A 45487-nucleotide genomic window follows, 5' to 3' on the forward strand; every position below is an offset into this window, starting at 1 on the left:
GAAGGCCAGGACCATCTGATCGCCAGACGCATTTCCGATGCCGCACGGGAAGAACCCGGCCACATGACGGCCACTCAGGTCATGGAGGCGGCCGCCTTTGCGCTGGCTCAGAACAACAGGGGCAACATCACATCTAACACCAGGCAAACCTACGGCCAATTCTGTGACGTCGAAGCGAGCCGCATGCTGCCTCGTGCCGCGCCTGTAGGAGCAATGGGCGAAGCGCAACGCACGCCGCAGACGTCATCCAAGGAGCTCTCACCCACCGACGACCTGTCCGCATTTCTGGACCGCATGCTGAGCGCCGATGACGCCACCTTCAGAAGAATGCAACAGACGTTGGCGGACCTGCCGCCGGGCCGCGAGGTGATCGCAGAGGGAATTGCGGAGGTGGATCGCCAGGAGCAATGGGTTGCGCAACAACAGGCGCAAGCGCAGCAGCAGCCTGCAATGGAGGCGCCGGTGATGGTCATGCGCCATTGAACCCATCGATGCACGGAACAGGCGAGGCAAATAAAAGTGAACGATCAAACCATGCTGGCCTTGGCCAGCAAGATGAGCGCACTGGTCGAAAAGTTCGAGCGCCAATGCGAGCAATCCGGCTCGGAACTTCAGAGGCTTTCCCAACAGGTGCCGGGCGTGGTGCGCCAGGCCGTCAACGAACAGCTGAACCGGCTGCCAGAGGCGGTGCTTGCAGATGTTCGCGGCGGCATCGAGCGGCCGGTTTCCGACTATGAACGGCGCCTGCGCGAAGCAGGCGAACAAATCCATCAGGCTTCCCTTGCCTTGAGCGCGCAGTTCCGACGTGCCGAGGCGTTGCACCGCCATCTGATCTGGAAGGTTGCAGGCATCACGTTGGGCAGCCTGGTGTTGATGCTGGGGGGCAGTGTTTGGTTATCGAGTCACTACTACGACGAGATCGCAAAGAACCAGATTGCTGCCACATTGCTCAAGGCTTACAACGAGGCCGATGTCACGCTGTGCGAGGGACACTTGTGCGTCAGGGCGGACAAGTCCGCCAAGCCCTCTGGGGAGTATGTGCGCGTCAAACCGCGCTGACGGAGCGGCACAAATCGTCGAAAGGATAGACGGGCTCGGCGGGTGCCTACATGACGGAGATCTGCCGCGCGAGCCGAGTTCGCTCAGCCGTTGCGGAAGAGGAAACTGTAGGCGTTTAGCGCCGGCACGCCGCCGAGGTGCGCATACAGCACCTTCGAGCCGGCCGGGAATTCGCCCAGGCGCACCTTCTCGATCATTCCGTGCATCGACTTGCCCTCGTACACGGGGTCGGTCAGCATGCCTTCCAGGCGCGCGCAAAGCCGGATCGATTCCAGCGTGCCGTCGTTGGGCAGACCGTATTCAGGGCCGCCGAAACGGCGGTCGAGCACCACGTCCTTGTCGGTGATGTCGCGGCCCAGTTCGACCAGTTCGGCCGTGTTCCTGGCAATGCGCACGATCTGCTCGAAGGTCTGCTGCGGCTTGGCCGATGCGTCGATGCCGATCACGCGGTCGGCCCGGCCATCGGCCGCAAAGCCCACCACCATGCCGGCCTGCGTGCTGCCCGTGACCGAGCAGGTCACGATGTAGTCGAACTTGAAGCCCAGCTCGGCTTCCTGCTGGCGCACTTCCTCGGCAAACCCGACGAAGCCGAGCCCGCCGTAGCGGTGCTCCGAGCAGCCGGCCGGAATGGGAAAGGGCTTGCCGCCGGCCTTGCGCACGTCGTCCATGGCTTCTTCCCAGCTCTTGCGGATGCCGATGTCGAAGCCCGCGTTGTCCAGCCGCACATCGGCGCCCATGATGCGTGACATCTCGATGTTGCCGACGCGGTCGTACACCGCGTCCGAATAGTTGACCCAGTTCTCCTGCACCAGCACGCACTTCATGCCCAGGTGCGCGGCCACGGCGGCCACCTGGCGGGTCTGATTCGACTGGATGCCGCCGATCGACACCAGCGTGTCGTAGCCACCCTCGAGCGCCTCGGGAATCAGGTATTCGAGCTTGCGTGTCTTGTTGCCGCCAAAGGCAAGGCCGCTGTTGCAGTCCTCGCGCTTGGCGTAGAGCTCGACTTCGCCGCCCAGATGCGCGCTCAGGCGCTTGAGCGGATGGATCGGCGTGGGGCCGAAGGTCAGGGCATGGCGGGGAAATTTCTCGAGGTTCATCGATGTGCTCCAGAGGAAATGAAAAAAGGGGAGAGGAATGACATCGATCGTAGAAAGAAGGCGAAGAAACGTGGTTGCAAACTTCGGTGGAAATACGAGCAAAAAAAAGACAAGATCGACAGATCGAGTGTTTTTGGTTTGCAAAGGAAGAGATGAGCACAACAAAGTTGCGTACCACGCCGGCGCAGGCGGCCGAAGCGGCGACGGTGGAGCTCGACCGCACGGATCGCGCAATTCTTCGCGCCCTGCAGCGCGATGCCTCGGTGTCGAACGTGGCGCTGGCGGCCAAGGTCAATCTCAGCGCGCCGGCCTGCCTGCGCCGGGTCGAGCGGCTCAAGGCGGCGGGGCTCATCCAGGGCATCGTGGCATTGCTCGATGCCAAGGCCCTGGAGCTGGGCATGCTGGTGATGATCGGCGTGGTCCTCGACCGCTCGACGCCCGACTCGTTCGCCGATTTCGAGAAGGCCGCGCAAAAGGTGTCCGGCTGCCTGGAATGCCATGTGGTCACGGGCGAGTTCGACTACTTCATGCTCGTGCGAACGCGCGACAACGACAGCTTCAACCGCCTGCACGCCGAGCAGTTGCTGTACCTGCCCGGCGTGCGGCAGATCCGGACTTTCGTGGTGCTCAAGCAGGTGCTGTCGACCACGCAACTGCCGATCTAGAGGCATCCGCCACGCCCATCCTGGTACCTTGAGGTACCTGTCAGTGCCGTCCCACAAGGGGGCTCGATAGAATTGCGGCAGTTTTCTCTCGTCTTTCCGCCTTCTTTTTTCCCTATTTCCGCGAGGTATTTCCCATGGCACTCGTCTCGATGCGCGAACTGCTGGACCACGCAGCCGCCAACGGCTACGGCATTCCGGCCTTCAACGTCAACAACCTGGAACAGGTCCAGGCCGTCATGGAGGCCGCCAAGGAAACCGGCGCGCCCGTCATCCTGCAGGCCAGCGCCGGTGCCCGCAAATACGCCGGTGAAGCCTTCATCAAGCACCTGATCCAGGCCGCGATCGAGCAGTACCCGAACATCCCCCTGGTCATGCACCAGGACCATGGCCAGAACCCCGACGTCTGCAAGGGCGCCATCGACCTGGGCTTCAGCTCGGTGATGATGGACGGCTCGCTCGAGGCCGACGGCAAGACCATTGCAAGCTACGACTACAACGTGGACGTCACCAAGAAGGTGTCGGACATGGCCCACCGCCTGGGCGTGACCGTCGAAGGCGAGCTCGGCTGCCTGGGCTCGCTGGAGACCATGAAGGGCGACAAGGAAGACGGCCACGGCACCGACGACACCATGACGCGCGAGCAGCTGCTGACCGATCCCGAGCAGGCCGCCGACTTCGTCAAGCGCACCCAGATCGACGCGCTGGCCATTGCCATCGGCACCAGCCACGGCGCCTACAAGTTCACGCGCGAGCCCACCGGCGACATCCTGGCGATCGACCGCATCAAGGAAATCCACCGCCGCATTCCCAACACCCATCTGGTGATGCACGGCTCGTCGAGCGTGCCGCAGGAACTGCTGGCCATCATTCGCCAGTACGGCGGCAACATGAAGGAAACCTACGGCGTGCCCGTGAAGGAAATCCAGGAAGCCATCAAGCACGGCGTGCGCAAGATCAACATCGACACCGACATCCGCCTGGCGATGACCGGCGCGGTGCGCAAGTTCCTGGCCGAGAACCCCGAGAAGTTCGACGCCCGCGAATGGCTCAAGCCCGCGCGCGAAGCCGCCAAGCTGATCTGCAAGCAGCGCTACATTGAGTTCGGCTGCGAAGGCCAGGGCGCCAAGATCAAGGGCGACACGCTGCAGGTCGTGGCCGCCAAGTACGCCAAGGGCGAGCTCGCGCAAGAAGTCGTCTAAAGAAACTTTTTTCGCGATTCGCAGGCCACCGTTCGCGGTGGCTTTTTTCTGCGCGCACAATCCGTTTTTCCCGTCACGCCACCCGTTTTCGCACAGCACGCCCCATGACCACCGTCCACACCTCCTCCATCCAGAGCCTGCCCCTGCTTGCGCGCGGCAAGGTGCGCGACAACTACGCCGTCGGAGAGGACCGCATCCTGATGGTCGCGAGCGACCGGCTCAGCGCCTTCGACGTGATCATGGGCGAGCCGATCCCGGGCAAGGGCGAAATCCTGACGCAAATGGCGCTGTGGTGGTTCGACCGCCTGGGCCAGCTGTGCCCCAACCATCTGACCGGCGACGCGCCCGAAAGCGCGGTCACGCCCGAAGAGGTGCCGCAGGTCACGGGCCGCTCGATGCTGGTCAAGCGCCTGACGCCGATCCCGGTCGAGGCGGTGGTGCGCGGCTATCTGGCCGGTAGCGGCTGGAAGGAATACCAGGAAAGCCGCTCGGTCTGCGGCGTGCCGCTGCCCGAAGGGCTCACCAACGCCAGCAAGCTGCCGCGCCCGATTTTCACGCCCGCCGCCAAGGCGGCTGCCGGCGAGCATGACGAGAACATCAGCTACGACCGCGTCGTCGAGATCGTCGGCCCCAAGCTGGCGCAGCAGATTCGCGAGACCAGCCTGGAGATCTACGAAACCGCCGCGCAAATCGCGCTGGCCAAGGGAATGATCATTGCCGACACCAAGTTCGAGTTCGGCCTGGACGAAGCCGGCACGCTGGTGCTGATGGACGAAGTGCTCACCCCCGACAGCTCGCGCTACTGGCCGGTCGAGGGCTACCAGGCCGCGCTGTCCGCCGGCACCAATCCGCCGAGCTACGACAAGCAGTTCGTGCGCGACTGGCTCGAAGCCACCAAGATCAATGGCAAGCCCTGGGACAAGACGCCGCCGGCGCCGCGCCTGCCGGCCGAAGTCATCGAGAAGACCGCGGCCAAGTACCGCGAAGCGCTGGAACGCCTCACCGGCTGACGAAAAAAAGGAGCGCGAAGAGCGCTCCCGGCGGCAGCCTTCAGTGCATCGCCGCGTTCAGCGTGGCCACGGTCCGGCCGCTCGCATCGAGCAGCGCGAGCTGCCCGGGCCCGGCGAGCCGGTAGCTCGCGGTGGTCTGAAGCGCCGAGATGAACTGCGCCTCATTGGCGCCGCGCACCGGGTCCGCGCAGGCCATGCGGGTCGATGCCAGCTGGCCGATGCGCAGCGTGATGCCGCTGCGCGTGAACGAACCCGAGACGCGGTTGCAGCCGCCCGATCCGCTGACGCGGCCGCTGCTGCGGTCGAACTGGATCTGCGCATCGCCGCCGGTCGCCACGGGTTCGCCGCCCAGTTGCGCGAGACGCCAGACCGGACCTTCGATCGGCTCGTCGAGGCTGATGCCGCTGCCGCAGGCGGACAGGGCGGCGGCCAGCAGTGCGGTCGCGAGGGCGGGGAGCGCGAGACGGGCGAGGGAGCGCATGGCCGATTTTTCCTTCTCAATTGCAACAAGTTGAATCGGCGCCATCGTATGCGACGCCGCCTGGGCTCGCCAAGACGGCGCCGCCCGCCACTATGGTGCGCACGACCTTGCACACGCTGACTGACGTCGACGGCGGATTGAAAGCAACAAAAAAAAGCGACTCGGGAGTCGCTTTTTGGGAACTGCGCATTCGGAGATGCGCAAATTCGTCGATCAGCTCAGCACCACGCTGCTGAGGCGCCGGCGGTAGGTGGCTACCACCGGATCGTCTGGCGGGATCTGCCCGTCGGCTACCTTGATCTTCGGCGGCTCGATCAGATCGAGGATCGCAATGTAGGTCTTGCGCGCGAGCTCTTCGTTCCAGCTCTTGTCGCGCATGAGGATTTCGAGCAGCTCGTCCATGGCATCGGTCCAACGCTGCGCATCCATCAGCAGCTGCGCACGGCCAAAGCGGGCGTCGAAGTCGCGCTTGCTGGCGGCAATTTTGGCGTCGAAGTCGGCCAGCGTGGGCGCCGGGCCTGAAGGCGGCGCCGCAAAATCGATCGCATCCATCCAGCGCCGAAGCGAATCGAAGCGGCGCACCAGCGTGGTCTTGGCGATCACCGGTGCAAAGGCCACTTTGGCCTCGTCGATGCGGCCCATCTGAAGGAGCAGCTTGACGTAGTCGAAGCGGGCGTCGTCGTTGGCCGGATCGGTGGCCACGGCATGCTGCAGCCGCTCCAGCGCACCTTCGGTGTCGCCCTCGGCCAGGGCGTCCTGGGCCGCGGCTCCTTCGGAAGCCGCCTCGGCTTCGTCGGCGCCGGGCACGTGCTTGTCGAGGAATTCACGGATTTTCTCAGCCGGAATGGCACCGACGAAGCCGTCGACCGGCTGGCCGTCCTTGAACATCACGCAAAACGGAATGCTGCGCACGCCGAACATTTCGGACAGCTGCGACGAAATCTGCGGCACCTTGTCGGCGTCGAGCTTGGCCAGCGTGAAACGGCCGGCGTACTCGGTTTCGAGCTTTTCGAGCACCGGGCCGAGCTGTTTGCAGGGTCCGCACCACTCGGCCCAGATGTCGAGCAGCACCGGCGTGGCGACCGAACCTTCGATCAGTTCGGCCTGAAAATTTTCGAGAGTGATGTCGATCATCGGAACCAGCTGGGGGTGAAACGTAAAATTGAAACCATGAACGAAACCATTCAGGTCGGTGTAGTGATGGGCTCGAACTCCGATTGGGAGACGATGCGCAACGCGGTCGAGATTCTCCAGCAATTCGGGATCCAGCACGAAGCGAAGGTGGTCTCGGCCCACCGCATGCCCGATGCGCTCTTCGCGTACGCCGAAAGTGCCGCCGGGCGCGGGCTCGCCGCCATCATCGCGGGCGCGGGCGGCGCGGCTCACCTGCCGGGCATGCTGGCCTCCAAAACCACGGTGCCGGTGCTCGGCGTGCCGGTGGCCAGCCGTCACTTGCAGGGTGTCGATTCGCTCTACAGCATCGTGCAGATGCCCAAGGGCGTGCCGGTGGCCACCTTTGCCATCGGCAATGCGGGCGCTGCCAACGCGGCGCTGTTCGCGGTGTCGATGCTGGCGGTGAACGACCCGGCGCTGCGCGCCAGGCTCGATGCCTTCCGCGCCGCGCAGACGGCCGCGGCCGAAGCCATGGCGCTGCCGCCGCCGGTGGACGGCGCCGCCGTATCCCCCTTTTCGCCCCAGGGCGGAGGTGCGCTATGACCAACAACGGCCTGCCCATTCTTCCGGGCGCCACGCTCGGCGTGCTTGGTGGCGGCCAGCTGGGCCGCATGTTTGCCCATGCCGCCCAGCGCATGGGCTATTTCACGGCCGTGCTCGACCCCGATTCCGACAGCCCGGCCGGCCGCGTGAGCCATCACCACATCCACACCGACTACGCCGACGTCGACGGCCTGGCGCGGCTCGCAGGCCTGGCCGATGCGGTCACGACCGAGTTCGAGAACGTGCCGGCCCCCTCGCTGGACAAGCTGTCGGCCGCCCGGCCCGTGTCGCCCGATGCCGCCGCCATTGCCATCGCGCAGGACCGCATCGCCGAAAAGGCCCATTTCACGCGCTGCGGCGTGGCCTGCGCACCGTACGCGGTCATCGAGACCGCGGCCCAGCTCGCGGCCGGTGAAGACGGGCTGATGCCCGGCATTCTCAAGACCGCGCGCCTCGGCTACGACGGCAAGGGGCAGCAGCGTGTGACCACGCGTGCCGAGCTGGTCGACGCCTGGCAGGCCGCGCACTGCGTGCCCTGCGTGCTCGAGAAGATGCTGCCGCTGGAGTTCGAATGCTCGGTCATCGTCGCGCGCGGCCGCGACGGGCAGATCGTGTACTTTCCGCCCCAGCGCAACCTGCACCGCGACGGCATCCTGGCCGTGACCGAGGTGCATGCGCAGAACATGCCCAAGACCGTGGCGCAGGCGGCCATCAATTCCGCCAAGAGCATCGCCACCGGGCTCAACTATGTCGGCGTGCTGTGCGTCGAATTCTTCGTGCTGACCGACGGCTCGCTGGTGGTGAACGAAATGGCCCCGCGGCCGCACAACAGCGGCCACTACACCATGGAAGCCTGCGACGTGTCGCAGTTCGAGCTGCAGGTGCGCACGCTCGCGGGTCTGCCGCTGGCCCAGCCGCGCCAGCACAGCCCGGCGATCATGCTGAACCTGCTCGGCGACCTGTGGTTCACCGCGGGCGGCAGCAAGCCGGCCTCACCGCGCTGGAGCGACGTGCTCGCGTTGCCGGGCGTGCACCTGCACCTGTACGGCAAGATCGAACCGCGTCGCGGCCGCAAGATGGGCCACCTGACCCTCACCGGCGCCACGCTGGAAAGCGTGCGAGCCGCGGCTTCCCAGGCCGCCACGCTGCTCGGCCTGCCGCCCCTTACGGCGGCCGATTTCGCATGATCCTCGACGGGCAGGATCCCCACGCCATTGCCGAAGCCGTTCGCGTGCTGCGCGCGGGCGGGCTGGTCGCGTTTCCGACCGAAACCGTCTACGGGCTGGGCGCCGATGCCACCAGCGACATGGCGGTGGGCGGAATCTTCAAGGCCAAGGGCCGGCCGGCCGACCATCCGCTGATCGTCCACGTGGCGGCCGGCATCAAGGGCACCGAGTCGTTGTCGCGCTTTGCGCAGCCGCTGCCGCCCTTCGCGCAGAAGCTGGTGCAGGCCTTCTGGCCCGGTCCCCTGACGCTGATCGTCACGCGCCAGCCTGGCGTGGCTGGCGCGGCGGCCGGCGGGCAGGACACCATCGGCCTGCGCTGCCCTTCGCATCCGGTGGCACAGGCGCTGCTCGAGGCCTGCGCCGAGCAGGGCGTGCCGGGCCTCGCCGGGCCGAGCGCCAACCGCTTCGGCCGCGTCAGCCCGACCACCGCGCAGCACGTGGTCGACGAATTTGGCGACTCATTGCCGGTGATCGACGGCGGCGCCTGCGAGGTGGGCATCGAATCGACCATCGTCGACTGCAGCCGCGGCGCGCCGGTGCTGCTGCGCCCGGGCCTGATCACGCGTGCGCAGATCGAGGCCGCCCTCGGCGAGCGCCTCAGCAACCGCGAGGTGCTCGAAACGCCCGACCCGCGCGCCCCGGGCACTCTGGAGGCGCACTACGCGCCCAACGCCAAGCTGCGGTTGATGGACGCCAAGGCGATCCAGACCGCGCTCGACGTGCTCGGCGCGGGTGCCGCCAACATCGCGGTGTGGTCGCGCGCCGAGCTACGCAGCCCATCGCAGCGCGTGCTGCAGCGGCGCATGCCTGACGATGCAGTGGCCAGCGCGCACCAGCTGTTTGCGGTATTGCGCCAGTTCGACGCAGAGGGCGTCAAGCTGATCTGGGTCGAGACCCCGCCCGACACGCCCGAATGGGAAGGCGTACGCGACCGCCTCCAGCGCGCGTCCCTGAGCTAACCCCCAGTCTTCGCGCACTTCGTGTCGCTTCGCCAACCCCCTTGCAGGGGGCAATGCCAGTGGCCCGGCAGAGCCGGTTCCACGGCATTTATGGAAGGGAGCCCCTTTTAACCGCCCGCGGCCAGCACGCCCTGGAAGAAACCTCGGGCCGAGGCCAGGCAGAACGGCGGCGCGAGCGTGCCGTGGTAGGCCAGGGTGACGGCCTGCCGCTTGTCGGCGTCGCTGCCGGGGGTGTTCTGCGCCAAGGTGCTCTTGGCCTGCGCGAAGCCGGCGCGCGCGGTGGAGTAGGCGTCGGTGGTGGCCGTGTCTTCCAGGTCGATCACCGTCAGCGCGGCGGCGGGCATGCCGCGGGCACGAAAGTAGCCGGCCGTGGCGCGGGTGCTCAGGAAGTTCACGGTCGGGTCGTTGGCCCCGCCGCACATCAGCACCGGCCGGGCCGGCAGCCAGTTGCGCAGATCGTTGGCGCGCGCCGCCCTGCGGAAGCCCACGGCCGGCCTGCAGTCCAGCGGCGAGGTCGTGCTGAGCGAGCCAGCCGTGGCGGGCAGCGCATTGCCGGGGCAGGGATTTGCCAGGACGTCGCCGGCGGCCTGCGTCAGGTAGGTCTGGCGGATCAGGTGGTTGGCGCCATAGAAGATCGACAGCTCCGGGCTCACCGGTCCCGGCGTTGCGCCGGCGGGAAACAGCGCAAGCTGCGGCAGCTTGCCATTGGCATACAGGGTGGTGAGGGGCGTCAGGCTCGGCAGCAGGGTGTCGATGCCGGTGGCGTACTGCGCTTCGTAGATGTCGGCGGTGTTGCCGTACACGTCGCCGAACTGCTGCTGCCAGCTGGCCGAGAGCAGCGGCACGAAGAGCGTGCTGCCGAGCGCCGGCCAGCCCAGGAAGGTGTAGTCCGCCAGCAGGCCGATGGCCGACGGAGCCGAGAGCGGCGCCGACGCCGTCACCGCCTTGCCCGTGGCCTGCATCTCGCGGTGCGCCGCCATCGCGACGTAGCCGCCCTGCGAATAGCCGGTGATCAGCAGCGAGCCAGCGTCCGCCGCATCGATGCCCGAAAAAGTCTTGCGCGCCGCCGTGAGCGCATCGACCATGTCCTTGCCCTGCTGGTCGCCATTGAGATACGGGTGATAGGGCAGCGTCGATTTGTCGTAGCCCGCATAGTTGGGTGCCACCACGATGTAGCCTTGCGCCGCGAACATCGCGGCGATGGTCAGGCCTTCGCCTGCGGCCGGCTGGGTCGAGTCGGTCCACTTGGCGAGGTTGTAGTTGCGGGCGGCAGTGGTGCCGTGCGCATACAGCACCACCGGACGCGCGCCATTGCAGGCCACGTCGGCCCCTGACGGCAGCATGATCGCGGCCGTCGCGTTGGTGGCCTCGCCCTTGCCACCCACCGTGCGGTACTCGAGATAGCGCACCTCCACCCCGCACTTGGGCGTGCCGGCCACCTGCAGCAAGGCCTTGCCTTGGTCGCTGGCCTGCAGGTTGGTCCTGAATTGGTCGGCCGTCAGCTTTGCGGTCTGCTCGGGCGGATCGGTGACGACCGATCCGCGGCCGGTGTCGCCGACCGGCGGCGGAAACCCCACGCCGATGCCGCCACCCCCTCCACCGCCACCGCCACCGCAGGCGGCCAGCAGCAAGGTGACGCCGGCGAGCGCCGAAAGCCGATACAGCGGAGACGAAAGTTGTCTTTGGGGCTGGTTCAAGGCGTGCCTCTTGATGTTTTGTCAGTCGGACCGAACGGGCGTCCGATTCTGTGCAGCGCCATGCCCGGGCGCAAGCGGCGCGTATACCTAGAGAAGTTTTCAGTACACGGCCGCCTCCGGATCGGCCGCCGGCCGGCGGCTCAGTTGTCCTGAGAAGCCCAGTCGACCAGCGCGTCGAACGCGGCGCGCGCAGCCCCCGCGTTCTCGCCGTTGGCAATGGCCACCAGCACGTAGCGCCGGCCGCTCGCGCCGTGCACGTAGCCGGCCACGCCGGCCGAATCGCGCAGCGAGCCCGTCTTCAGGTGGGCCGCGCCGCCCGAGCGCAGCGCGCGCTTCCTGAGCGTGCCGTCCACGCCCGTGGCGGGCAGCGACGACACCAGTTCCGGCATCACCGGCGAGCGCCAGGCCACCTGCAGCATCTTGCCGAGCGCCGCCGCGCTGATGCGCTCCTCGCGCGACAGGCCCGAGCCGTTGTCGAACACCGGCGGCGCCTCGCCGGTGCCGATGCGGTCGCGCCACCACTGGCCCAGTGCGCTGCGCGAGGCCTCGAAGCTACCGCGGTTCTTCTGCGTGAGCCCGATCGTGAGGAACAGCTGCTGCGCCATCACGTTGTTGCTGTACTTGTTGATGTCGCGCACCACCTCCGCGAGCGGCGGCGATCCGAATTCGAAGGCCGGCCGGAGGCCCGCTGGCACCCGGCCTTCGCGCATCTGGCCGCCGACGCGGCCGCCCATCTCGGCCCACAGGCCGCCCATGGCGCGCAGGCCGTAGGTGCGCGGGTCGGCGTACGCCACGGCCCAGCTTTTTTCGCCGCAGGCGGCCGGAAGCGCACCCGTGAATCGGATGCGGTTCGGATCGCTGAAGTCGGGCTTGATTGCCGCGCGCCAGTCGCCGCATTCGCCCGGCGCGAGCGCCACCGTGGGCTGCATCGACACGCTGGCCAGCGGCGGCTCGTAGCTCACGCGCGCCTGCTGGCTGCCGCGCTCGGGCGTGAAGATCATGTTGACCGACTTGAAGTTGACCAGCAACGCGTCGGGCGAGGCGTTGTAGGGCCGCAGCGGCTCGCCGTCGAAGGCGCCGGGGTCGTTCTCGATCGTGTTTTCGAAGGCGCTGCGGTCGAGCACGATGTCGCCGCTCACGGTGGTGATGCCCAGCCCCTGCACGCGCCGCAGCAGCAGCCACGCGCGTTCCAGCACCAGCTTGGGATCGCCCTGGCCCTTGATGTAGAGGTTGCCGTTGAGCACGCCGTTGCTCACCGTGCCGTCGATGTAGACCGGGGTGCTCCAGCTGTAGGCTGGGCCCAGCATGTCGAGTGCGGCATAAGTGGTGACCAGCTTCATGATCGACGCGGGATTGACCTGCACCTGCGAGCGCCAGGCCAGCCGCGGCGGGCGCACGCCGTCGGCATCGGCCACCAGCATCGTCACCGAATCGCGCGGCACCTTGGCGCGCGCGAGCGCGGCCTCTACTTCGGTCGGGAAAGCCTGCTGGGCAAAGGCACTCGAGGCGGCCCATGCGGTCAAGGACAGGGCGCAGGCAGTACGAAGGAAGGAGCGGCGAAGAAGAAGCATCGGCCGATTATCTCGACGCGAAAACATGCAATTGCGCGTGATAGAGCAGCATCACGGTCTTGGCGTCAACGATGCGCCCGTCCGCCACCATGGCCAGCGCCTCGTCGATGCGCAGTTCGAGCACTTCGATATCTTCCCCTTCCGCAGCCAGGCCGCCGCCTTCGCCGATGCGCATCGAAGGCTCGTATTCGGCAATGAAGAAGTGCAGCTTCTCGGTGACCGAGCCCGGGCTCATGAAGGCTTCGAGGATCTTCTGCACCGCGCCGAGCCGATAGCCCAGTTCTTCCTCCACCTCGGCGCGAATGCGCTCCTCGGGGGCGGCGTGGTCGAGCAAGCCGGCCGCCGCCTCGATCAGCAGGTCGCCATGCCCGTTGACGAAGGCGGGGTAGCGGAACTGCCTCGTCAGGAGCACCGTGCGCTGCGCCAGATTGTACGGAAGCAGCGTGGCGCCGTTGCCGCGGTCGTAGGTTTCCCGGTGCATGCGCTGCCACTGGCCGTCGTTGCGCCGCCAGTCGAAGGCGGTGGTCTTCAGCGTGTACCAGTTGTCGGAAAGCAGGGTGACTTCGTGCACCCGGACGCGGTCGTGAAGTGTCATGGCGCGCAGCTTATGTGTAAATTCGTGCAAAAACAAGAAAATTCGTGCAATCGACCTCCTCGCCCGCTACCATCGACCGATGCTCACCCGCCAGCGCAAACAACACATCCTCTCGGTCCTGCAGCGCGACGGCAACGTTGTCGCCAAGTCGCTCAGCGAGGCGCTTTCCCTGTCGGAAGACACCATCCGCCGCGACTTGCGCGAACTGGCGGCCGAGGGCCTGTTGCAGCGCGTGCATGGCGGCGCGCTCCCGCTCGCCAGGGCCGAAGCCGATTTCGCGGGTCGACTGCAACTCGCGACCGCGGAGAAGGTGGCCATCGGCCGCGCCGCGGCGCGGCTGGTCCGGCCCGGGCAGGTGGTGTTCATCGACGGCGGCACCACGGCCGTCCAGCTGGCGCGGCACCTGCCGAAGACCCTGCGCGCCACCATCGTCACTCACAGCCCGTCGGTCGCGGTCGAACTGGTGGGCCATGCCGACGTCGAGGTGATGCTGATCGGTGGGCGCCTCTTCAAACATTCGATGGTGGCGGTGGGTGCGGCGGCCATGGACGCCATCTCTCGCATCCACGCCGACACCTGCTTCCTGGGCGTGACCGGCGTGCATGCCGAGGCTGGGCTGACCACCGGCGATTCCGAAGAGGCGGCGATCAAGCGCGCCCTCATGGCGGCCGCGGCCGAGACAGTGGTGCTGGCGTCATCCGAAAAGATCGGCGCCGCTTCGGCCTGGATGGTCAATCCGGTATCGGCGGCCACCAGCATCCTGGTGGCGCCGGAAGCGCCGGAGACTGCGCTGGCGCCGCTGCGCAAGGCCGGGCTCGACATCCTGCGCAGCGCCGACGGCTGATTGCCGCATTCGGCGCCGATTCGCCCCTGATCGGCGCGGCCAAGGGCGGGCCCTCGATAATCGGGGAATGCCCGCCCCGCCCCGCCTCTCGCCCCGTACGCTCGGTATCGGCGCGGCCGTGGTCACCGTGCTGGTCTGGACGGCCTTCATCGTGATCGCCCGGGCCTCGGCCGGGCGCTCGCTCACCCCGTTCGACCTAGCGCTAGCGCGCATTTGCGGCGCCAGCCTGGTGCTGGTGCCCTGGGGCGCCTGGATGGTGATGAAGGACCTCCGGAAAAAGGACGGTACCACCGCCTCCTCGCTTTTCGGCCTCTCGCCCCTGTCGCTGCGCGTGACAGCCGGCGCCGGCATTCTTGGTGGCGTTTTCTATGCCGCGCTGGCCTACAGCGGCTTCTTCTTTGCGCCGGCCGGCCATGCCTCGGTGCTCATGCCCGGCAGCCTGCCGTTGTGGACCACGCTGCTGGCCGCGCTGGTGCTGCGCGACCGCATCACGCCCGGCCGCGCTTTCGGGCTGGCGCTGATCGTGGCCGGCGATCTGGTGGTCGGCGGGCGCAGCCTGCTGCACGCCTTCGAGGGCGGCGAGGTCTGGAAGGGCGACCTGCTTTTCATGTCGGCCGCGTTCTGCTGGGCCTGCTACAGCGTGGTGGCACGCCGCCATGGACTCGACGCCGTGCGCGCGACCATCGCCATCACCGTCTTCGCACTGCTGACCTACGTCCCCGTCTACAGCCTCTTGGTGGCGGGCGGTGCGGTCGCGAGCCGCATCGGCTCCGCGCCCTGGGGAGAGGTGGCGTTCCAGATGCTGTTCCAGGGCGTGGGTTCGGTGGTCATCTCGGGCATTACCTTCACGAAGATGATCCAGTACTTCGGTCCGGTGCGCAGCACCATGATCACGGCGCTGGTGCCCGGGCTCTCGGCCTTCGGGGCGGTGATCTGGCTGGACGAGCCGTTGCAGTGGAACCTGATTGCCGGCCTGCTGCTGGTGACCGCCGGCATCCTTTTCGGCGTGCAGAAATCGGCAGCCGGCGCGCGCCATGCCGCGATGCCCGCGGTTCCGGCCACCGCCATGGGACGACGCGATGCCTAAGCTCCTGGCTTTCGACACCAGCACCGAACACCTGTCCGTGGCGGTGCGCCACGGCGAACGCCTGGTTACTCACAGCGGTGCCGGCGGCGCGCAGGCGTCGAGCACGCTGATCCCGCTCATCCTGCAATTGCTGGCCGAGGCCGGGCTCGAACTGGCCGCGCTGGACGCCATTGCCTTCGGCCGCGGACCGGGTTCCTTCACGGGTCTGCGCACAGCCTGCTCGGTGGCGCAGGGCCTGGCCTTCGGCTCCGGCGTGCCGCTGCTGCCGGTCGACACGCTGCTGGCCGTGGCCGAGGAAGCCCGCCACACTTTCGGCGCCCGCCAAGTGGTGGCCGCCCTGGATGCCCGCATGGACCAGCTCTATGCCGCGCGCTACGACTTCGACGGTGACGGTGCGCTCGGTGCCCTGCAAGGCAATGGCGGCGAGCCGCTGCTGCTCGCACCTGAAGCGCTCGACGTGCCCCCCGGCTGGTGCCTCGCCGGCAACGCCTTTGCCGCCTACGGCCCCCGCCTGGCGCCCGCCGCGGCGCGCCATGAAGTCCTGCCGACCGCCACCGCCATGCTCCGCCTCGCGCCCGCGCTGCTGGCCGCCGGCCGCACGGTGGATGCGGCACATGCCTGGCCGCTCTATGTTCGCGATAAAGTGGCGCAAACGACCGATGAGCGCGCTGCCATCAAGGCAGCTGCCGTCGCGGTTTCACCTGCTGCCAGCAAGTCATGAGCGCCGCGCCGGGCCGCCCCAAGCAAGCTCGCATCGCAGTGCGAAGCACGGAGGTAATCCAATGAGTGCCGTTCTTCAGCCCGTAGAAGCCCGCCTCGAACCGCTCACCGTCGAGCGGCTCGATGCGGTCTGCGCGGTCGAGCAGACGGCCTACAGCCATCCGTGGACGCGGGCCAACTTCATCGACTCGATGGCGGTGGGTTACCACTGTCAATGCCTCTTGGCGCCCGTCTCGGTGCCCGAACTGGACACGCCGGTGACGATGCTCGGCGAAACGCTGATCGGATATTTCGTCGCCATGAAGGGCGTGGACGAAGTGCACCTGCTCAACTTCACTGTGGCGCCGGCGTTCCAGCGCCAGGGATGGGCGCCCCTGATGCTCGCCGCGCTGACCGGCTGGTCGCGTGGCGAAGGCGCGCTGTGGCTCTGGCTCGAAGTTCGCCAGAGCAACCAGCGTGCCCTCGACGTCTACGTGCGCCAGGGTTTCCGCAGTGTCGGCGTGCGCAAGGGCTACTATCCGGCCCACGAAGGCAAGCGCGAAGACGCCGTCGTCATGAGCCTGCGACTGAATGAAACAGGCTCCGCCTGGGGAGCTTTGCGATGAGCGCGGTACAGACATTGAAGCTCGATGCGCGCCAGCGCGCGATGCTCGACGAAATGGGCGTGAAGGTCTGGTGGCCGATGCCCGAAGTGGCCGAGGCGCCAAGGGTTGCCGTGGAAACGAAGGCGGTTGCCGCGGAGCCGCCGCCGGTTGAAGAAACGCGCGAACGCTTCGTCGCCGAGGCGCCCGCTCCGGCCGCACGGTCCGCTGCGGCACCGGCCCCGGCGGCCCGTTCCGCGGCCGCGCCGGTCGCCCATGGCGCCGCGGTGCTGGTCGAGGCACCCCGCCGCCTTTACGCCGAGGCCGGAGCCGCGCCGGCCCTGGGCGGCTGGCTCGTCGTGGCCGACATGCCGCCCGAGGCCGACGGCCGCCACGGCGAGCCCTTTGCGGGCGATGCCGGCAAGCTGCTCGACAACATGCTGCGCGCCCTCAAGCTGCACGACGGCAAGACGCCGGTGCACCTGATGCGCACTCACCGCGGCGTGGCAGCCGGCCAGCCCGGCAGCCCCCGTCCCATGGCCGAAGCCTTCGAGGAACAGGCCGCCGCGCTGGCACCGAGCCTGGTGCTTGCCATGGGGCCGCTGGCCGCGCAAAGCCTGATGCAAAGCGGCGATCCGCTCGGCAAATTGCGCGGACGCGCCGTGCCGCTGGCATCGATCCAGGGCGTATCGGTGGTGGCCACCTACCACCCGGCGTACCTGCTGCGAAACCCCGCCGACAAGGCGCGCGCCTGGGCCGATCTCTGCCTGGCCGCTGAACAGCAAACGCCGTCGAATTAAGGGCAAGCGGGCGGGTCCTTAAAATCAGGCCCCATGACTTTCCTCGACAAGCTGGCCACCGCACAGCAAAAAAACGGTTCGTTGCTCTGTGTGGGGCTCGATCCGGAGCCAGCCAAATTCCCGGGGCAGCTCAAGGGCGACGCGGGCCGCATCTATGACTTCTGCGCGCGCATCGTCGACGCTACGGCCGACCTGGTCATCGCCTTCAAGCCGCAGATCGCCTATTTCGCGGCCCACCGCGCCGAAGCCCAGCTCGAACAACTGATGGAGCACATGCGCCGCAATGCGCCCCATGTGCCCGTGATCCTGGACGCCAAGCGCGGCGACATCGGCTCCACGGCCGAGCAGTACGCCATCGAGGCCTTCGAGCGCTATGGCGCCGACGCGGTGACGCTGTCGCCTTTCATGGGCTTCGATTCGGTGGCGCCCTACCTCAAGCATGAAGGCAAGGGCGCCTTTTTGCTCTGCCGCACCAGCAACCCCGGCGGCTCCGACCTGCAGGGCCAGCGGCTCGCGGACATCGAAGGCCAGCCTTTTCTCTACGAGCACGTCGCCAAGCTGGCCCAGGGTCCGTGGAACCTCAACGGCCAGCTCGGTCTCGTGGTGGGTGCAACCTATCCGGCGGAGATCGAACGGGTGCGCGAACTCGCGCCCACGGTGCCGCTGCTGATTCCGGGTGTCGGTGCCCAGGGCGGCGATGCGGTGGCCACGGTGCGTGCCGGCTGGCGCGCCGATGCGCCGATCATCGTGAACTCGTCGCGCGCGATCATCTATGCATCGTCGGGCGAGGACTTTGCCGCTGCGGCGAAGAACGCCGCTCGAGCTACGCGCGACGCGCTGGAAGCCGCCAAGCCCTGAAGCAAACGCTGGTCGTCAGGCGCGGCGAAGCCGGGTGAAAGCTTCGAATTCCCAGTTGCGCATGCCCAGCAGCAGCGTGTAGCCCTCCCGGTCTTTTGCCGAGAGCTTCTGGTCCGTCTGGTGCTGCTGCGCAAAGTCTTGCGCCACGCGCTGCAGCCGGTCGAGGAACGCCGGCGCCAGCGAGCGGCTGATCGAGCCGTGCACCAGCAGCAGCCCTTCGGCCGGGCCGTCGAAGCCGCCGCGGTAGTAGTCGAGCACCACGTTCTCCCGAAAGAACTCCATCACCGGGCCGTGCGGCCGCCAGCGGAAGGTCTTGGCCAGCTTCAGCCGGTAGCGGTTGAGCGGGCGCAGCTCGATGATGCCGATGCGGTCCAGCTGCGCGAGAAAGCCGATGCACTCCGCCTCGCTGATCCGGTACGAGGACACGATCTGCTCCAGCGTCCACTGGCTCAGCACGCTGATCGCCACCAGCAGGAGCTTCTTGTCCTTGACCACCGCTTTTTCCTGCTCCTGCGTGAGCTCCTTCAGGAGCGGCTGGGCGTCGGCCACGCGGCGCGCCAGCTCGGCAAAGTCGATCTTGAGCGCGCGGCAGATGGCGTCGACGCGGGAAAGCGGCATGTCGCTCTTGGCCAGCATGCGCTTGACGCTGGATTCGGCCATGTCAAGCGACCGTGCCAGGTCGGCATAGGTCATGCGGGCGCTCTTGAGTTCGTTCTTCAGGGCTTGGACGAGGTCGACAGTGGTGCTCATGAAAGTAGCTTGCTGGCAAGGGGGTATTAAATGAAGATACCGAAAGGTGTGAATTAATGCCTCGTATCGATTCTCGATGCCTGTAGAGAGGCTGGCAACTAAATTCCGCGACTCGTACCACTCACCCCACGAGGACCGCCATGCTCCCGCCCACTCTCAGCCGCCGCGAACGCGGATTGCTCTTCACCTTTGCACTGCTCGCGCTGGCGGCCCTCTTCGGGCCCGAACTGCCGGCTGCGGACGTGGCGATCGCCTCGGTGTTTGCCGACGGCCGCGCCTGGAACGGCCTGCCCAATGCGATGGACGTGCTCAGCAACCTGCCCTTCGCACTTGTGGGCTGCTGGGGCCTGTACCGGCTCCACCGGATCGACCGCGCCCATCAGCAGGCGTTGGCCGAATTCCCGCTGGCACCGCCGGCCAATGATCCGCCGGACAACACGCTCGACTGCGCCTGGCTTTTCTTCGCGGGGCTGATTGCCACCGCCGCGGGCTCGGCCTTCTTTCACCTGATGCCCGACGCGTCCCGGCTCGCGGCCGACCGGGCCGGCATGGCGGTGGCGTTCGCCGGCCTGATCGGCATCGCGGTCTGCGAGCGCGTGAGCCAGCGTGCCGGCTGGCCGGCGGCCTGGTTCGTGCTGGCAGCCGGCCTGCTGGCGGTCGAGGTGTTCCATGAAAGCGGCAATGTCCTGCCCTGGGCGATCGTGCAGTTCGGCGGCATGGCGGTGGTGCTGACGCTGGCCCTGGCCACGCCGATGCGCGGCGCCGTCGGACTCAAGCTCGGCTGGGTGATCTTCTTCTATGTGCTGGCCAAGGGCTTCGAGCTGGCCGACGAGCCGATCTACGAGATGTCCGGGCAGCTGATCTCCGGCCACAGCCTCAAACACCTGGCCGCATCGCTGGCCGGCCTGCCGGTGCTCGCGGCGCTCAGGAAGCTCGATATCGGCTGGCGGGCAACGTTGCTGCGGCACAATCCCGACGCAGCCGCCCTGATATAGGCTCGCCCCCAGTCTTCGCGCACTTCGTGTCGCTGCGCCAACCCCCTACCGGGGGCAACACCAGAGGACCGGCGGAGCCGGATCCTCGGTGTTTCACGAAGGAGCGGGAGCAGTGACTTGAAAAACAAGAGGAGATGTTTCGAATGACAACCCCCGCCGCTGCTGCTGCCGCCACTGCGCCTCACGAAGCGAACGCGCACGCCAACCAGTTCGCGCTTCTCGGGCAGCGGCGCTTCGCGCCTTTCTTCTGGACGCAGTTCGCGGGCGCGGCGAACGACAACCTCTTCAAGTTCGCCTTCACGGTCATGGTGACCTACCAGCTGCAGCTGAGCTGGATGCCGCCGGCCATGGCGGGCCTGGCCATCGGTGCGCTGTTCATCCTGCCGTTCCTGCTGTTTTCCGCCACCGCAGGGCAGCTCACCGACAAGTTCGACAAAACGAAGATCATCCGCTTCGTGAAGAACCTCGAGATCGCGATCATGCTGCTCGCGGCCTGGGGCTTCGTCAGGGCCGACGCGGTGGTGCTGCTGGGCTGCGTGTTCCTCATGGGCCTGCATTCGACGCTGTTCGGGCCGGTCAAGTTTGCCTACCTGCCGCAGGTGCTCGATGCGCGCGAACTCACGGGCGGCAATGGCATGGTGGAGATGGGCACCTTCGTCGCCATCCTGCTCGGCCAGGTGGCCGGTGGGCTGCTGGTGGCCTTGCCGCAGGTCGGCCACACCACGGTGGCCGTGGCCTGCGTGCTGCTGGCACTGGTCGGGCGCGGCGTGGCGCAGGCCATTCCACCGGCGCCCGCCACCGACCCAGGGCTGGTGATCAACTGGAACCCGTTCAGCGAGACCTGGCGCAACCTCAAGCTCGCGCACGGCAACATCGTGGTGTTCCGGTCGCTGCTGGGCATCTCGTGGATGTGGTTCTTCGGCGCGGTGTTTCTGAGCCAATTCCCCAGCTTTGCGAAAGAAGTGCTGCACGGCGACGAGCAGGTCGCTTCGCTGCTGCTGGTGGTGTTCTCGGTGGGCATTGGCATCGGCTCTCTGCTGTGCGAGACGCTGAGCCGCCGGCAGGTGGAAATCGGCTTGGTGCCGCTGGGCGCCATCGGCATGAGCGTGTTTGCCATCGACCTGTACTTTGCGTCCCGCGCGCTGCCGCCGGTCGCGGTCATGGGGCTCGGCGCCTTCGTGAGCCAGGCCGCGCATTGGCGCGTAATGGCCGACCTTGCGCTGCTGTCGCTCTTTGCAGGCCTGTACAGCGTGCCGATGTACGCGCTGATCCAGCTGCGCAGCCAGCCCACGCACCGCGCGCGCATCATCGCGGCCAACAACATCCTCAATGCGCTGTTCATGATCGGCAGCTCGGTCATCGCGGGCGCACTGCTCGGCGCCGGCTTCACGATTCCGCAGATCTTTTTATTCACCGGCATTGCCAACGCGGTGGTGGCGTTCTACATCTTCATGCTGGTGCCCGAGTACCTGCTGCGCTTCATCGCGTGGATGCTGTCGCACTTCGTCTACCGCTTCGAGATCAAGGGCGACGAGCACATTCCGACCGAAGGCGCGGCGGTGCTGGTGTGCAACCACGTGAGCTTCATCGATGCCATCCTGCTGATGGCCGCGAGCCCGCGTCCGATCCGCTTCATCATGGACCACCGGATCTTCAAGGTGCCGGTGCTGGGCTGGCTGTTCAAGCTGGCCAAGGCCATCCCCATCGCGCCGCAGAAAGAAGACCCGGCGGCCTACGAAGCCGCCTTTGCCAAGGCGCTGCAGGTGCTGCGTGAAGGCGACCTGCTGGCGATCTTTCCCGAAGGCGCCATCACGCGCGACGGCACGCTGCAACCCTTCAAGGGCGGTGTGATGAAGATCATCGAAAGCGCGCGCGCCGAAGGCATCGAGCCGCCGGTGATCCCGATGGCGCTGACCAATCTCTGGGGCTCGTACTTCAGCCGAATCGAGCTGCGCGGCGGCCAGAACGTGGCCATGGCCAAGCCGTTCCGGCGTGGCTTCTACAGCCGCGTGGGCCTCAACGTCGGTCACGCGGTGCCGCCAGTCGACGTGCGGCCCGAGGCGCTGCAGCAGCGCGTGAGCGGCTTGCTGGCCACCTAGGCTCGGCCTTGTCGGCACGCCCGGTGCCGAAAAGTATCTTTCCAAGATACTCATAGCGGCTCAAACCAGAACTGGTTGAAGCATTTGATCCTCGCGGTGCAGGAGCGAACCATCATTCGCTCACCTTCACTACGCCGCGAGGCCTTCATGCAACCTTTCTCATCCACCACCGTTTCGATCCAGCGCGACACGCGGGCCTGGCAGTTCCAGGCCTGGGCTTCGTTCGCCGTTGCCGTGTTCCTGTGCGCCACCGGCTTGAGCTGGCTGCCGGGCGAGGCGCTGGACCGTACGTTCATGGTGATGGGCTACGTGTTCTGCCTCAGCACCGCGTTCATGCTGGCCAAGTTCGTGCGCGACAACCAGCATGTTGACGCCGGCGGCGCCGCGGGCCGCGACGTGCCGATGTGGCGCCTTGTGGTCTGGGGCAGCTTCTTCACCGCCATGGGCCTGACCGGCTGGGGCCTGCTCCGCATGGAAATCAACGACGCCTACAAGGCCTTCCTGGGCGTGAGCTGGCTCTTCCTGATCAGCTCGGCCTTCACGCTGGCCAAGACGCTGCGCGACCGCCACGAAGCCGACCTGATCGAAGCGCGCCTGCAGGGCCGCCGTGCCGCCCGCCAGGAAGCCGCTGGTGCTTCCGCCTCGGCCGAATGAGCGCCGCTTTTCCGCTGCTTCACGCCAACCCGCACATCAACAACGAAAGACCGTCATGAAAAAGTCGATTGCTTCTCTTCTGGTCGCCGCTTGCACTGCATTCGCCAGCGCTACGCTTCCTCTTCATGCACAGGCCCAGACCCGCGGTTCCGAGGCTTCGGCCGCACTCTCGCTGCTCCCCGTGGCCTCGGTCGTGGGCGCCGCTTCAGCCGTGGGCGCCTCGGCCACGGCGGTGATCGCGGTGCCTGCCGCGCTGTCGGTGGGCGGCTCGATGCTCACGGTGATTGCGGTCGAGGCTTCGGCCGACGGCACCGTCTATCTGCTGGAACGCGCCTCGGATGGCGCCCGCGCCAGCGTCAAGGTGATGGGGCGCGCGGCCAATGGGGTGTCTGCGGCGGTCGGCGCGGGCGTGCTGGTCAGCGTGATCGGCACGGGCATCGTGCTGTCGGCCGCGGGCGAGGTGCTGGCCTTCGTGCCCAACGCGATCGGCCGCGCACTCTTGCACAACGAGAGGCTGTCATGAAGCGCGCGCTTGTTCCTATTCCCTCGCTGCTGCTTGCGCTCGCGATCGCCCTGCCGCTGCAGGCGCAGGCCGGCCGCTCCTGCGAGCAGGCGAAGCCGACGGCGGAGTTGATCGTCAAGGGCATGCAGTTGGCGGAGCGCACGTCGCAGCAGCTGGATGCCAGCGGGGCGCGCGTCGTGCTGCTGGCGCGGGCCGGACAAGACCTCAGCAAGTACGGCCTTCGCTATTCGCACCTTGGCATTGCCTACAAGACCGATGAAGGCCCGTGGCGCGTGGTGCACAAGCTCAACCAGTGCGGCACGGCCGAGGCCGCGGTGTACCGGCAGGGGCTCGGCGAGTTCTTCCTCGACGACCTGTGGCGCTACGAAGCGGCCTGGGCGGTGCCTACGCCGCAGGTGCAAACGCAGCTGCTGGCGGCGCTGCATGAGTCGCCGTCGCGCATCGTGCGGCTGAACATTGCGCCCTACAGCATCGTGAGCTACGTCTGGGGCCAGAAGTACCAGCAGTCGAACCAGTGGGCCGTCGAGACGCTGGCCGCGGCCATGGAGCCCGCCACCATCGGCAACCGCACGCAGGCGCAGGCTTGGATGCAGTTCAAGGGCTACGAACCGACGACACTGCGGCTCGGCCCGCTCACGCGTCTGGGCGGCCGCGTGGGCTCGGCCAACGTGGCCTTCGACGACCATCCGAACGACAAGCGATTTTCGGACCGCATCGAAACGGTCACGGTCGATTCGGTGTTCGCGTGGCTGCCGCGTGCGGGGCTGGGTGCGGCGCCGGTGGCTTTCAAGCTGTAGTTGCACGCGGGGCGTTCGCGCTTCGAGAAGAAGAAGAGGAAAAAAAATGAGCAAGTCATTGCGTCTGTCCGAAAAGTGGTTCCGCCGCGGCCTGTGGCTGGTGGCCCTGGTGTTCGCGAGTTTCCTGATCGGGCTCGGCGGCACCGTCGTGAACGACCTGCCAAAGGTCGAACGGGCGCTCGAGCTCGACGATTTCATCGACCGAGCCGCGGCCAGTCCATTGCGAAGCACCATCAAGGCGTCGGAAGAAACCGAGCTGGTCGCCACACGGGAGCTCGAGCAGGTCCGCTTGCAGCTCACGGCCGCGCAGCAGGCCAGCGCCAACGGCCGCGAGACTTTCGGCAACTGGATTGCCACGCGCCGCGCCACCGCGCAGCCCGACCAGGACCCGGAGCTGATTGCGCGCACCAGATCGCTCGATGTGCTCAAGCAAAAGGAGGACGAAGCCCAGCGCAAGGTGGCTGCGCAGCGCCAGATCGTGCTCGATGCGCGGCAGGCTGAGCAGCGCGCCCGCGAATCGCTGGCGGTGCTGGAGCGCACCGCCCAGGAGAAGCTGTTGGCCGAGTACCGCCGCGTCGAGCTGCGCGTGTTCGGTTACCGGCTGGCGCTCACGCTGCCCTTGCTGGTGGTGGCGGGCTGGTTGTTCGTGAAGAAGCGCAAGGGCACCTACTGGCCTTTCGTCTGGGGCTTCATCTTCTTTGCGCTGTTCGCTTTCTTCGTCGAGCTGGTGCCTTACATGCCGAGCTACGGCGGCTATGTGCGCTACGTGGTGGGCATCCTGGCCACGGTGCTCGTGGGGCGCTATGCCATCGTCGCGCTGAACCGCTACCTTGCGCGCCAGAAGCTGGCCGAGCAGCAGCCCGACCAGGTGCGGCGCGAGGAACTCAGCTACGACACCGCGCTGGTGCGGCTCGGCAAGAACGTGTGTCCCGGCTGCGAGCGACCGGTGGACCTGAAGAACAACGAGATCGACTTCTGCCCGCATTGCGGCATCGGCCTGTTCGACCATTGCGGCCAGTGCGAAACCCGCAAGAGCGCGTTCTCCAAGTTCTGCCATGCCTGCGGCACTTCCGCTGCGCCGCGGGCACCGCTCGCATCGGCCGCGGGGACTGTGGATTCGTTCACACCCGGCGCACCGGCTCAGCCCGCCGTGTAGCGGAAGCGCCGCACCAGCGTGCTACAACGTCCGGCTGCGACACCGACGTGGCCGCGGGTTTTCAGTTTTCAACATTGATGGAGCACACGCATGAGCATTTTCGGCAGCATTCTTTCCAAGATCTTCCCGTCCGCAAACGCCGCCAACGCACCTGCGGCTGCTCCGGCACCCGCCCCCGCGGGCGCTCCGGCCGCGGCGGCGCCGCCGCCCGCCATCACGGTGGTGGACGTCGAGGCCCTGCTCGACGGCATGCCCGGCGCGAGCAGCCTGAACTGGCGCACCTCCATCGTCGATCTGATGAAGCTGCTCGGTCTGGACAGCAGCCTCGACGCACGCAAGCAACTGGCTGCCGAACTCAGCTACGGCGCGGATACGAGCGACAGCGCCAAGATGAACATCTGGCTGCATCGCCAGGTCATGACCAAACTGGCGGCCAACGGAGGCAAGGTTCCGGCCGAACTGCGCGACTGATCGACCACCCCTCGAAGCAAGAAGCCCGGCATGCCGGGCTTCTTGCTTTTGGGGAGAGGGCGCGAGAGGCTCAGGTCCAGCCGGCATCCACCACGAAGTCTTGCGCGGTGCACATTTTCGAATCGTCGGCGGCAAGGAAGAGTGCCATGGCGGCAATGTCCTCGGCCATCACGCGGCCCGGCAGGCACTGGGCCGCGTCGATCTCGGCGCCCGACTCCGGCTTCACCCACAGCTTGATCTGCCGCTCGGTCATGACCCAGCCCGGCACGATCGAATTGACGCGGATGTTTTCTTTGCCCAGGTCGCGCGCCAGCGAACGCGTGAGGCCGCGCGCCGCGGCCTTGCAGGCCTGGTAGACCGGGTAGCCCCGGCCCTTGATCATCCAGCTGATCGAGCCGAAGTTGATGATCGAGCCGCCGCCCAACGCGCGCATGTCGTCTGCCACGGCCTGCGCGGCGAAGAACTGGTGCTTGAAGTTGACCGCCACCAGGCGATCGAAGTCTTCGCTCGTCACGTCGGCCATGTCATGGCGCCGGTCGTTGGCGGCGTTGTTCAGCAGCACGCCGATGGGGCCGAACTGCGCCCGAACCGCGGCAATGGCGGTGGTGAGCTCGGCGGTGTCGGTCACGTCGCATTCGCAGAACAGCGCCGGGTGGCTGCCCTGCAATTGGGATGCGAGCGCGCGGCCCGCGGCAGCGTCGAGGTCGCAGAAGCCGACCTTCGCGCCCTGGGCGTGGAACGCCCGCACCAGCCCTTCGCCGATGCCAGTGGCACCACCTGAAATGAACACGGTGCGGCCGGCCAGCGAGGAATAGCGGGCGCTGTACGCGGTTGGTGAAGAAGAAGCGGTTGTCATGCCTTTTAGCGTAGCGGATGAACGCGTTGGAGTGCACCCGGTTTACTCCTGCATACCTCCGGCGTACGTGTGGCGTATGGCTTCCGGCATGTGGGCAAGGGGCGCTTGCGTGGCTACGCTTGCCGCCCATGAACATCCTCTATCGCCGCCGTGCAATGACCGGCCTCGCCGCCCTGGCGCTTGTTCCCCTGGCGCTCGCCGTGCGGCCGGCGCGGGCCCAAGCCGCGGCGTTCGTCCAGCTCTTCAAGATCGTGTCGCCGCGCGACGAGATCGTGGTCGGCGTGGAGGCCGCGCAACTCGGCACGGGCGCGGGGCCTGCTGTGCAGCGCCTAGCCGAATTGCTGACGGCCAAGGGGCAGCTCACGCTCTGGCAATACGCATCGCAGAAGGACGCCGCCGGCGCCCTGGTTCAAGCGCCGCTGCGGCAGGTGGCTGTGTTCAAGAACGAACTACTGCGCATCGAGCCCTACACGACGCCGCTGCCGGTCAAGGCGCCGGCGGCCGCCAAGTAAACAGTAGCCGATGCGTGGCGGCTACACGCCGCGTGCGCGGTCCGCCTTGAAGCGCGCCCTGAACGCCGTGAAGCCGTCCGCCTCGAGGGCTTCGCGGATTTCGCGCATCAGGTTCAGGTAGTAGTGCAGGTTGTGGATGGTGGTAAGCATCGGCCCCAGCATCTCGGCGCAGCGGTCCAGGTGATGCAGGTAGGCGCGGCTGAAGCCTTCACGCCCGCCGTCGTTCCACGCCACGCCCGACGTGCCCGCGCAGGCGTGGCAGGTGCAGCTCGGGTCGATGGGCTGCGGATCGTTCTTGTGGCGCGCGTTGCGCATCTTCAGGTCGCCGAAGCGCGTGAACAGCGTGCCGTTGCGCGCATTGCGCGTGGGCATCACGCAATCGAACATGTCGACGCCGTCGGCCACGCCCTGCACCAGGTCTTCGGGCGTGCCCACGCCCATCAGGTAGCGCGGCTTGTGGGCCGGCAGCCGATGCGGCGTGTGGCCCATGATGTGCAGCATCTCTTCCTTCGGCTCACCCACGCTCACGCCGCCGATGGCGTAGCCCGGAAAGTCCATCTCCACCAGCGCGGCGAGCGACTCCTCGCGCAAGTTTTCGAACATGCCGCCCTGCACGATGCCGAACAGTGCGTTCGGGTTCTCGAGCCGCGCGAATTCGTGCTGGCAGCGCCTGGCCCAGCGCAGGCTCAGCTCCATCGAAGTGCGCGCCTCGGCCTCGGTCGTGATGTGGCCCTTGGTGTCGTAGGGCGTGCACTCGTCGAACTGCATCACGATGTCGCTGTTCAGGATGGTCTGGATCTGCATCGAGACCTCGGGCGTGAGAAACAGCTTGTCGCCGTTGACGGGCGAGGCGAACTTCACGCCCTCCTCGCTGATCTTGCGCATCGCGCCCAGCGACCAAACCTGAAAGCCGCCCGAGTCGGTGAGGATCGGCTTGTTCCATTTCTCGAACTGGTGCAGCCCGCCAAAGCTCGCCATCACGTCGAGGCCAGGCCGCATCCACAGGTGGAAGGTGTTGCCCAGGATGATCTGCGCGCCCATCTCTTCCAGGCTGCGCGGCATCACGCCCTTGACGGTGCCGTAGGTGCCCACGGGCATGAAGATCGGCGTCTGCACCTTGCCGTGGTTGAGCGTGAGCGTGCCGCGGCGTGCGTGGCTGGCGGCGTCGGTCTTGAGGAGTTCGAAGTTCAGCATGGTCGTTGTCTTCAATCTTGTCGTTGTCGTGCCAGCAGCATGGCGTCGCCGTAGCTGAAGAAGCGGTAGCGGTGGGCAATGGCATGGGCATACAGCGCCATCACGCGCTCGTAGCCTGCAAAGGCCGAGACCAGCATCATCAGCGTGCTCTTCGGCAAATGGAAATTCGTCACCAGCAGGTCGACGTGCTCGAACGCGAAGCCCGGCGTGATGAAGATGCGCGTGTCGCCCGTGGCCTCTCCGCTCCTGGCCCACGATTCGAGCGTGCGCACGGTGGTGGTGCCGACCGCGACGACGCGGCCGCCGCGGGCCTTGCACTCGGCAATCGCGCGCTGCGTGGCCGCGGGCACTTCGTAGCGCTCGGCGTGCATCGTGTGCTCGGCGATGTTCTCGGTTTTCACCGGCTGGAAGGTGCCCGCTCCCACGTGCAGCGTGACGTTGGCGCGCTGCACGCCGCGCGCTTCGAGATCGTCCAGCAGCGCCTCGTCGAAATGCAATGCGGCCGTGGGCGCGGCCACGGCGCCCGGCACGCGTGCGAACACGGTCTGGTAGCGGCTCTCGTCGTCGGCCGAATCGGTGTGCGTGATGTAGGGCGGCAGCGGCACGTGGCCGCAGCGGGCCATCAGCGCGTAGGGATCTTCGCCCGCGGCGCTTTCAAAACCGAAACGGAACAGCGCGCCCTGCTCGTCGGGCCAGCGGCCGAGCAGCGTCGCGCGGAAGCCCCCCACCATCTCGAGCGAGGTGCCCACGGGCGGCTTCTTGCTGACCTTCATGTGCGCGACCACCTCGTGGCCCTGTAGCACACGCTCGACCAGCAGTTCGAGCTTGCCGCCGGTCGGCTTCTCGCCGAACAGGCGCGCCTTGACCACACGCGTGTCGTTGAAGACCAGCAGGTCGCACGCGCGCAGCAGCGAGGGCAGGCTCTTGAAGATGCGGTCGACCGGTGCGTCCCCCGTGCCGTCGAGCAGGCGGGAGGATGCGCGTTCGGTGGCCGGGTGCTGTGCCACCAGTTCGGGCGGCAGGGCGAAATCGAAATCGGAGAGCGTGAAGGCGCGCATGGTGCTTGAGGGCCGGACGGGCCCGTGCCAAGGAGGCATGGAAAGAAAGAAGAACAAGGCTGGAGCCGGGCAGAATTGTCCCATGCCCGCTTCCGCGAAGTCAGTGCGCCCCCAAAAGACCGCAAACCCGCCCACCGTCGCCCCAGCCGCGCCCGGCGCCGGGTTGAGCCTCGTGCAGCGCGCGCTGCGCAAGCTCGGGCTGGTGCGCGACATCGACTTCGCGCTCTACCTCCCAATGCGCTACGAAGACGAAACGCGCATCGTGCGGCTGGCCGACACGCGCGACGGCGACATGGCACAGGTGGAGGGCGTGGTGACCGAGTGCGAGGTGGTGTACCGACCCCGTCGCCAGCTGCTCGCCACCATTGACGACGGCAGCGACACCTGCCAGCTGCGCTTCTTCAATTTCTATCCCTCGCAGCAGAAGCAGCTTGCGGTCGGTGCACGGGTGCGCGTGCGCGGCGAGATGCGTGGCGGTTTCGTCGGGCGGCAGATGATGCATCCGACGGTCAAGGCGGCCGGTACTGCGCTACCCGAAGCGCTTACGCCGGTTTACTCGACGGTCGCGGGTCTCGCTCAGCCGGTGCTCCGGCGCGAGGTGCGCTCGGGCCTGGCGCGCGCGGTGCTCGACGAAACGATACCGGTGCAGATCGGCCTGCGCGGCGCCTGGGACCTGCGCAGTGCGCTGACCTTCCTGCACTATCCGACGCCCGATGTGGCGGTGGCGACGCTCGAAGACCACAGCCATCCGGCGTGGCAGCGCATCAAGGCGGAGGAGCTGCTGGCGCAGCAGCTGTCGCAGCTGCAGGCGCGGCTGGAACGCGCGGCGCAGCGGGCTCCGATGCTGCCCTCCTCGCCCGAGCCGCGGCCGACCTCGCTGCATGCGCAGTTGCTCGCTGTGTTGCCCTTCTGCCTCACGGGCGCGCAGCAGCGCGTGGGTGAAGAGATCACGCGCGACCTGGGCCGCGAGATTCCGATGCACCGCCTGCTGCAGGGCGACGTGGGCTCGGGCAAGACCGTGGTGGCGGCGCTCGCGGCGGCGCGCTGCATCGACGCGGGCTTTCAGTGCGCGTTGATGGCACCCACCGAAATTCTTGCGGCCCAGCACTTCGGCAAGCTGGTCGGTTGGCTCGATCCGCTGCTCGCCGAACGCGGTTTGCGCGTGGCCTGGCTCACGGGCAGCCAGAAGAAGAAGGAGCGCGATTCCATGTCGGCTGCGGTCGAAAGCGGCGAAGCGGCCTTGGTCATCGGCACTCACGCCGTCATTTCGGAAAAGGTGCGCTTCAAGAATCTGGCGCTCGCCATCATCGACGAGCAGCACCGCTTTGGCGTGGCGCAGCGGCTGGCCCTGCGCGGCAAGGCCGTGGGTCATCTCGAACCGCACCTGTTGATGATGAGCGCCACGCCGATCCCGCGCACGCTGGCGATGAGCTACTACGCCGACCTCGATGTGTCCACGCTCGACGAGCTGCCGCCGGGCCGTACGCCCATCGTCACCAAGCTGGTCGCTGACCACCGGCGCGACGAGGTGATCGCGCGCATCCAGGCACAGCTTGGGCAAGGGCGGCAGGTCTACTGGGTCTGCCCGCTGATCGAAGAGAGCGAGGCCGTCGATCTGCGCAACGCGACCGAAACGCGCGACGAGCTCGCCGACTCGTTGGGCCCGGCCGTCAACGTGGGGCTGCTGCATTCGCGCATGCCCACGGCCGAGAAGCAGGCGGTGATGGCGGCTTTCACCGCCAACGAAATCCAGGTGCTGGTGAGCACCACCGTGATCGAGGTGGGCGTGGACGTACCGAACGCCTCGCTGATGGTGATCGAGCACGCCGAACGCTTCGGCCTCTCGCAATTGCACCAGCTTCGCGGCCGCGTGGGGCGTGGCGCCGCGGCCTCGGCCTGCGTGCTGCTCTATGCGCCCGGCGACAGCGGCCGCGTGGGCGAGGCCGCACGCGCGCGGCTCAAGGCCATGGCCGAAACCGGCGACGGCTTCGAGATCGCGCGGCGCGATCTCGAAATTCGAGGTCCGGGCGAATTCCTGGGCGCGCGCCAGTCGGGCGCGCCGCTGCTGCGCTTTGCCGACTTGAGCAATGACGTGATGCTGCTCGACTGGGCGCGCGAACTCGCGCCCGTCATGCTCGAGAAGCATCCCGACCTGGCCCAGCGCCACATCGACCGCTGGCTCGGCACCAAGGCCGAGTACCTTAAGGCGTAGGCCGAGCCGGGCGCCTCGGCGCCGAGCGTCGTTTCCGCAGGCCGACCCCAGACAATGTCCGGTCACGGAGGCTTGCGCATAATTGACGCAAGCTATGACTCTCACCGAACTCAAATACATCGTCGCAGTCGCCCGCGAGCGGCACTTCGGCAAGGCCGCCGAGGCCTGCTACGTCTCCCAGCCCACGCTTTCCGTGGCCATCAAGAAGCTCGAGGACGAGCTCGAGGTCAAGCTCTTCGAGCGCAGCGCCGGCGAAGTGACCGTCACGCCGCTTGGCGAGCAGATCGTGCAGCAGGCGCAGAGCGTGCTCGACCAGGCCGCCAGCATCAAGGAAATTGCCAAGCGCGGGAAGGACCCGCTGGCCGGCCCGCTGAACCTCGGCGTGATCTACACCATCGGCCCGTACCTGCTGCCCGACCTCGTGCGCCAGGTGATCGCGCGCTCACCGCAGATGCCGCTGGTGCTGCAGGAAAATTTCACCGCCAAGCTGCTCGAGATGCTGCGTGCCGGCGAGATCGACTGCGCGATCATGGCCGAGCCTTTTCCCGACACAGGCCTGGCGATGGCGCCGCTCTACGACGAGCCCTTCATGGCGGCGCTGCCCACCAAGCACAAGTTCGCGGACCGCGAATCCATCACTTCGGAAGAGCTGCAGAACGAAACCATGCTGCTGCTGGGCACCGGCCATTGCTTTCGCGACCATGTGCTCGAGGTGTGTCCCGAGTTCGCGCGTTTCTCGAGCAATGCCGAGGGCATTCGCAAGAGCTTCGAGGGCTCGTCGCTCGAAACCATCAAGCACATGGTGGCCTCGGGCATGGGCGTGACGCTGGTGCCGCGCCTGTCGGTGCCTGCCGAAGCGCTCAAGCCCAAGGTCAAGGGCCGCAAGGAGCCCGAACAGATGGTGCGCTACCTGCCGGTGCGCGACGCGCAGGACCGCGATCCGCCGACGCGGCGCGTGGTACTGGCCTGGCGCCGCACCTTCACGCGCTATGAAGCGATTGCCGCATTGCGCAACGCCATCTATGCGTGCGAGTTGCCGGGGGTCAAGCGGCTCTCATAAAAAGTCGCGAACCTGGCCTACGCGGCGGCCGTTCGATTTCGTTCATTGCCGAGATAGAGTGACGCTGTTGCGAAGTCGCGGGTCGGCTTTCAGAATCACAGGCCTGTCTCCCAAAAGTTTGAAGAAAGAAATTCACGCCATGGCAAAAGAATCGAAGACATCGAAAAACCCGTCGTCGTCCTCTTCGAAGGGCAAGGTGCCCAAGAAGGGCAATGCCCAGGTGGCGCAGGAGTCCGGCAGCCGCAACGCACCCATCATCAACATCGGCATCGAGCGCCAGGACCGCGCCGCCATTGCCGAGGGCCTGAGCCGCGTGTTGGCCGACACCTACACGCTCTACCTCACGACCCACAACTTTCACTGGAACGTGACGGGGCCGCACTTCAACTCGCTGCATGCGATGTTCATGGGCCAGTACACCGAACTCTGGGGCGCGACCGACGTGCTCGCGGAGCGCATTCGCGCGCTGGGCCATTACGCGCCGGGCTCTTACGCCGAGTTCAGCAAGATCGCCACCGTGCCGGACGTGCCGCAGACCCCGCCCAAGGCAATGGAGATGGTGCGCATCCTGGTCAAGGGCCACGAGACCGTGTCGCGCATTGCGCGCGAATTCATTCCCGTGGCCGAGGAAGCCGGTGACGACCCGACGGCCGACATGCTGACCGCGCGCTGCACGGTGCATGACCAGACCGCCTGGATGCTGCGTTCGCTGCTCGAAGACTGAGAAAGCGCCCGGGCCTCCGAGCCTTGGTACCGAGAGCGGCACAATGGCCGCTCTTTTTTTGCCCGCCGCATGCCTGCCCGCCGTTTTGCGCTCTATCTCGACCTGATTCGCTGGAACCGCCCCGCGGGCTGGCTGCTGCTGCTTTGGCCCACGCTGGGGGCGCTCTGGTTTGCATCGGAGGGTTGGCCGGGCTGGCATCTGCTGGCCGTGTTCGTGCTGGGCACCATCCTCATGCGCAGCGCGGGCTGCTGCGTCAACGACGTGGCCGACCGCGACTTCGACCGCCACGTGAAGCGGACCGCGCAGCGGCCGGTGACCAGCGGCGCGGTTTCTGTCAGGGAAGCGCTGCTGCTCGGTGCGATGCTAGCGCTGCTGGCCTTCGCTCTGGTGCTCACGACCAATCGGCTCACCATTCTCTGGTCGTTCGCGGCGCTGGCCATCACGCTGGCCTATCCGTTTGCCAAGCGCTTCGTCTCGGTCCCGCAGGCGGTGCTGGGTATTGCCTTCAGCTTCGGCATTCCGATGGCTTTTGCGGCGGTGCAATCCACGGTACCGGTGTTCGCTGGCTGGCTGCTGGCCGGCAACCTGTTCTGGGTGCTGGCCTACGACACCGAATATGCAATGGTCGACCGCGACGACGACCTCAAGATCGGCATGAAGACGTCGGCAATCACCTTCGGCCGCTTCGACGTGGCGGCGGTGATGGCGAGCTACGCGATCTTCCTGGCCGTCTGGGCGTGGGCCGGCGCCAGCCGGGGCCTGGGCGCGGTGTTTTTCGCCGCCATTGGCATCGCCGCGGCGCAGGCCGCCTGGCACTGGCAGCTGATTCGCGGCCGCACCCGCGACGGCTGCTTCAAGGCCTTCCGTCTGAACCACTGGCTCGGCTTCACGGTGTTCGCCGGCATCGCGGCCGGCTATGCGCTGAAGTAGATCGGACGATGGGCGGGGCCCTCAGGCCTTGCCGAATTCCTCGCCCAGTTCGGCCGCGCGCTTCTGCGCTGCGCGAATGGCGGTCTTGAACTTTGCCTTGACGTCGGCCCCCTCGAGCGAGGTGAGCGCCGCATGGGTCGTTCCGCCCTTCGAGGTCACGCGTTCGCGCAGCACCGATGGCGGCTCGGTGGCGCTGTGCGCCAGTGCCGAGGCCCCGGTGAAGGTGCCGATGGCCAGTCGCTGGGCCTGATCGGGCGACAGGCCCATTTCGACGCCGGCTTCGGTCATGGCCTCGATGAAATAGAACACATAGGCAGGGCCCGAGCCGGACATGGCCGTGACCGCGTCGAGCGCGGCTTCGTCGTCGACCCAGAGCAGCTCGCCGGTCGGCGCCAGCAGTTGCCCGACCAGGGCGCGATCGGCCGCGTCCACCCCGGCGCGTGCATAGAGGCCGGTCATGCCCTGGCCGACCAGCGCGGGTGTGTTGGGCATGGCGCGCACCACGCGTTCGCTGCCGAGCCAGCGCGCAATGCTGCCCGACGGAATGCCTGCCGCCACGCTCAGGTGCAGCGCGTTTTCGGCGAACGGGCGCACCGGCAGGGCCGCGTCCGCAAAAGTCTGCGGCTTGACCGCCCACACGACCACGGCGCAGCGCGAAAGAGCTTCGCTGGCCTCGGTGTGTGCGGTGATGTGAAAGGACTGCGCCAGCTTCCGGCGAGCCTCCTCGAAAGGCTCGACCACCTCGAAGGCGTCGGCGGGCGTGCCCTGCTTGATGAGGCCGCCGATGATGGCGCTGGCCATGTTGCCGCCGCCGATGAAGGCAATGGGAGGGAGCGGCGCCGGGCCGGTGCGGGGCAGGAATGTGACGGCAATGGTCATGGTCGGTCGGTGTATTCGAATGCCGCGAACTGGGTTGTCTGCAGCGGGTTGAAATTGTCGTCGCTCACCACCACCAGCATGCGTTTGCCGTCCGGCAGCGCCGGCCCCCAGCACATGCCTTCGGTGTTGTCCAAGCGCGAAAGGCCGAGCTGGGCGAAGTCGGCGACCAGCGTCTTCGTCGCGGGGCGATGGTTGCCCGCGGCGAGCGCGCCGATGTCCAGCACGTCGGTGGCGTCACGGGTATCGATCTCGTACAGGCGCAGCGAGTTTCCGGCGCCCGTGGCATAGGCGCGTTCCAGCACCAGCATGCGGTCGGCATCGAGCATCAGGACCTCGCTGATGCCATTGTCGGCAAGGCTGCCGGAAATCAGCGGCCGCAGCGGAATCGCATCGGGAACATAGGCAATCTGGCGTGTGGCCTGACCCGTTTCCAGGTCCATGCGGGTCAGCCGGCAAGGGCCGCCCGGCGCTTTGGTGGTGGGAATCGGGCCGTCCTGGATCAGCGCGTTTTCCATGGCGAGCCAGGCGTGGCGGCCGTCGGGCGTCAGCGCCAGGCCCTCCAGTCCCAGGTTGTCGCGCGGGCCGCGGCGCTGCAATGCGTCGGCTTTGAACATGGCCGGAAGGGCGAACTCGCGCAGCAGGCGGCCGTCGTGTGCCGATTCGTAGAAAGCCGGCCCGAATCCTCGGGTTACGTCGCCTTCGCTGGTCCAGAGCAGGGTTCCGGTATTTGGGCGCAGGCGCAGCGCTTCTGGGTCCGGCACGGGCGTCTGGGCGTCGGCGCTGCGGCGCGCGAGCCATAGGCCGCCCCCTGGGCGTTGCAATTGCACGACGCTCTTTGGGACGGGCGGCCGGAGCCAAGGCGGTGCCCACTGCGCGGTGTAGAAGCGGGCGGGGTTCAGGTCCGATCGGTCATCACTGAGAAGGACGTACTCACTTCTTTCTGCGTCGTAGTCGATGCCGGAGAGGCCTCCAGCAGTGGTGCCTTGTATATTCAGCCGATGCGGCCAGTAGGCCTCGGCCAAGTGGCGCAGCCGAATCGGCGTGACAGAGGGGATCACCGGGCTGCCGCAGCCTGCCAGTCCCAGCCCCGCAGCGGCGGCCGCACAGGCCAGCATGCTGCGGCGCAGGGGAGATGCGGGAGCTACGAGGCCTGAATTGACGGTGCGCACGCCTCCAAGTCTAGTTCTTGTGCATTTCGCCTCAGAAGGCAGTTGACATGCCCTGGGCCCCGTGCAACAATCGCAGGCTTCGCTTCAAAAGGCGAAGCTTTCAGCCCAAAGCGGAAGTGCCTCGAGTGGTTCGAGGTGCGGACGACGGGCCCAAGACTGACCGCAGCGTTTCCCTCCCGGAGGCGCATCGGTACAAGTTGGGAACTACTAGCAATGATCCAAACTGAATCCCGGCTCGAAGTGGCCGACAACACAGGCGCGAAGTCCGTCCTGTGTATCAAGGTGCTCGGTGGCTCCAAGCGGCGTTACGCCAGCGTGGGCGACGTCATCAAGGTGAGCATCAAGGAAGCCGCTCCGCGTGGTCGCGTCAAGAAGGGCGAGATCTACAGCGCAGTGGTGGTCCGCACCGCCAAGGGCATCCGTCGCGCCGACGGTTCCCTCGTCAAATTCGATGGCAACGCAGCCGTGTTGCTCAACGCCAAGCTGGAGCCTATCGGCACCCGCATCTTCGGACCGGTGACGCGCGAGCTGCGCACCGAAAAGTTCATGAAGATCGTGTCGCTGGCCCCCGAAGTTCTGTAAGGACAACAACGCCATGAACAAGATTCGCAAAGGCGACCAGGTCATCGTGTTGGCCGGGCGCGACAAGGGCAAGCGCGGCACCGTCTCGCTTCGCAAGGATGATTCGCACCTCGTCGTCGAGGGCGTGAACATCGTCAAGAAGCACGCCAAGCCGAACCCCCTCAAGGGTACGACCGGCGGCATCGTCGAAAAGACCATGCCCATTCACCAATCCAACGTGGCGATCTTCAATGCCGCGACCGGCAAGGCCGATCGCGTGGGCATCAAGATCACCCAGGGTGCTGACGGCAAGCGCGTGGCTGTTCGCGTCTTCAAGTCGAGCGGCGACGAAATCAAGTTCGCCTAAGAGGTACTCACATGGCACGTCTCCAACAACACTATCGCGAAAAGATCGCGAAAGACCTGACGGAAAAGTTCGGCTACAAGTCGCCGATGCAGGTCCCCCGCCTCACCAAGATCACGCTCAACATGGGCGTGGGTGAAGCTGTCGCCGACAAGAAGGTTCTCGACAACGCTGTCGCCGACCTGACCAAGATCGCCGGCCAGAAGCCCGTGGTCACTAAGTCGAAGAAGGCCATCGCCGGTTTCAAGATCCGCGAAAACCAGCCCATCGGCTGCATGGTCACGCTGCGTGGCGTGCAGATGTATGAGTTCCTGGACCGTTTCGTGACCATCGCGCTGCCGCGTGTTCGCGACTTCCGCGGCATCTCGGGCCGTGCGTTCGACGGCCGTGGCAACTACAACATCGGCGTCAAGGAACAGATCATTTTCCCCGAGATCGAATACGACAAGGTCGATGCCCTGCGCGGTCTCAACATCAGCATCACGACGACGGCCAAGACCGATGAAGAAGCCAAGGCGCTTCTCGCTGGTTTCCGTTTCCCGTTCAAGAACTGAGGCGAACCGTGGCTAAACAATCCCTGATCCAACGCGAACTCAAGCGCGACAAGCTGGTCGCCAAGTACGCTGCGAAGCACGCGGAACTGAAGGCAATTTCCAACGACCTGAAGAAGAGCGACGAAGAGCGCGCTGCTGCCCGCCTGGGCCTGCAAAAGCTCCCGCGCAACGCGAACCCCACGCGTCAGCGCAACCGTTGCGAAATCACCGGTCGCCCGCGTGGCACCTTCCGTCAATTCGGTCTGGCCCGCGCCAAGATCCGCGAACTGGCTTTCAATGGCGACATCCCCGGTGTCACCAAGGCCAGCTGGTAAGCCAGGCAGGAGCAAACAACATGAGCATGAGTGATCCCATTGCCGACCTGCTGACGCGTATCCGTAACGCGCAGATGGTGGCGAAGCCCACTGTGTCGATCCCGTCTTCCAAGGTGAAGGCTGCGATTGCACAGGTCCTGAAGGACGAAGGCTACATCGACGGCTTTGAAGTGAAGACCGAAGCCGGCAAGTCCGAACTCGTCATCACCTTGAAGTACTACGCTGGCCGCCCGGTCATCGAGCGCATCGAGCGCGTGAGCCGCCCCGGCCTGCGCGTCTACAAGGCCAGTGCTTCCATTCCGCAAGTCCAGAACGGCCTCGGCGTTGCGATCGTCACGACCCCCAAGGGCGTGATGACGGACCGCAAGGCACGCGCTACCGGTGTCGGTGGCGAAGTGCTGTGCTACGTCGCCTAACCGAGACATCGAGGAGTAACTGAAATGTCCCGAGTAGGAAAAATGCCGATCACCATCCCCGCAGGCGTGGATGTGTCGATCAAGGAAGACCAGATCAGCGTCAAGGGCACGGGCGGCACGCTCAACCTTGCACGCAATGCACTGGTCAAGGTCGTCAGCAATGACGGCAAGCTGAATTTCGAGCCCGCCAACGAGTCGCGTGAAGCGAATGCGATGAGCGGCACGATCCGTCAGCTGGTGAACAACATGGTGGTTGGCGTGACCAAGGGCTTCGAGAAGAAGCTCAACCTGGTCGGCGTCGGCTACAAGGCCGCGGCGTCCAACAACAAGTTGAACCTGCAAGTCGGTTATTCGCACCCGGTCAACATCGAAATGCCGCAAGGCATCACGGTGGCCACCGCGACCCCGACCGAAATCGTGATCAAGGGTGCTGACCGTCAGCGCGTTGGTCAAATCGCCGCTGAGATCCGCGCTGTTCGTCCGCCTGAGCCTTACAAGGGCAAGGGCATCCGTTATTCGGACGAGAAGATCGTGATCAAAGAGACCAAGAAGAAGTAAGGGGCAGCAAAATGATGTTGACCAAAAAAGCACAGCGTCTTCGCCGCTCGCGCCAGACCCGCATTCGCATCGCGACGCAGGGCGTGGCCCGTCTGACGGTGAACCGCACCAACCTGCACATCTACGCCACCGTCATCTCCGACGACGGCACCAAGGTGATTGCCACCGCATCGACGGCCGAAGCCGAAGTGCGCACCGCACTCGGCGGCTCGGGCAAGGGCGGCAATGCCGCCGCTGCAACGGCCATCGGCAAGCGCATCGCTGAAAAGGCGAAGGCTGCCGGCGTCGAGAAGGTCGCCTTCGACCGCGCAGGTTTTGCGTACCACGGCCGCGTCAAGGCGCTGGCCGATGCGGCTCGCGAAGCCGGTCTGCAGTTCTAACCGGACACGAGATTCAAAATGGCAAAGATTCAAGCAAGAACGCAGAACGAAGGCCCTGAAGACGGTTTGCGCGAGAAGATGATCGCGATCAACCGCGTCACCAAGGTGGTGAAGGGTGGTCGTATCCTCGGTTTCGCAGCACTGACCGTCGTGGGCGACGGCGAAGGCCGCGTCGGCATGGGCAAGGGCAAGTCGAAGGAAGTGCCTGCTGCCGTGCAGAAGGCAATGGAAGAAGCCCGCCGCAACCTGGCCAAGATCTCGATCAAGAACGGCACGCTGCATCACCGCGTGACGGGCCATTGGGGCGCTGCCTCGGTGGTCATGATCCCGGCCCCGAAGGGTACCGGCATCATCGCCGGCGGCCCGATGCGCGCCGTGTTCGAAGTCATGGGCATCACCGACATCGTGGCCAAGAGCCATGGTTCGTCGAACCCCTACAACATGGTTCGCGCCACGCTCGACGGGTTGAAGAACTCGACGACCGCGTCCGAAGTGGCTGCCAAGCGCGGCCTGACCGTCGAAGAAATCTTCGCCTGAGCGCAAGCTCTCGCAAGGCTGAAGGAAGCATTCAAATGACGACGCAACAACAAACCCTCAAGGTGCAATTGGTCAAGAGCCCGATTGGCACCAAGGAATCGCATCGCGCGACCGTGCGTGGCCTCGGCCTGCGCAAGCTCAACAGCGTGAGCGAGCTGCAAGACACCCCGGCGGTGCGCGGCATGATCAACAAGATCAGTTATCTGGTCAAAGTTCTGTAAGAGAGACTGATATGGAACTCAATGGCATCAAGCCGGCGGATGGCGCCAAGCACGCCAAGCGCCGTGTCGGCCGCGGTATCGGCTCCGGTATCGGCAAGACCGCAGGTCGCGGTCACAAGGGTCAGAAGTCGCGCGCAGGCGGTTTCCACAAGGTCGGCTTCGAAGGCGGTCAAATGCCGCTGCAGCGCCGCCTGCCGAAGCGCGGTTTCAAGTCGCACCTGCTGAAGTTCAACGCCGAAGTCACGCTGACTGCCCTCGAGCAGCTCGGCCTGGCCGAAGTCGATGTCCTGGCGCTCAAGCAAGCCGGCCTCGTGGGCCAGCTCGCCAAGGTCGTCAAGATCATCAAGACCGGTGAACTCACCAAGGCCGTCAAGCTGACGGGCGTGGGCGCAACCGCTGGTGCCAAGGCTGCGATCGAAGCAGCCGGCGGCAGCATCGCCTGATCACACTGGACTGAAAGAAGTTCTTCGTGGCAACTAACGCGGCAACGATCGCAAAAACAGGCAAGTTCGGTGACCTCCGTCGCCGGCTCGTCTTTTTGCTGCTCGCGCTCGTGGTCTACCGGATCGGCGCGCACATTCCTGTGCCGGGCATCAACCCGGACCAGTTGGCCGCATTGTTCCAGGGCCAGCAGGGCGGCATTCTGAGCCTGTTCAACATGTTCTCGGGCGGGGCGCTCTCGCGCTTTACCGTGTTCGCGTTGGGGATCATGCCGTACATCTCGGCGTCGATCATCATGCAGCTGATGACCTACGTGCTTCCGACCTTCGAGCAATTGAAAAAGGAAGGCGAGGCCGGACGCCGCAAGATCACGCAGTACACGCGCTACGGTGCGCTCGGCCTGGCTTTGTTCCAGTCGTTCAGCATCGCAGTGGCTCTCGAATCGTCGGCTGGCCTCGTCATCGCTCCCGGTTTCGGCTTCCGCCTGACCGCGATGGTGAGCCTCACGGCAGGTTCGATGTTCCTGATGTGGCTCGGCGAGCAGATCACCGAACGCGGCCTGGGCAACGGCATCTCGATCCTGATCTTTGCAGGTATCGCGGCCGGCTTGCCGAACGCCATTGGCGGCCTGGCTTCGCTGGTGACTACCGGTGCAATGAATCCGATCATCGCGCTCTTCATCATTGCGATCGTGGTGCTGGTCACCTACTTCGTGGTGTTCGTCGAACGCGGCCAGCGCAAGATCCTCGTGAACTATGCGCGGCGCCAGGTCGGCAACAAGGTCTATGGCGGCCAGTCGTCGCACCTGCCCTTGAAGTTGAACATGGCCGGTGTGATTCCGCCGATCTTCGCCTCGTCGATCATCCTGCTGCCCGCAACGGTGGTCGGCTGGTTCAGCACCGGCGAAGGTGGTTTCCGCTGGATCAAGGACGTTGCCGGCGCACTGCGTCCGGGCGAGCCGATCTACGTGCTGCTGTACGCTGCCGCGATCGTTTTCTTCTGCTTCTTCTACACGGCACTCGTGTTCAACAGCAAGGAAACGGCCGACAACCTGAAGAAGAGTGGTGCATTCATTCCGGGCATCCGTCCGGGTGACCAGACCGCTCGCTATATCGACAAGATTCTGGTTCGCCTGACGTTGGCCGGCGCGGTGTACATCACCTTCGTCTGCCTGCTGCCCGAGTTCCTGATCCTGAAGTACAACGTACCGTTCTACTTCGGTGGTACCTCCCTGCTGATCATCGTGGTCGTCACGATGGACTTCATGGCCCAGGTGCAAAACTACATGATGTCCCAGCAGTACGAATCGCTGCTAAAGAAGGCCAACTTCAAGACATCGTAGGGCTGTGAGTTTCAGTTTGAGAATTTGGGTAGGGGCGGTGTACCGCCACGTTAAACAGTTTTAGGAGAATGAAATGAGAGTTTCGGCTTCGGTCAAAACCATCTGCCGTAATTGCAAGGTCATCCGCCGTAAAGGTGTGGTGCGTGTGATTTGCACCGACCCGCGCCACAAGCAGCGCCAGGGTTGATTGAAGAGTATTAGAGGACGCACATGGCACGTATTGCTGGCATCAACATTCCGCCGCACAAGCACGCTGAAATCGGCCTGACCGCCATCTTCGGCATCGGTCGCACGCGCGCCCGTCAAATCTGCGAAGCGAGCGGCATCGAATATTCGAAGAAGATCAAGGATCTGACCGACGCCGATCTCGAAAAGATCCGCGACCAGATCGCTCTCTTCACCATCGAAGGCGATCTGCGTCGCGAGACGACGATGAACATCAAGCGTTTGATGGACATCGGTTGCTATCGCGGCTTCCGTCACCGTCGCGGCCTGCCGATGCGCGGCCAGCGCACGCGCACCAATGCCCGCACCCGCAAGGGTCCGCGCAAGGCTGCGCAGTCCCTGAAGAAATAAGGATAGACCAGCATGGCTAAAGCACCTGCAAACAACGCCGCACAGCGCGTTCGCAAGAAGGTTCGCAAGAACGTTGCGGACGGCATCGCCCACGTGCATGCCTCGTTCAACAACACCATCATCACGATCACCGATCGCCAGGGCAACGCCCTGTCGTGGGCTTCGTCGGGTGGCCAGGGCTTCAAGGGCTCGCGCAAGTCGACGCCGTTCGCTGCGCAGGTGGCTTCCGAAGTGGCCGGCCGTGCTGCTGTCGAACAAGGTATCAAGAACCTCGACGTCGAGATCAAGGGCCCGGGCCCCGGTCGCGAATCGTCGGTGCGCGCACTGGCTGCGCTCGGCATCCGGATCAATTCCATTGCCGACGTGACGCCCGTTCCGCACAACGGCTGCCGTCCCCAGAAGCGTCGCCGCATCTGATCGTCAGTCCGCAAGGCGCAGCCGGCTTTTGAGCGGCTGCGCATTTGTTTTTTTTACTAAGCCCACCGCCATCCGCGTCTTCGCCGATGGCTCCCGCAGGCAACTGCGGCAGATGACACAAAGGAAAACTCGTGGCACGCTACCTCGGCCCCAAGGCCAAACTCTCCCGCCGTGAAGGCACCGACCTGTTCCTGAAGAGCGCCCGCCGCTCCATCCAGGACAAGGCCAAGTTCGATTCCAAGCCCGGCCAGCACGGCCGCACTTCGGGTCAGCGCACCTCCGACTACGGCCTGCAGCTGCGCGAAAAGCAGAAGGTCAAGCGCATGTACGGCGTGCTCGAGAAGCAGTTCCGCCGCTACTTCGAAGAAGCCGATCGTCGCCGTGGCAACACCGGCGCCAACCTGCTGTTCATCCTCGAATCGCGCCTGGACAACGTCGTCTACCGCATGGGCTTCGGCTCGACGCGCGCCGAAGCACGCCAGCTCGTGTCGCACAAGGCAATCACGGTGAATGGCCAGTCGGTCAACATCCCGTCGTACCTGGTGAAGACCGGCGACGTGATCGCCGTTCGCGACAAGTCGAAGAAGCAGACCCGCATTGCCGAAGCGCTCCAACTGGCCCAACAAGTCGGTATTCCGGCCTGGGTCGAAGTGAACGCCGACAAGGCCGAAGGCACCTTCAAGAAGGTGCCCGATCGCGACGAATTCGCAGCCGACATCAACGAATCGCTGATCGTCGAACTGTACTCGCGCTAAACAGACGATAACGGGCCGCCCTTCGCGGCCCGAATTTGATTTTTTTGTTCCCATCGGGAGGCACTCCCGACGGGTGCTTCACCAGCCTTACCGGTGTAACGAGCCGGGGGTATTGAGAGGAAGTCTGCATGCAAACCACCCTGCTGAAACCCAAGACCATTCAGGTCGAGCAACTTGCCGCCAACAAGGCCAAGGTCACGCTCGAACCTTTCGAGCGCGGCTACGGCCACACGCTCGGCAACGCGCTGCGCCGCGTTCTGCTGTCGTCGATGGTCGGTTATTCGGCCACTGAAGTCACGATCGCCGGCGTTCTGCATGAGTACTCGTCGATCGACGGCGTGCAGGAAGATGTCGTCAACATCCTGCTGAATCTCAAGGGCGTGGTGTTCAAGCTCCACAACCGCGACGAAGTCACGCTGAGCCTGCGCAAGGACGGCGAAGGCCCGGTCCTGGCGTCGGACATCCAGACCCCGCACGACGTCGAGATCATCAACCCCGACCACGTGATCGCGCACCTGTCGCAAGGCGGCAAGCTCGACATGCAGATCAAGGTCGAAAAGGGCCGCGGCTATGTGCCGGGCACGATGCGCCGCTACGCCGACGAGCCGACCAAGTCGATTGGCCGCATCGTCCTGGACGCTTCGTTCTCGCCCGTGAAGCGTGTGAGCTACACGGTCGAAAGCGCCCGTGTCGAACAGCGCACCGACCTGGACAAGCTGCTGGTCGAAATCGAAACCAACGGCGCGATCACCGCCGAAGACGCAGTTCGCGCCTCGGCTAAAATCCTGGTTGAGCAACTGGCCGTGTTCGCACAGCTCGAAGGGGGCGAACTGGCTGCATTCGACACGCCGGCACCGCGCAGCGCACAGCAATTCGACCCGATCCTGCTGCGCCCTGTCGACGAGCTCGAGCTCACCGTGCGTTCGGCCAACTGCCTGAAGGCCGAAAACATCTACTACATCGGTGACCTGATCCAGCGCACCGAGAACGAGCTGCTCAAGACCCCGAACCTGGGTCGCAAGTCGCTCAACGAAATCAAGGAAGTGCTTGCTTCGCGCGGCCTGACCTTGGGTATGAAGCTTGAAAGCTGGCCGCCGGCCGGTCTCGACAAGCGTTGATTTTTTTTTTTTGATGAAGTAGGGCCCATGAGGGCTCGTGCCCGGGCAGTACCTGATACGGCTGCCTGTTTAATAAAGTAAAGGAAAGCACCATGCGTCACGGACACGGACTCCGCAAACTCAACCGCACCAGCTCGCACCGCCTTGCGATGCTGCAGAACATGATGAATTCGCTCATCGAGCACGAAGTCATCAAGACCACGGTCCCCAAGGCCAAGGAACTGCGCCGCGTCATCGAACCGATGATCACGCTCGCCAAGAAGCCGACGCTCGCCAACAAGCGCCTGGCCTTCGACCGCCTGCGCGACCGCGACAGCGTCGTCAAGCTTTTCGCCGATCTGGGCCCGCGTTTCGCGGCACGTCCGGGCGGCTACACGCGCATCCTGAAAATGGGTTTCCGCGTGGGCGACAACGCGCCGATGGCTCTGGTCGAACTGGTCGACCGTCCTGAAATTAAAGAAGCAGATGCCGAGCAAGGCGCTGCTGAATAAGGTATAATTCCATCTTGCCGCGCGATGGAGCAGCCTGGTAGCTCGTTGGGCTCATAACCCAAAGGTCGCAAGTTCAAATCTTGCTCGCGCAACCAATTTAAAAGGCCCTTTGAATTTCAAAGGGCCTTTTTTCTTGGGTCTGACCCGTCCTGAAATGGGTTGACACCTTTTCCCCCAAGAAAAGGCAAGTCAATGGAATCAGGCGTCAAACGCACGCAGCGTGACTACACGCTGG

At 65.7% G+C, this 45487-nt stretch carries 55 protein-coding genes and 1 tRNA gene (1 of these 56 running past the window's edge); 44 read left to right on the forward strand and 12 right to left on the reverse strand.

Annotated features, from left to right (window positions below; genetic code table 11):
- A protein-coding gene (locus tag BLR24_RS21315; protein ID WP_139188783.1) for a hypothetical protein crosses the window boundary here: on the forward strand, positions 1 to 483 show its 3' end. The gene continues 555 nt to the left of window position 1, outside the view; only the last 483 of its 1038 coding nucleotides appear in the window; its start codon lies off the left edge, out of view; its stop codon occupies positions 481 to 483.
- Between the two features lie 36 nt (positions 484 to 519).
- Positions 520 to 1059, forward strand: a complete 540-nt coding sequence (locus tag BLR24_RS21320; protein WP_093020541.1) for a hypothetical protein — start codon at positions 520 to 522, stop codon at positions 1057 to 1059.
- Positions 1060 to 1142: 83 nt separating this feature from the next.
- Here BLR24_RS21320 and BLR24_RS21325 read toward each other — a convergent pair whose 3' ends face one another.
- Positions 1143 to 2159 carry a 1-aminocyclopropane-1-carboxylate deaminase gene (locus tag BLR24_RS21325; RefSeq protein WP_093020543.1) on the reverse strand — a complete coding sequence of 339 codons (1017 nt, stop codon included), beginning with the start codon at positions 2157 to 2159 and terminating at the stop codon, positions 1143 to 1145.
- 152 nt (positions 2160 to 2311) lie between these two features.
- Between BLR24_RS21325 and BLR24_RS21330 the strand changes: the two genes are divergently transcribed.
- The 3 genes from BLR24_RS21330 (at position 2312) to BLR24_RS21340 (ending at position 5033) form a co-directional block, all read left to right on the forward strand.
- Positions 2312 to 2824 carry an Lrp/AsnC family transcriptional regulator gene (locus BLR24_RS21330; RefSeq protein WP_093020545.1) on the forward strand — a complete coding sequence of 171 codons (513 nt, stop codon included), beginning with the start codon at positions 2312 to 2314 and terminating at the stop codon, positions 2822 to 2824.
- 134 nt (positions 2825 to 2958) lie between these two features.
- Positions 2959 to 4023, forward strand: a complete 1065-nt coding sequence (gene fba, locus BLR24_RS21335) for a class II fructose-bisphosphate aldolase (protein WP_013544161.1) — start codon at positions 2959 to 2961, stop codon at positions 4021 to 4023.
- Positions 4024 to 4127: 104 nt separating this feature from the next.
- Positions 4128 to 5033, forward strand: a complete 906-nt coding sequence (locus BLR24_RS21340; protein WP_093020547.1) for a phosphoribosylaminoimidazolesuccinocarboxamide synthase — start codon at positions 4128 to 4130, stop codon at positions 5031 to 5033.
- Between the two features lie 40 nt (positions 5034 to 5073).
- On the opposite strand, the gene BLR24_RS21345 is transcribed toward BLR24_RS21340, so the two are convergent.
- Together BLR24_RS21345 and BLR24_RS21350 are read right to left on the reverse strand one after the other, a co-directional pair.
- Complete coding sequence (locus BLR24_RS21345; protein WP_093020650.1) at positions 5074 to 5514, reverse strand: META domain-containing protein; 441 nt, start codon at positions 5512 to 5514, stop codon at positions 5074 to 5076.
- A 213-nt stretch (positions 5515 to 5727) separates the two neighbouring features.
- Positions 5728 to 6648 (reverse strand): tetratricopeptide repeat protein, encoded by a 921-nt coding sequence (locus BLR24_RS21350; RefSeq protein ID WP_093020549.1) that lies wholly within the window; start codon positions 6646 to 6648, stop codon positions 5728 to 5730.
- Positions 6649 to 6684: 36 nt separating this feature from the next.
- Between BLR24_RS21350 and purE the strand changes: the two genes are divergently transcribed.
- From purE to BLR24_RS21365, 3 genes are read left to right on the forward strand one after another with little or no spacing between them, the layout of a single operon-like run.
- Positions 6685 to 7230, forward strand: a complete 546-nt coding sequence (gene purE / locus BLR24_RS21355; RefSeq protein ID WP_093020550.1) for a 5-(carboxyamino)imidazole ribonucleotide mutase — start codon at positions 6685 to 6687, stop codon at positions 7228 to 7230.
- Complete coding sequence (locus tag BLR24_RS21360) at positions 7227 to 8417, forward strand: 5-(carboxyamino)imidazole ribonucleotide synthase (RefSeq protein ID WP_093020552.1); 1191 nt, start codon at positions 7227 to 7229, stop codon at positions 8415 to 8417. The genes purE and BLR24_RS21360 overlap by 4 nt, the downstream gene beginning before the upstream one ends.
- Entirely contained in the window at positions 8414 to 9415 is a 1002-nt protein-coding gene (locus BLR24_RS21365; protein ID WP_093020554.1) for an L-threonylcarbamoyladenylate synthase, read from the forward strand. The genes BLR24_RS21360 and BLR24_RS21365 overlap by 4 nt, the downstream gene beginning before the upstream one ends.
- A 107-nt stretch (positions 9416 to 9522) precedes the next feature.
- On the opposite strand, the gene BLR24_RS21370 is transcribed toward BLR24_RS21365, so the two are convergent.
- The 3 genes from BLR24_RS21370 to BLR24_RS21380 all read right to left on the reverse strand — a co-directional run bounded on the left by BLR24_RS21370 (position 9523) and on the right by BLR24_RS21380 (position 13278).
- Positions 9523 to 11112 (reverse strand): alpha/beta hydrolase family protein, encoded by a 1590-nt coding sequence (locus BLR24_RS21370; protein WP_093020556.1) that lies wholly within the window; start codon positions 11110 to 11112, stop codon positions 9523 to 9525.
- A gap of 140 nt (positions 11113 to 11252) precedes the next feature.
- A complete protein-coding gene (dacB, locus tag BLR24_RS21375) occupies positions 11253 to 12683 on the reverse strand; it encodes a D-alanyl-D-alanine carboxypeptidase/D-alanyl-D-alanine endopeptidase (protein WP_093020558.1) in 1431 nt (476 codons plus the stop codon).
- Between the two features lie 7 nt (positions 12684 to 12690).
- The gene (locus tag BLR24_RS21380) at positions 12691 to 13278 is read right to left on the reverse strand and encodes an NUDIX hydrolase (RefSeq protein ID WP_093020560.1); all 588 of its coding nucleotides are present in this window, start codon (positions 13276 to 13278) and stop codon (positions 12691 to 12693) included.
- Between the two features lie 79 nt (positions 13279 to 13357).
- Here BLR24_RS21380 and BLR24_RS21385 point away from each other — a divergent pair, with 79 nt between their 5' ends.
- From BLR24_RS21385 to pyrF, 6 genes are all read left to right on the forward strand, one after another.
- A complete protein-coding gene (locus BLR24_RS21385) occupies positions 13358 to 14122 on the forward strand; it encodes a DeoR/GlpR family DNA-binding transcription regulator (protein WP_093020562.1) in 765 nt (254 codons plus the stop codon).
- Positions 14123 to 14189: 67 nt separating this feature from the next.
- Entirely contained in the window at positions 14190 to 15209 is a 1020-nt protein-coding gene (locus tag BLR24_RS21390) for a DMT family transporter (RefSeq protein WP_093020564.1), read from the forward strand.
- Entirely contained in the window at positions 15202 to 15930 is a 729-nt protein-coding gene (gene tsaB, locus BLR24_RS21395; protein WP_093020566.1) for a tRNA (adenosine(37)-N6)-threonylcarbamoyltransferase complex dimerization subunit type 1 TsaB, read from the forward strand. The genes BLR24_RS21390 and tsaB overlap by 8 nt, the downstream gene beginning before the upstream one ends.
- Before the next feature lie 61 nt (positions 15931 to 15991).
- Positions 15992 to 16534 (forward strand): ribosomal protein S18-alanine N-acetyltransferase, encoded by a 543-nt coding sequence (gene rimI, locus BLR24_RS21400; protein ID WP_093020568.1) that lies wholly within the window; start codon positions 15992 to 15994, stop codon positions 16532 to 16534.
- Positions 16531 to 17310, forward strand: a complete 780-nt coding sequence (locus BLR24_RS21405; RefSeq protein ID WP_093020570.1) for a uracil-DNA glycosylase family protein — start codon at positions 16531 to 16533, stop codon at positions 17308 to 17310. The genes rimI and BLR24_RS21405 overlap by 4 nt, the downstream gene beginning before the upstream one ends.
- Before the next feature lie 33 nt (positions 17311 to 17343).
- A complete protein-coding gene (gene pyrF / locus BLR24_RS21410) occupies positions 17344 to 18168 on the forward strand; it encodes an orotidine-5'-phosphate decarboxylase (protein WP_093020572.1) in 825 nt (274 codons plus the stop codon).
- A 15-nt stretch (positions 18169 to 18183) separates the two neighbouring features.
- On the opposite strand, the gene BLR24_RS21415 is transcribed toward pyrF, so the two are convergent.
- The gene (locus BLR24_RS21415; RefSeq protein WP_055807781.1) at positions 18184 to 18918 is read right to left on the reverse strand and encodes a helix-turn-helix domain-containing protein; all 735 of its coding nucleotides are present in this window, start codon (positions 18916 to 18918) and stop codon (positions 18184 to 18186) included.
- Positions 18919 to 19058: 140 nt separating this feature from the next.
- On the opposite strand from BLR24_RS21415, the gene BLR24_RS21420 reads away from it, so the two are divergent.
- From BLR24_RS21420 to BLR24_RS21450, 7 genes are all read left to right on the forward strand, one after another.
- Positions 19059 to 19913 carry a hypothetical protein gene (locus tag BLR24_RS21420; RefSeq protein ID WP_093020574.1) on the forward strand — a complete coding sequence of 285 codons (855 nt, stop codon included), beginning with the start codon at positions 19059 to 19061 and terminating at the stop codon, positions 19911 to 19913.
- 143 nt (positions 19914 to 20056) lie between these two features.
- Complete coding sequence (locus BLR24_RS21425; protein ID WP_093020576.1) at positions 20057 to 22012, forward strand: MFS transporter; 1956 nt, start codon at positions 20057 to 20059, stop codon at positions 22010 to 22012.
- Positions 22013 to 22159: 147 nt separating this feature from the next.
- The gene (locus BLR24_RS21430; protein ID WP_093020652.1) at positions 22160 to 22666 is read left to right on the forward strand and encodes a YiaA/YiaB family inner membrane protein; all 507 of its coding nucleotides are present in this window, start codon (positions 22160 to 22162) and stop codon (positions 22664 to 22666) included.
- 55 nt (positions 22667 to 22721) lie between these two features.
- Positions 22722 to 23189, forward strand: a complete 468-nt coding sequence (locus BLR24_RS21435; protein ID WP_093020578.1) for a hypothetical protein — start codon at positions 22722 to 22724, stop codon at positions 23187 to 23189.
- Positions 23186 to 23986 (forward strand): DUF2145 domain-containing protein, encoded by an 801-nt coding sequence (locus tag BLR24_RS21440; protein ID WP_093020580.1) that lies wholly within the window; start codon positions 23186 to 23188, stop codon positions 23984 to 23986. The genes BLR24_RS21435 and BLR24_RS21440 overlap by 4 nt, the downstream gene beginning before the upstream one ends.
- A gap of 46 nt (positions 23987 to 24032) precedes the next feature.
- A complete protein-coding gene (locus BLR24_RS21445; protein ID WP_093020582.1) occupies positions 24033 to 25142 on the forward strand; it encodes a zinc ribbon domain-containing protein in 1110 nt (369 codons plus the stop codon).
- A 90-nt stretch (positions 25143 to 25232) separates the two neighbouring features.
- Positions 25233 to 25613 carry a DUF3597 domain-containing protein gene (locus tag BLR24_RS21450; protein ID WP_093020584.1) on the forward strand — a complete coding sequence of 127 codons (381 nt, stop codon included), beginning with the start codon at positions 25233 to 25235 and terminating at the stop codon, positions 25611 to 25613.
- Positions 25614 to 25683: 70 nt separating this feature from the next.
- Here BLR24_RS21450 and BLR24_RS21455 read toward each other — a convergent pair whose 3' ends face one another.
- Entirely contained in the window at positions 25684 to 26469 is a 786-nt protein-coding gene (locus BLR24_RS21455; RefSeq protein ID WP_093020586.1) for an SDR family NAD(P)-dependent oxidoreductase, read from the reverse strand.
- Positions 26470 to 26597: 128 nt separating this feature from the next.
- On the opposite strand from BLR24_RS21455, the gene BLR24_RS21460 reads away from it, so the two are divergent.
- Positions 26598 to 26981 carry a hypothetical protein gene (locus BLR24_RS21460; protein ID WP_254787485.1) on the forward strand — a complete coding sequence of 128 codons (384 nt, stop codon included), beginning with the start codon at positions 26598 to 26600 and terminating at the stop codon, positions 26979 to 26981.
- 21 nt (positions 26982 to 27002) lie between these two features.
- Here BLR24_RS21460 and tgt read toward each other — a convergent pair whose 3' ends face one another.
- A complete protein-coding gene (gene tgt / locus BLR24_RS21465; protein ID WP_093020588.1) occupies positions 27003 to 28175 on the reverse strand; it encodes a tRNA guanosine(34) transglycosylase Tgt in 1173 nt (390 codons plus the stop codon).
- A gap of 11 nt (positions 28176 to 28186) precedes the next feature.
- A complete protein-coding gene (queA, locus tag BLR24_RS21470) occupies positions 28187 to 29233 on the reverse strand; it encodes a tRNA preQ1(34) S-adenosylmethionine ribosyltransferase-isomerase QueA (RefSeq protein WP_093020590.1) in 1047 nt (348 codons plus the stop codon).
- An 82-nt stretch (positions 29234 to 29315) separates the two neighbouring features.
- Between queA and recG the strand changes: the two genes are divergently transcribed.
- The 4 genes from recG (at position 29316) to ubiA (ending at position 34159) form a co-directional block, all read left to right on the forward strand.
- Positions 29316 to 31445 carry an ATP-dependent DNA helicase RecG gene (gene recG, locus BLR24_RS21475; RefSeq protein WP_093020592.1) on the forward strand — a complete coding sequence of 710 codons (2130 nt, stop codon included), beginning with the start codon at positions 29316 to 29318 and terminating at the stop codon, positions 31443 to 31445.
- Positions 31446 to 31539: 94 nt separating this feature from the next.
- On the forward strand, positions 31540 to 32505 hold the full coding sequence (locus tag BLR24_RS21480; protein ID WP_093020594.1) for a LysR substrate-binding domain-containing protein: 966 nt from the start codon (positions 31540 to 31542) through the stop codon (positions 32503 to 32505).
- 139 nt (positions 32506 to 32644) lie between these two features.
- A complete protein-coding gene (locus BLR24_RS21485) occupies positions 32645 to 33229 on the forward strand; it encodes a Dps family protein (protein WP_093020656.1) in 585 nt (194 codons plus the stop codon).
- A gap of 69 nt (positions 33230 to 33298) precedes the next feature.
- Positions 33299 to 34159, forward strand: a complete 861-nt coding sequence (gene ubiA / locus BLR24_RS21490) for a 4-hydroxybenzoate octaprenyltransferase (RefSeq protein ID WP_093020596.1) — start codon at positions 33299 to 33301, stop codon at positions 34157 to 34159.
- A 21-nt stretch (positions 34160 to 34180) separates the two neighbouring features.
- On the opposite strand, the gene proC is transcribed toward ubiA, so the two are convergent.
- Complete coding sequence (gene proC, locus BLR24_RS21495) at positions 34181 to 35038, reverse strand: pyrroline-5-carboxylate reductase (RefSeq protein ID WP_093020598.1); 858 nt, start codon at positions 35036 to 35038, stop codon at positions 34181 to 34183.
- Positions 35035 to 36207: an esterase-like activity of phytase family protein gene (locus BLR24_RS21500; protein WP_254787487.1), complete on the reverse strand. Its 1173-nt coding sequence runs from the start codon at positions 36205 to 36207 to the stop codon at positions 35035 to 35037. The genes proC and BLR24_RS21500 overlap by 4 nt, the downstream gene beginning before the upstream one ends.
- 213 nt (positions 36208 to 36420) lie before the next feature.
- Between BLR24_RS21500 and rplN the strand changes: the two genes are divergently transcribed.
- From rplN to BLR24_RS21590, 18 genes are all read left to right on the forward strand, one after another.
- Positions 36421 to 36789 carry a 50S ribosomal protein L14 gene (rplN, locus tag BLR24_RS21505; protein ID WP_009124801.1) on the forward strand — a complete coding sequence of 123 codons (369 nt, stop codon included), beginning with the start codon at positions 36421 to 36423 and terminating at the stop codon, positions 36787 to 36789.
- 13 nt (positions 36790 to 36802) lie between these two features.
- Positions 36803 to 37135 carry a 50S ribosomal protein L24 gene (gene rplX / locus BLR24_RS21510; protein WP_015867799.1) on the forward strand — a complete coding sequence of 111 codons (333 nt, stop codon included), beginning with the start codon at positions 36803 to 36805 and terminating at the stop codon, positions 37133 to 37135.
- A gap of 11 nt (positions 37136 to 37146) precedes the next feature.
- The gene (gene rplE, locus BLR24_RS21515; protein ID WP_013544114.1) at positions 37147 to 37686 is read left to right on the forward strand and encodes a 50S ribosomal protein L5; all 540 of its coding nucleotides are present in this window, start codon (positions 37147 to 37149) and stop codon (positions 37684 to 37686) included.
- A gap of 8 nt (positions 37687 to 37694) precedes the next feature.
- A complete protein-coding gene (gene rpsN / locus BLR24_RS21520; RefSeq protein WP_015867798.1) occupies positions 37695 to 38000 on the forward strand; it encodes a 30S ribosomal protein S14 in 306 nt (101 codons plus the stop codon).
- A gap of 20 nt (positions 38001 to 38020) precedes the next feature.
- The gene (gene rpsH / locus BLR24_RS21525; RefSeq protein WP_093020602.1) at positions 38021 to 38416 is read left to right on the forward strand and encodes a 30S ribosomal protein S8; all 396 of its coding nucleotides are present in this window, start codon (positions 38021 to 38023) and stop codon (positions 38414 to 38416) included.
- Between the two features lie 24 nt (positions 38417 to 38440).
- On the forward strand, positions 38441 to 38974 hold the full coding sequence (gene rplF, locus BLR24_RS21530; RefSeq protein WP_028258412.1) for a 50S ribosomal protein L6: 534 nt from the start codon (positions 38441 to 38443) through the stop codon (positions 38972 to 38974).
- Positions 38975 to 38988: 14 nt separating this feature from the next.
- Positions 38989 to 39354, forward strand: a complete 366-nt coding sequence (gene rplR, locus BLR24_RS21535; RefSeq protein ID WP_038111818.1) for a 50S ribosomal protein L18 — start codon at positions 38989 to 38991, stop codon at positions 39352 to 39354.
- An 18-nt stretch (positions 39355 to 39372) separates the two neighbouring features.
- On the forward strand, positions 39373 to 39891 hold the full coding sequence (rpsE, locus tag BLR24_RS21540) for a 30S ribosomal protein S5 (protein WP_028258414.1): 519 nt from the start codon (positions 39373 to 39375) through the stop codon (positions 39889 to 39891).
- Between the two features lie 35 nt (positions 39892 to 39926).
- The gene (gene rpmD / locus BLR24_RS21545) at positions 39927 to 40112 is read left to right on the forward strand and encodes a 50S ribosomal protein L30 (protein WP_009124818.1); all 186 of its coding nucleotides are present in this window, start codon (positions 39927 to 39929) and stop codon (positions 40110 to 40112) included.
- A gap of 11 nt (positions 40113 to 40123) precedes the next feature.
- Entirely contained in the window at positions 40124 to 40555 is a 432-nt protein-coding gene (gene rplO / locus BLR24_RS21550; RefSeq protein WP_055807818.1) for a 50S ribosomal protein L15, read from the forward strand.
- Positions 40556 to 40581: 26 nt separating this feature from the next.
- Positions 40582 to 41895: a preprotein translocase subunit SecY gene (gene secY / locus BLR24_RS21555; protein ID WP_028258416.1), complete on the forward strand. Its 1314-nt coding sequence runs from the start codon at positions 40582 to 40584 to the stop codon at positions 41893 to 41895.
- A gap of 73 nt (positions 41896 to 41968) precedes the next feature.
- The gene (gene rpmJ, locus BLR24_RS21560) at positions 41969 to 42082 is read left to right on the forward strand and encodes a 50S ribosomal protein L36 (protein ID WP_013544106.1); all 114 of its coding nucleotides are present in this window, start codon (positions 41969 to 41971) and stop codon (positions 42080 to 42082) included.
- A 23-nt stretch (positions 42083 to 42105) separates the two neighbouring features.
- Positions 42106 to 42471 carry a 30S ribosomal protein S13 gene (gene rpsM, locus BLR24_RS21565; RefSeq protein WP_013544105.1) on the forward strand — a complete coding sequence of 122 codons (366 nt, stop codon included), beginning with the start codon at positions 42106 to 42108 and terminating at the stop codon, positions 42469 to 42471.
- Positions 42472 to 42483: 12 nt separating this feature from the next.
- Positions 42484 to 42888 carry a 30S ribosomal protein S11 gene (gene rpsK, locus BLR24_RS21570; RefSeq protein ID WP_009124825.1) on the forward strand — a complete coding sequence of 135 codons (405 nt, stop codon included), beginning with the start codon at positions 42484 to 42486 and terminating at the stop codon, positions 42886 to 42888.
- A gap of 131 nt (positions 42889 to 43019) precedes the next feature.
- Positions 43020 to 43643 (forward strand): 30S ribosomal protein S4, encoded by a 624-nt coding sequence (rpsD, locus tag BLR24_RS21575; RefSeq protein ID WP_013544104.1) that lies wholly within the window; start codon positions 43020 to 43022, stop codon positions 43641 to 43643.
- A gap of 128 nt (positions 43644 to 43771) precedes the next feature.
- Positions 43772 to 44761 carry a DNA-directed RNA polymerase subunit alpha gene (rpoA, locus tag BLR24_RS21580; RefSeq protein ID WP_028258417.1) on the forward strand — a complete coding sequence of 330 codons (990 nt, stop codon included), beginning with the start codon at positions 43772 to 43774 and terminating at the stop codon, positions 44759 to 44761.
- 92 nt (positions 44762 to 44853) lie between these two features.
- Positions 44854 to 45252 (forward strand): 50S ribosomal protein L17, encoded by a 399-nt coding sequence (gene rplQ, locus BLR24_RS21585; RefSeq protein ID WP_013544103.1) that lies wholly within the window; start codon positions 44854 to 44856, stop codon positions 45250 to 45252.
- Positions 45253 to 45270: 18 nt separating this feature from the next.
- Positions 45271 to 45347 (forward strand) — tRNA-Met (locus tag BLR24_RS21590).
- The last annotated feature ends 140 nt before the right edge of the window (positions 45348 to 45487 follow it).

This window comes from Variovorax sp. OV700 (assembly GCF_900099805.1).
Taxonomy (GTDB): Bacteria; Pseudomonadota; Gammaproteobacteria; order Burkholderiales; family Burkholderiaceae_C; genus Variovorax.

What these genes read in the sequence shown, in the direction of transcription:
- rplQ (WP_013544103.1), top strand. Translation starts at nt 44,854, where the DNA reads ATGCGTCACGGACACGGACTCCGCAAACTCAACCGCACCAGCTCGCAC.
- BLR24_RS21390 (WP_093020564.1), top strand. Translation starts at nt 14,190, where the DNA reads ATGCCCGCCCCGCCCCGCCTCTCGCCCCGTACGCTCGGTATCGGCGCG.
- BLR24_RS21385 (WP_093020562.1), top strand. Translation starts at nt 13,358, where the DNA reads ATGCTCACCCGCCAGCGCAAACAACACATCCTCTCGGTCCTGCAGCGC.
- dacB (WP_093020558.1), bottom strand. Translation starts at nt 12,683, where the DNA reads ATGCTTCTTCTTCGCCGCTCCTTCCTTCGTACTGCCTGCGCCCTGTCC.
- rplE (WP_013544114.1), top strand. Translation starts at nt 37,147, where the DNA reads ATGGCACGTCTCCAACAACACTATCGCGAAAAGATCGCGAAAGACCTG.
- BLR24_RS21380 (WP_093020560.1), bottom strand. Translation starts at nt 13,278, where the DNA reads ATGACACTTCACGACCGCGTCCGGGTGCACGAAGTCACCCTGCTTTCC.
- rplF (WP_028258412.1), top strand. Translation starts at nt 38,441, where the DNA reads ATGTCCCGAGTAGGAAAAATGCCGATCACCATCCCCGCAGGCGTGGAT.
- rpsK (WP_009124825.1), top strand. Translation starts at nt 42,484, where the DNA reads ATGGCTAAAGCACCTGCAAACAACGCCGCACAGCGCGTTCGCAAGAAG.
- rplR (WP_038111818.1), top strand. Translation starts at nt 38,989, where the DNA reads ATGTTGACCAAAAAAGCACAGCGTCTTCGCCGCTCGCGCCAGACCCGC.
- rpsE (WP_028258414.1), top strand. Translation starts at nt 39,373, where the DNA reads ATGGCAAAGATTCAAGCAAGAACGCAGAACGAAGGCCCTGAAGACGGT.
- BLR24_RS21330 (WP_093020545.1), top strand. Translation starts at nt 2,312, where the DNA reads ATGAGCACAACAAAGTTGCGTACCACGCCGGCGCAGGCGGCCGAAGCG.
- BLR24_RS21480 (WP_093020594.1), top strand. Translation starts at nt 31,540, where the DNA reads ATGACTCTCACCGAACTCAAATACATCGTCGCAGTCGCCCGCGAGCGG.
- ubiA (WP_093020596.1), top strand. Translation starts at nt 33,299, where the DNA reads ATGCCTGCCCGCCGTTTTGCGCTCTATCTCGACCTGATTCGCTGGAAC.
- tgt (WP_093020588.1), bottom strand. Translation starts at nt 28,175, where the DNA reads ATGCTGAACTTCGAACTCCTCAAGACCGACGCCGCCAGCCACGCACGC.
- recG (WP_093020592.1), top strand. Translation starts at nt 29,316, where the DNA reads ATGCCCGCTTCCGCGAAGTCAGTGCGCCCCCAAAAGACCGCAAACCCG.
- rpmJ (WP_013544106.1), top strand. Translation starts at nt 41,969, where the DNA reads ATGAGAGTTTCGGCTTCGGTCAAAACCATCTGCCGTAATTGCAAGGTC.
- BLR24_RS21365 (WP_093020554.1), top strand. Translation starts at nt 8,414, where the DNA reads ATGATCCTCGACGGGCAGGATCCCCACGCCATTGCCGAAGCCGTTCGC.
- rimI (WP_093020568.1), top strand. Translation starts at nt 15,992, where the DNA reads ATGAGTGCCGTTCTTCAGCCCGTAGAAGCCCGCCTCGAACCGCTCACC.
- rpsH (WP_093020602.1), top strand. Translation starts at nt 38,021, where the DNA reads ATGAGCATGAGTGATCCCATTGCCGACCTGCTGACGCGTATCCGTAAC.
- rpoA (WP_028258417.1), top strand. Translation starts at nt 43,772, where the DNA reads ATGCAAACCACCCTGCTGAAACCCAAGACCATTCAGGTCGAGCAACTT.
- rpmD (WP_009124818.1), top strand. Translation starts at nt 39,927, where the DNA reads ATGACGACGCAACAACAAACCCTCAAGGTGCAATTGGTCAAGAGCCCG.
- BLR24_RS21435 (WP_093020578.1), top strand. Translation starts at nt 22,722, where the DNA reads ATGAAAAAGTCGATTGCTTCTCTTCTGGTCGCCGCTTGCACTGCATTC.
- proC (WP_093020598.1), bottom strand. Translation starts at nt 35,038, where the DNA reads ATGACCATTGCCGTCACATTCCTGCCCCGCACCGGCCCGGCGCCGCTC.
- BLR24_RS21325 (WP_093020543.1), bottom strand. Translation starts at nt 2,159, where the DNA reads ATGAACCTCGAGAAATTTCCCCGCCATGCCCTGACCTTCGGCCCCACG.
- purE (WP_093020550.1), top strand. Translation starts at nt 6,685, where the DNA reads ATGAACGAAACCATTCAGGTCGGTGTAGTGATGGGCTCGAACTCCGAT.
- BLR24_RS21360 (WP_093020552.1), top strand. Translation starts at nt 7,227, where the DNA reads ATGACCAACAACGGCCTGCCCATTCTTCCGGGCGCCACGCTCGGCGTG.
- rplN (WP_009124801.1), top strand. Translation starts at nt 36,421, where the DNA reads ATGATCCAAACTGAATCCCGGCTCGAAGTGGCCGACAACACAGGCGCG.
- pyrF (WP_093020572.1), top strand. Translation starts at nt 17,344, where the DNA reads ATGACTTTCCTCGACAAGCTGGCCACCGCACAGCAAAAAAACGGTTCG.
- rplX (WP_015867799.1), top strand. Translation starts at nt 36,803, where the DNA reads ATGAACAAGATTCGCAAAGGCGACCAGGTCATCGTGTTGGCCGGGCGC.
- BLR24_RS21350 (WP_093020549.1), bottom strand. Translation starts at nt 6,648, where the DNA reads ATGATCGACATCACTCTCGAAAATTTTCAGGCCGAACTGATCGAAGGT.
- BLR24_RS21460 (WP_254787485.1), top strand. Translation starts at nt 26,598, where the DNA reads ATGAACATCCTCTATCGCCGCCGTGCAATGACCGGCCTCGCCGCCCTG.
- BLR24_RS21430 (WP_093020652.1), top strand. Translation starts at nt 22,160, where the DNA reads ATGCAACCTTTCTCATCCACCACCGTTTCGATCCAGCGCGACACGCGG.
- BLR24_RS21425 (WP_093020576.1), top strand. Translation starts at nt 20,057, where the DNA reads ATGACAACCCCCGCCGCTGCTGCTGCCGCCACTGCGCCTCACGAAGCG.
- BLR24_RS21345 (WP_093020650.1), bottom strand. Translation starts at nt 5,514, where the DNA reads ATGCGCTCCCTCGCCCGTCTCGCGCTCCCCGCCCTCGCGACCGCACTG.
- rpsM (WP_013544105.1), top strand. Translation starts at nt 42,106, where the DNA reads ATGGCACGTATTGCTGGCATCAACATTCCGCCGCACAAGCACGCTGAA.
- BLR24_RS21485 (WP_093020656.1), top strand. Translation starts at nt 32,645, where the DNA reads ATGGCAAAAGAATCGAAGACATCGAAAAACCCGTCGTCGTCCTCTTCG.
- BLR24_RS21455 (WP_093020586.1), bottom strand. Translation starts at nt 26,469, where the DNA reads ATGACAACCGCTTCTTCTTCACCAACCGCGTACAGCGCCCGCTATTCC.
- BLR24_RS21440 (WP_093020580.1), top strand. Translation starts at nt 23,186, where the DNA reads ATGAAGCGCGCGCTTGTTCCTATTCCCTCGCTGCTGCTTGCGCTCGCG.
- fba (WP_013544161.1), top strand. Translation starts at nt 2,959, where the DNA reads ATGGCACTCGTCTCGATGCGCGAACTGCTGGACCACGCAGCCGCCAAC.
- BLR24_RS21340 (WP_093020547.1), top strand. Translation starts at nt 4,128, where the DNA reads ATGACCACCGTCCACACCTCCTCCATCCAGAGCCTGCCCCTGCTTGCG.
- BLR24_RS21445 (WP_093020582.1), top strand. Translation starts at nt 24,033, where the DNA reads ATGAGCAAGTCATTGCGTCTGTCCGAAAAGTGGTTCCGCCGCGGCCTG.
- queA (WP_093020590.1), bottom strand. Translation starts at nt 29,233, where the DNA reads ATGCGCGCCTTCACGCTCTCCGATTTCGATTTCGCCCTGCCGCCCGAA.
- BLR24_RS21450 (WP_093020584.1), top strand. Translation starts at nt 25,233, where the DNA reads ATGAGCATTTTCGGCAGCATTCTTTCCAAGATCTTCCCGTCCGCAAAC.
- BLR24_RS21420 (WP_093020574.1), top strand. Translation starts at nt 19,059, where the DNA reads ATGCTCCCGCCCACTCTCAGCCGCCGCGAACGCGGATTGCTCTTCACC.
- rplO (WP_055807818.1), top strand. Translation starts at nt 40,124, where the DNA reads ATGGAACTCAATGGCATCAAGCCGGCGGATGGCGCCAAGCACGCCAAG.
- tsaB (WP_093020566.1), top strand. Translation starts at nt 15,202, where the DNA reads ATGCCTAAGCTCCTGGCTTTCGACACCAGCACCGAACACCTGTCCGTG.
- BLR24_RS21405 (WP_093020570.1), top strand. Translation starts at nt 16,531, where the DNA reads ATGAGCGCGGTACAGACATTGAAGCTCGATGCGCGCCAGCGCGCGATG.
- BLR24_RS21415 (WP_055807781.1), bottom strand. Translation starts at nt 18,918, where the DNA reads ATGAGCACCACTGTCGACCTCGTCCAAGCCCTGAAGAACGAACTCAAG.